The sequence below is a fragment of the Paenirhizobium selenitireducens ATCC BAA-1503 genome (assembly GCF_000518785.1).
GTDB classification, from domain to species: Bacteria; Pseudomonadota; Alphaproteobacteria; order Rhizobiales; family Rhizobiaceae; genus Allorhizobium; species Allorhizobium selenitireducens.
In genome coordinates, this window is the sequence record NZ_JAEG01000010.1 from 1 (window position 1) to 56,203 (window position 56,203).

The window sequence follows — 56,203 nt, forward strand, 5'->3', positions numbered from 1 at the left end:
GGCAAGGCGAAGCGGGCAAGACCCCGCATGTTTCGCCTTGCCGTGCCGCGCATCCCGGACGGGACGCCACGCCTGGAGTAACGCGATGCTTTCTGATCTCTTCGACCACAATGTCCGCTGGGCGGCGGCAAGACGTACGGAAGACCCCAACTATTTCGACAGGCTGTCGGCCCTGCAGCGGCCGGAATATTTGTGGATCGGCTGCTCCGACAGCCGGGTTCCCGCGAATGTCATCACCGGGCTCGAGCCGGGCGAGGTCTTCGTTCATCGCAATGTCGCAAACCTCGTCCACCGGGCCGATCTCAATCTGCTCTCGGTGCTCGAATTTGCCGTGGAGTCCCTTGAGGTAAAGCACATCATCGTTTGCGGGCACTATGGCTGTGGAGGCATCCGCGCGGCCATGGACGGGCATCGCCACGGCATCATCGATCACTGGCTGCAGCCGATCCGAGACGTGGCGGAAGCGAACTGCGCGGAGCTATCGAGGATTGACGAGACGGAAGAGAAGCTGAATCGGCTCTGCGAACTGACGGTCGCCTCGCAGGTGGCCAGTCTGTCGCAGACACCGATCCTGCAATCAGCCTGGAAGCGGGGGCGTCCGCTCACGATCCACGGCTGGATCTATGGTCTGAAGGATGGTCTGCTCCGCGACCTTAAATGCGATTGCGACAGAAGCGTCGCTGCGTTTCGATGCGACGAGGCGAACGCGCCGCGCTTTGCGCGAGATGGAAAGGTGCCCCATGCCTGTCAATCCTAGAGCCGCCTGCAACTGTGACGTTCAGCCGTCCGGCTCAGACCTGATGTCGGTGGAGAGGGCTATCGAAGTCGCGGTCGGCATGGCAAGGCCGATCATCGGGGCGCAAGAGGTCGCCCTCCGGTTCGCCCGAGGCCGGATACTCGCGGCAGATCTGCACGCGCCACAGGCCATGCCGGCTTTCGACAATTCCGCCATGGACGGCTTCGCAGTGCGACTTCAGGATATTACGGGAACGGGGCCTTGGCGATTGCCGGTCGCAGGCACAATCGCGGCCGGCTCTGCCCTGGGGCTGGCCGGAGCTGTTGTCGGCGCGGCCTTGCGTATCTTCACCGGCGCGCCGGTTCCTGCTCTCTGTGATGCCGTGGTGATGCAGGAAAACTGCGACGATCAGGGCGAGCATGTATGGATTTTTAACCGCCCGGCGGTGGGCGAGAACATACGTCGCGCGGGCGAGGACATCGGCGCCGGCGCCCTTCTTGCAGGCCACGGCACGATTATCGAGGCGCGCCATATAGGGCTTCTCGCGGGCAACGGCCATGCTTCGGTCCAGGTAAGACGTCGACTGCGGATCGCAGTGCTGTCCACCGGCGATGAACTCGTCGATGGAGGCAAGGGCAGCGCAAGCATCCATGACGCCAATCGGCCCATGCTGCTTGCATTGTGCGAAGGGCTCGGTGCGGAGGTCACGGATCTCGGCATCTGTGCCGACGATCTCGGCGCCATGACCGGACTGCTGCGCGCGAACGCGACGCAATATGACATGATCCTCACCTCGGGCGCAGCTTCGGTTGGAGGCCGGGACTTCGTTCGACCGGCCCTTCAGGCGGCCGGCGGATCGGTGGAAGCCTGCCGGGTGGCCCTGAAGCCGGGAAAGCCGGTCTTTTTCGGTCGACTCGGCGATGCCTTGCTGACCGGGCTGCCCGGCAATCCGCTGTCGGCCTATATGGGATTCCAGCTCTTTGTCGCCCGGCAGATCGCCGCGATGCTGGGCTTTTCGGGAGCGGAAATGTCAGTCGAGAAAGCGGTGGCCGGTTTCGGCTGGAAGCGGAAGGCAGGTCGCGCGGAATATCTGCCGGTGCGCATCGTCGCGCATGATGCTTCCGGCCGCCCGATCGTCGAGCGCCTCGGGCACGGCAGCTCCGCCTCGCTGATGCCGCTTTCCCAGGCCGACGGCGTCGCCGTTCTCGATGCGTCGTCAACCGAAGGCGCCTGCGGTACGCCCGTTTCCTGGTTCCCCTTTTGCAGGCGCAAATTCGCATGGAGGAGCATATGACCGATTTAGCGATACCGCTCCAGGCCGCCATTCGGGTCGAAAAGGACCGGCCGGTCGACGATATCTTCGGGGCGGTGGCCGAGCTGTTGCGGGCCGAAGGGCTGGTTGTCGCCGGCTTCCTTCAGTGGGAACGCACTGACGACGGCGCGTGCTGCGGCCGGATCGAGCTGGAGGATCTGGCCAGCGGTGAGCGGCACCAGATATCGCAGGCGCTCGGCCCGGGTGCGCGCGGTTGCCGGCTCGATCCGCAGGCCCTGGCAGACGTGGCCGAGCGCCTCCTGTCCGGTCTGGAGAACGATCCAGATCTCTTGATCCTCAACCGCTTCGGCAAAGGCGAGGCCGAGGGGGAAGGTTTTCGTGCCGTGATGGAGGAGGCCTGCGCACGGGACATTCCGGTGCTGATCGCGGTGCGGGAAAGCTATGTCGAGGCCTGGGAGCGGTTCGCGGGAGATCTCGGGCTCCTCCTTCCACCCGACCTGGACGTGGTCGTCGACTGGGTCCGTCGGGCGGTTGCAGCGGCCGGGAGACTTCGCGATGCGGCATGAACGGCATATCGCGACCGGCACGGGAGCAACACACTTCCCCCTGGTCGATCAGTTCGGCCGGCAGGTCACCTACCTTCGGCTTTCCGTGACGGATCGCTGCGATCTTCGCTGCACTTACTGCATGGCCGAACACATGACATTCCTGCCGCGCCAGGATGTCCTGTCCCTGGAGGAGCTATACCGGCTGGCTCGAGTCTTCATCCGCGGGGGCGTGCGCAAGATCCGGCTGACCGGCGGAGAGCCGCTGGTGCGCAAGAATATCCTTCAGCTGTTCAGTCTGCTCGCGCCGCACCTCGAAGGCGGCGAGCTCGATGAGGTGACGCTGACCACCAACGGCACGCTGCTCTCGCGTTATGCCGAAGCCCTGTTTGCAACAGGTGTGCGCCGCGTCAACGTCTCGCTCGACAGTCTCGATGCCGGCAGATATGCACGGATAACCCGGTGGGGCCGGCTGGATTCGGTTCTGAAGGGTATCGACGCAGCGCTTTCCGCCGGTCTCAAGGTCAAACTCAACGCGGTTGCCATGCGGGGTGACTTCGAAAGCGAAGTGGACGATCTCATCGGCTTCGCGCATGGGCGAGGCATGGACCTCACGTTGATCGAGGAGATGCCGCTTGGGCAGACGGGGCATGATCGCAGCCAGAGCTTCCTGCCCCTTGATCATCTGCGCCGGTCGATTGGCGGGCGGTGGACGCTTGTTCCGATCGATGATCGGACCGGAGGTCCGGCCCGCTATGTTCGCGTTGCCGAAACCGGCGGGCGGCTCGGCTTCATCACGCCGCTATCTTGCGATTTCTGCGCAAACTGCAATCGGGTGCGGGTGAGCTGTGCCGGCGATCTCTTCACCTGCATGGGGAGCGAGGGCACGGTCGGGCTTCGCCAGGCGTTGCGCGGCGAGGATCCGGAGGCAAACGTTGGTGGCCTGATCCGGGATGCGCTTGGTCGCAAGCCGAAGGGACATTCGTTCGAAATTTCGCGTCAGGCCGTCAGCGGTATCGCGCGCCATATGTCTGTTCTAGGAGGCTAGAAATGCAGATTGCCATCGTTACCGTATCGGATCGCGCCAGTCGCGGAGGATATGAGGATCTGTCGGGTCCCTTGACCGAGACATGGCTGGCGCGCGCGATAAAGTCGCCCCACAGGCTGACGAAGCGGATCATCCCCGATGGGTTTGTCTCCGTTCGCGATGAACGGATCGATCTCTGCGACCAGCATCGCTTCGACTTGATTTGACAACGGGAGGCACGGGCCCGGCAGCGCGTGACGAAACCCCGGAAGCCATGCGGGCCGTGCTGGTGAAGGAGCTACCGGGTTTCGGCGAACTACTGCGTCGCCTCAGTCTGGATCAGACGCCGACTGCCATCCTGTCGCGGCGACGGCCGGAACAAGAGGGCATTCGCCTATCATCAATCTGCCGGGCAATCCGGCGTCGATCCGTGTGTGCCTCGATACAATATTCTCAGCTGTGCCTTACTGCCTCGATCTGATCGGCGCGGGGAAGATCGAGACCGATCCGAATATCATCAAGGCTCGCCGTCCGGCGCGATAGGGCATTTGTGGCCTTATGCGGTGTGGTTGGATGCCGGCCCCCAATTGTCGATGGTGGCCGGGAATCAGCGCCGCAGTAACAGGCCATCTCAACTTTGCGGGGCGCAGGGGTTCCATAAGCTATCTTATGCGATCTTTGCTAAGCGTGTGAAAATAATAAATAATATTGAGTCATCTTTCATATCTTAGGGTTGAGTGCTAGATTTTCCGCCAAGCGAGTTAAGCGAGAATACTCATGCTCCGGTTTCTTCACCGATGACTCGGACACCGCCGGGCGATACGGCGCAGGTGGCAGGCTGATGCGAAGCTGCTGGCTGGTCGAGATCCGGTCAGAACTTACTATGAGGCGCAACGACGGGCGTTCCGCAGTCGCTCCGAAGGCGACTTCCATGGGTATTGGCACTGGGCCAAGGTCGCCAGTGAAATCGCCCGTATAGAACCGCGTGCCGAGATGGACTTCGACATCCTCATGGTTTTGTCCGATCAGGAAGAACCGGGTCGCCGCTGATCGATGCACTGGCGAAACAGATGCTCGGCAACAAATGCTGAGCTGTCTTCCGTGAACGATCTGTACCGAATATTCAATCGCCGCCGAAGCAAACCAATTCCGCTCTTTATGGATGGTGTCCTGGACCAGGCCCGGATCTGCGTCGATCAACCCACTATCGGGGTCGGCTAGCAAGCTGCCGCCGCTTGTCTTCGCCTGCGCGGTGATCGCGACCTGTCCTGGTCCTTTGAGGAGCCATCGAGCGGGATCGGCCCGCTCCGGACGGAGGTTTCTCACATGGCACAGGATCTTGCACTCGCCCAAAGCCACGCATTTTCGCTTTCCCGCATCCTCATGGTTCCCGTCACCCTGTTCAAATCCGGCAACGAATTCGGCGTCCTTCCGTCCGACGAACTCGATGACGAAGACGATCTTGAGATCGTGCATGAATATTTCCCGCGCGGGTCTCATTGAGACCCGCATGTCCCTGCCGCTGGCGACCTGTCGGCCGCAAGGGAAGCTTCGCCGCAGCAGTATGCTGCAACTTTTGTCAGTTGCATGCTGCGCCCTTGCACCCTCCGCTCTTCGCGGCGGGGGAAGGTGGCCCGCAAATTGCGGGAAGGAAGAAGGGACGGCCGCTTAGCGGCCGAAGAAAATATGAAACGAGAAGAGTTAGAGGCGCTTCGCGCAAAGGTAAGTTGCGAGGCAGTGCTGGAGCAGGCCGGTTACGAAATCGATTTGAAGGAAAGCGCGCGACGCGCCGTCAAATACCGGCGTGGCGGCAACATCGTCATTGTCACGCATGACGGATGCGGCTGGTTCGATCCGCTCAGCGACGAGAAGGGCGATATCTTCAGCCTTGTCATGTTCCTGGATAGGATCCCATTCCCGCACGCAGCGGAAGCGGTCGCGTCACTTGTCGGGTTTAAATTGTCCCGGCCGGAATGGAGGTCCTCGTGGCCTTCAGTGCCGGTGAAAGACATTGGCGACCTTTGGCGCAGCCGGCGCTCGCCTTCGCCCGGATCCGGTGCCTGGCGCTATCTGCGTTGGGCGCGCTGGATCCCGACCGCCATCGCCCGGCAGGCCATTCGAGAGGATGTGCTGCGGGAAGGACCCTTCGGCAGTATGTGGGCAGCCCATGTCGATAGCGAGGGTAGGGTCGTCGGCTGGGAGGAGCGTGGCCCCGACTGGCGTGGCTTTGCCACCGGGGGCTCGAAGGTTCTTTTCCGCTTGGGACCGAGCGATGCCTCTCGTCTCTGCGTCACCGAGGCCGCGATCGACGCGATGAGCCTTGCGGCACTCGAAGGTCCGCGCGAGCAAACTCTCTATCTCAGCACTGGCGGTGGGTGGTCTCCGGCGACAAATGCGGCGCTTGCCGAACTTGCTGTGCGGCCGGGACTGACACTGGTCGCGGCCACGGATGCCAATCCCCAGGGCGACGTCTATGCAGAACGATTGCGTGCGCTTGCCGAGGCGTACGGCTGTGACTGGCAGAGGCTACGTCCGCCGGCGGAGGATTGGAACGGGGTTCTCCAAAACAGGGAACGGGAAAAACGGGAAAGGAAGACCGAGAGGAACAATGAGGCCTGCCGCATGCGCGCCGGCCGCATCAAGGGAGGCTCCGCCCGGCATGCGCCGGCCCTTGACCCGGCCGGACACGAGGCCGGCAGCGCGAAAGGGGTCATGAAGGACTGAAGAGAATGGCGAGGTCGAAACGACTTGTGCTGCCTCCGGTCCAAACCCCCGAAAGGATCAAGCTGATGACCTCGATAGCCCTTCCCCGCAAAATTTTCCAGGGCGTGGCCAAGCGCGCCGACATGTTCCGGATGTTCGACAGGCACGCCAAGCGCCCCGACCGCTTTGAAGGTGACCAGTCTGCCGTCTATGCCGGCGAATGGTTCGAGATCGACGAAACCTCCTACTCCACCATGCTCGACATTCTGCCGCCGCTCTGGATGCGCGGGCAGATCTTTGCGATGCGTGAGTTCATGACCGGTTCAGTGACTTCGGTGTTTTACGCGATCCGGATCGATGAAGCCGTCCGTTATTTTCACACCTACTGCGACCTCTCGGACCCGAACTCTGTGGAGGCGATGCGGACCGCGATCGTTGACCGCGAAACGCGTCCGGTCCGGGCCATGAGCCGCGAAGAACGGCTTGAGCATATCTGGAGCACGACAACCGACGACTATCGCGGCTATGCCGGTACCCGTTGGCCGACGCCGATGCAGGGCCATCGCACGGTGATGCTCTACGGTGGCCAGGAAGGCACTTTCCTGAAACTGCTCGACACCCTGTCCGACGACGAAATCGCTGCCAAGCTGCCGGTGCATCTGCGCCACCTCCCCTCAGCCCTGGCCGCCTGAGGCAGATCATCATTCGCAAATTCCGCGCCGAAAGCGGCCTTCTCCGTGGCCGAGCGATGGCGCACGCCCTCATTTTCAAGGAGCTTTCCCATGAGCAACGATCCCTTCACGCTCGACATGTTCGGCTCGAGCGTGCTGTCCTCCGGCCTCGGGCTTGGCGTGACAGCGTTCGGCGGGTTCTCGCCTGATGCCGCCAATGACGACGATCCGGATCCCGTGCCGCCGGCGCCAGCACCCGCCCTCCCCGTCGCTGAAACGCCTGACCGTCGCGTGAGGCATCGGGCAAACTTCTACCTTGACGGCGACCGCGGGCTGGCCGCCTCCTGGAAGGACCGCGCCAGCGCCAATGTCGCGGCTATCCTTGTCGCCGATGGTATCGCCAGGCAAGACCGGCCGGCGACGGCCAAGGAACAGGCGCAACTGATCTGCTTCACCGGCTTCGGCGCCGGCGAACTGGCCAACGGTATGTTCCGTCGGCCGGGCGAGGTCGATTTCCGCCAGGGCTGGGACGATATTGGTTCTTCGCTTGAGACCTCGGTTTGCGAGAGCGAATATGCGTCGCTTGCCCGCTGCACCCAATATGCACATTTCACGCCGGAGTTCATCATCAGGGCAATCTGGGCCGGGATCCAGAAGCTCGGCTGGCAAGGCGGCCGGGTGCTGGAACCTGGCATCGGCACGGGGCTGTTCCCGGCCCTGATGCCGGAGCCCTATCGCGACGCCGCCTATGTGACCGGGATCGAGCTCGATCCGGTTACCGCCCGCATCGTTGGCCTGCTTCAGCCGAAGGCGCGGATCGTCAATGGCGACTTCGCTCGGACCGATCTGGCTCCGATCTACGATCTCGCTATCGGCAATCCGCCCTTTTCCGATCGCACCGTCCGCTCGGACCGCGCCTACCGGTCGCTTGGCCTTCGCCTGCACGATTACTTTATCGCCCGATCGATCGATCTGCTGAAGCCCGGCGCGCTCGCCGCCTTCGTCACCTCGCATGGCACCATGGACAAGGCCGATACGACGGCACGGGAGCATATCGCCAAATCCGCCGACCTGATCGCGGCAATCCGGCTCCCCGAAGGCAGCTTTCGCCGTGACGCCGGCACGGATGTCGTTGTCGACATCCTGTTCTTCCGCAAGCGCAAGGCTGGCGAGGCGGAGGGCGACCAGCTGTGGCTGGATGTCGATGAGATCAGGCCTGAGAGTGACGGCGAAGGTGCGATCCGCATCAATCGCTGGTTTGGCCAGCATCCGGACTTCGTTCTCGGCACCCACGCGCTGACCTCGGGACCGTTCGGCGAGACCTATACATGCCGGCCCAGCGATGACGAGGATCTCGACGCCGCACTCGTCGCTGCAATCGATCTATTGCCGGCCGATCTCTACGACGGCGAGCCGACGCCCATCGATATCGATCTGGAAGACGAGCTCGGCGAGATCGTCGACCTGCAGCCGAAGGGTGACTCCGTCCGCGAGGGCAGCTTCTTCCTCGATCGGTCAAAGGGTCTAATGCAGATGCTGGACGGATCGGCCGTGCCGATCACCGTGCGCAAGGGCCGCTCGGGCCATGGGACGCCAGAAAAGCATGTCCGGATCATCACCAAGCTCGTCCCGATCCGCGATACCGTGCGTGAGGTCTTGAAAGCCCAGGAGACCGACCGGCCCTGGCGCGACCTTCAAGTCCGCTTGCGCATCGCTTGGTCGAGCTTCGTGCGGGACTTTGGTCCGATCAATCACACAGTTGTCTCTGTTCAAGAGGATATCGAGACCGGCGAGGCCAAGGAAACCCATCGCCAGCCGAACCTCGCACCGTTCCGCGACGATCCCGATTGCTGGCTGGTCGCCTCGATCGAGGACTACGATCTCGAGACCGACACGGCGAAGGCCGGCCCGATTTTTTCGGAACGGGTGATTGCTCCGCCGGCCTTACCGACGATTACCTCACCTGCGGATGCGCTTGCCGTCGTGCTGAATGAGCGCGGCCATGTCGACATTGACCATATCGCGGAGCTGCTGCATAGCGATGCTGCGGCGGCGGTCGACGAGCTGGGCGAGGCCATTTTCCGTGATCCTGCTGACGGATCGTGGAAGACAGCCGACGGATATCTCTCGGGGGCTGTCCGTACGAAGCTCGCAGCCGCGCAGGCCGCCGCAGAGCTCGACCCATCATATGAGCGTAATGTCCGCGCCTTGGCTGATGTGCAGCCGGCCGATCTGCGGCCCTCGGATATCACCGCCCGGCTCGGCGCGCCGTGGATCCCGGCCGCCGATGTGGTTGCCTTCGTCAGGCAAAAGATGGAGGCGGAAATCCGCATCCATCATATGCCGGAGCTCGGATCCTGGACGGTGGATGCACGCCAGCTCGGCTACAGCGCCGCTGGCACGTCCGAATGGGGCACCAGCCGCCGCCACGCCGGCGACCTGCTCGCCGATGCGCTCAACAGCCGGGTTCCTCAGATCTTCGACGTCTTCAAGGATGCCGATGGTGAGCGGCGTGTGCTCAACGTCGTCGATACCGAAGCCGCGCGCGACAAGCTGCAGAGGATCAAGCAGGCGTTTCAGGACTGGGTATGGACCGATCCGGATCGCACCGACCGGCTGGCCCGCGACTACAACGACCGTTTCAATAATATCGCGCCGCGAAAATTCGACGGTTCGCATCTAAAACTCCCCGGCGCCTCTGGCGCCTTTGTTCTTTATGGGCATCAGAAACGCGGGATCTGGCGGATCATCGCCGATGGCTCGACCTATCTCGCTCACGCCGTAGGCGCCGGCAAGACGATGACCATGGCGGCAGCCATCATGGAGCAGCGCCGGCTTGGCCTGATCGCCAAGGCGATGCTGGTCGTACCCGGCCATTGCCTGGCACAGGCGGCTCGCGAGTTTTTAGGCCTCTATCCGAATGCCCGCATTCTTGTCGCTGACGAGACCAACTTCACCAAGGACAAGCGCGCCCGGTTTCTGTCGCGTGCGGCGACTGCAACGTGGGATGCGATCATCATCACGCATTCGGCTTTCCGATTTATCGCCGTGCCCTCCGCCTTCGAGAGCCAAATGATCCAGGACGAGTTGCAGCTCTATGAGGATCTGCTGACCAAGGCCGACAGCGAGGACCGCGTTTCGCGCAAGCGGCTCGAGCGGTTGAAGGAAGGACTGCAGGAGCGGCTCGAAGGTCTCGCCACCCGCAAGGATGATCTTCTCACCATCTCGGAGATTGGTGTCGACCAGATCGTCGTCGACGAGGCGCAGGAATTCCGCAAGCTGTCTTTCGCCACCAATATGTCGACGCTGAAGGGCATCGATCCGAACGGCTCACAGCGGGCCTGGGATCTCTATGTGAAGTCCCGCTACATCGAGACGCGGAACCCAGGCCGCGCGCTGGTTCTCGCTTCCGGTACGCCGATCACGAACACATTGGGCGAGATGTTCTCCATCCAGCGCCTGCTCGGTCATGCGGCACTTTCTGAGCGCGGACTGCACGAGTTCGACGCCTGGGCAGCATGCTTCGGCGACACGACCACCGAACTTGAAATCCAGCCATCGGGAAAATACAAGCCGGTCAGCCGCTTTGCCTCCTTCGTCAACGTGCCGGAGCTGATCGCCATGTTCCGCTCGTTTGCCGATGTGGTGATGCCGGATGACCTGCGGCAATACGTGAAGGTGCCCAACATCTCGACCGGCCGGCGGCAGATCATGACTGCCAAGCCGACGGCATTGTTCAAGACCTATCAGCAGACCCTCGGCAGCAGGATCAAGGCGATCGAGCAGCGCGAGGGTCCCGCCAAACCCGGCGACGACATACTGCTGTCCGTCATCACTGATGGGCGCCATGCGGCGATCGACCTGCGCTTCGTCATGCCGGCGGCTGACAACGAGGAGAATAACAAGCTCAATCTGCTCGTCCGCAATGCCTACGGGATCTGGAAGGATACCGGCGAGGCGATCTATCGACGCCCTGATGGGAAGACATTCGACCTGCCGGGTGCGGCGCAGATGATCTTTTCCGATCTCGGCACGATCAATGTCGAAAAGTCCCGCGGCTTCTCGGCCTATCGTTTTATCCGCGACGAGCTGATCCGGCTCGGTGTGCCGGCATCGCAAATCGCCTTCATGCAGGACTACAAGAAGACCGAAGCCAAGCAGCGACTGTTCGGCGATGTCAGGGCCGGCAAGGTTCGTTTCCTGATCGGCTCGTCGGAAACTATGAGCACGGGCGTCAACGCCCAGCTTCGGCTGAAGGCGCTCCATCACCTCGATGTGCCATGGCTGCCGTCGCAGATCGAGCAACGCGAGGGTCGCATCGTCCGCCAGGGCAACCAGCACGACGAGGTCGATATCTTCGCCTATGCGACGGAAGGCTCGTTGGATGCCAGCATGTGGCAGAACAATGAGCGCAAAGCCCGGTTCATTGCCGCGGCCCTGTCGGGAGATACCTCGATCCGGCGGCTCGACGACGTTGGCGAGGGGGCTGCCAACCAGTTCGCGATGGCCAAGGCGATCGCTTCCGGCGATGAACGGTTGATGCAGAAGGCAGGCTTGGAGGCCGATATCGCACGGCTCGAACGGCTGCGGGCCGCCCACGAGGACGATCAATACGCCGTCCGCCGGCAGATGCGAGATGCAGAGCGCGAGATAGAGGTCTCGACCCGGCGGATTGACGAAATCGGCCAGGACATCGCGCGGCTACAGTCGGCCACCGGCGATGCCTTCACCATGACGGTGCTCGGTAAAGAACATGCCGAGCGCAAGGAGGCCGGTCGGGCGCTGATGAAGGAAATCCTCACGCTTCTTCAGCTGCAGCAGGAGGGCGAGGTGCATCTGGCGACGATCGGCGGCTTCGATCTCGTCTATGAAGGTGAGCGGTTCGGCAAGGGCGACGGCTATCGCTACGAGACGCTGCTCCAACGCACTGGCGCAGAGTATGAGATCGATCTGGCGATCACGGTGACGCCGCTCGGCGCCATCTCACGGCTGGAGCATGGACTTGAAGGCTTCGAGGAGGAGCGGCGTCAATATCGCCGGCGTCTCGAAGAGGCCGAGCGGCGGCTGGCCTCCTACCGTTCGCGAGAGGGTGGCGCTTTTGCGTTCGCAAATGACCTGAAAGGAAAACGGCTGGAGTTGCGGGCAATTGAAACTCAACTGGCAGCAGATCTGGACAGCGAGACCATCGCCGCCGCATAGCTGCATTGCACAATAATTGTTTTCCGATTGGCCAAAAATCAGGCATAAAGCCTGCAGCTGATGCATATGGCGGTCTCCTCCCAGTTCCGCCGCAGTAGCTGTTCCCCTCTGGAGGTCAAAGATCTCCACACTTTATGGGCCGACGGTTTACTCCGTCGGCCCTTTTTTCTTACACATCATCATCCAAAGATATCTCATCCTGGCCAGGCTGACGACCACAGTGCTGTTCTTCCTTGAGAGAAAGACTGTCGAGATAGCGCTCGCGTATCGTACGCATGTCGATGTCGCCACTGATCCAAGGATCCAGCAGAGCCATAAAGATTGGGTCCTCGTCGATTGGCGTACCACGGGACTTCGCGCGACCGATGGCGCGTTGTGCGATGGCCCTCCGGGTTGTAGGATCTGTACTCATCTTTCCTCGACTGGCACTCTTGGACGGCGGAGACATTTATCAGCGGGTGTTCACGGTCGCGACTTGAATTTTCCCGCCATCAACAATATCTGGGCATCACTTCCCGTTCGAATAATGTCCTGCCGCCGCAATCGCTGTGGTTTTCGATGTCGTCCGGGATCTTAAAGGGCGCTCCCCTCGCGGGTCGAGCGCCCTTTTGCGTTTCTGTTTCCGGTCGAGGTTTTGCATGTCGTTCGCGCCTCGGTGTACGCGGACCGCTCTTCTAATGGAGAAACGGAAAAGAAGGAGGAGGGAAAGAACCGGTCGCCGATCGGTCCTCCTGCCGGCGCGTGCGCTCAACCGCCACCTGCGCGATCCCGGCCACTCGTTCTTCGCAGGGCTGTTAGCCCCGCTTGTCCTACGCAGCAGGGATGCTCGGTCGCAGTTGCGTCCGTCCGTCCGTTCGGCGGTCCGGGAGGTGTCTTCGAGAAAAATGAAGACAGGAAGGGCTGGCAAGGCGCCGGTCCGGAACTCTCTAGACAAGGACAAATCCCATGCAGATCATGAAGGTTGACCCGCGCGCTCTGAAGGAAAATCCCGACCGGATGCGCCAGTCGAAGTCGTCACCGCAGGCTGACGCGCTGATGCTCGCCACGATCAAGGCGGTCGGTATCGTCCAGCCGCCGGTGGTCGCGCCGGAAATCGATGGTGGCAACGGCTACATCATCGACGCCGGCCATCGCCGCGTCCGCCTCGCTATCGCCGCCGGCCTGGAAGAAATCGAAATCCTCGTGGCCGACGCCGCCAACGACAACGGCGCGATGCGCTCGATGATCGAAAACTCGGTTCGCGAGGCACTCAACCCGGTCGATCAGTGGCGCGGCATCGAACGTCTCGTTGCTCTCGGCTGGACCGAGGAAGCGATCGCCGTCGCTCTCGCCCTTCCTGTCCGCCAGATCCGCAAGCTGCGCCTCCTCGCCAATGTCCTGCCGGCCATGCTCGAGCAGATGGCTTTGGGCGACATGCCGTCCGAGCAGCAACTGCGGATCATCGCGGCCGCCGGCCAGGTCGACCAGAAAGAGGTCTGGAAAGCTAACCGCCCGAAGAAGGGTGACACCGCCGCCTGGTGGCAGATCGCGAATGCGCTCACGAAGAAGCGCATGTATGCCAAGGACGCGAGCTTCGGCGACGATCTGGCTCAAGCCTATGGGATCGAATGGGTGGAGGATCTCTTCGCACCGGCCGACGAGGACGGCCGCTACACCACCAATGTCGAAGGCTTTCTCGGCGCCCAGCATGAATGGATGACGGGCAACCTTCCGAAGCGCGGCGCGATCGTCGAGGTCAACAGCTGGGGCCAGCTGGAACTGCCGAAGAAAGCAACCCAGGTGTACGGCAAGCCGTCCAAGTCCGACCATACGGCGCTCTACCTCGATCGCGATGGCAAGGTCCAGACCGTTCATTACCGCATGCCGGAGGCTACGGAGTCGAAAGGCGCTGGCGGCAATGGATCCGCAGTCGGTAGTGATGATGGCGACACGATCACTATCTCCAAGGCCCGGCCCGATGTGGCCCAGAAGGGTCATGACATGATTGGCGACTTCAGGACCGATGCTCTGCACGATGCACTCGGTCGCGCGCCGATCGAGGATGACATGCTGATGGCGCTGATGGTCCTGGCCTTTGCCGGGCAGAACGTTCGTGTCGACTCCGGCGCTGATGGGACCTTCTACGGCGAAAAGCGCTTCTTGCGCCATGTGGTCGGATTGTTTGACGAGCATGGCAAGCTCGCCTTCGATCAGGACACGCTCCGGGTCGCCGCCCGCTCTGTGCTGATCGACGTCCTCTCGTGCCGGCGGGGCATGTCCAATAGTGGCATGGTCTCGCGCATTGCCGGCGAGGCGATCGGCGCCGACGAATTCCTTCCGAACATGGGTTCGGAGGACTTCCTGTCGTGCCTGTCGCGCCAGGCGCTGGAGGCGTCTTGCGCGGAGGCATCGGTCCAGCCGCGGCAGAAGGTCCGCGAAACCCGCACAGCCCTCGTCGAGCATTTTGCAACTAAGCACTTTGTCCATCCCTCGGGCCGCTTCGCGCCCCCGGCGGACCAGCTACTCGAATGGATCCGGGCGGGTGCTGCCACGGACGTTATCGGCGCCGGGTCGCGCGACGACGGCGGTCATGCTGATGATCCCGCTGAGGACCAGGATGGGGAGTTCGACAACGGTACGAATCAGGGCGGCATGCTGGATGCAGACCGCCCCGATGACGCTGAGCTTGACGAGGGGTTCGATGAGAGGGCTGCCGTATGACCGCCGCCCTCCGGTCGAACACAGCAGCATCCACCCCCTATCGTTCGGGGGTGGAGTTTGCCACCAGCGCGGACGGTATGCTCGTCGCCCGCATTGGCGACCTGGTCCTCGCCATGGTCACCTCACCCAGCGGCTTCGCATTTCTTGCGAGCGCCGTCGCCGTTCGTCGGCCGCTGGCAGAGCTGACGCGCGCTGACTTCACCGGGCATGATGGTCGAGTGGCCGATGAAGCTGAGTTCCGAGCTCGTGTCGCCGAGACTGCTGGTCATAAATGCGATCTCGCCAGCCTCAACCGCGTGCAGACCCGCATTTCGGCGAACACCCCCTGGGGCGGATCGCAGATGGCGGTCGTGTATGCAGAGGGCGTCGTTGCCCACCTGACATCAGGGCATGGTGGTTTCCACCTCTCGGCAGATCGCAATGCCAGGGTCCATCCTCTGCTGCGGAAGGACACGCCCTGGTACGAAGAGGACAGCGAGTGGGCGATCGTCGCGATCAGCTTTCCGGACCTGTTCACCACCTACGAGCGGTCGATGGCAGAAAAAATCTTCCGCAATACCTGGCCCGACGTCTGGGAGAAGATCCGAGGTTGCTCGCTGGCCGAGGGTGAAAGCTGGGCCAAGGATCGCCGGGCGTTCGATCAACGTCATGCGGCCGACTTCGTCGTCACGTCCGCAATCCGATCGGAACAACACGCTGGCATGACCGAGGTCGTGGCGATCGTTGGCGGGGGCTGTATCCATGGTGGAGAGGAACGCCGCTTTCTAGTGGCAAGCGACGAGTATGCCGGGCGTGGCCGGTTCGGCTTCGTCATCGATCTCGCTCGCCACGCTGAATATGATGGGCGTTCCGCCTTCATCGGCTGGGGAAGCCGGGAGCATGGGTCATGATCGACGTCCTCGCCTCGCAACCACTGGCGAAAGCAATCGGCGTTCGGCGCGAGACTCAGCGGCATCTCGACTGTCTGACCCGGCAGATAGCGGCGCGCGTGGGAAGACAGGCGACAACGGTGAGGGCGCGGCGCCGGTCCGGCCACCGTCTCCACTATCAGGAGCTTGTCGACCGCCTTGCCTTTGAACGGTGGAGCGAACTCGATGCAATCGCCCGCAGGCTGGCGATGCAATTGCAGGTCATCGGCGACTTCCAGCGTCGCGACCATGAGCGTGTGCAGCATCCGGCGAAATAGGCAGACCCGAGGTGAAAGGAGCTGGCGATATTCTTGCCCGGCTTCAATGTCGTTGGCGTAGCCGGCTTGGCCATGTGCTCATCTCTCTCTTGGCTCGGGATTGACATCGGACCCATGCCGGACTGCCCTTCGTGTTCGCTGCGGTCTGAACCGGCGGCCGGTCGGTTCAAGGCCGCTGTCGCGCCGCGGGGCGGCCGATCCAGCCTCTCTGCGCGAGGGCAGGCTCGCGGTCTGCTCAGGTCAAGACCTGCTGGCCCGCAACCCTGCCCTGCTGGCTCAGCCGGATCGGACCTGTGAAGCCGCCCGTCCCTTGCCGGTTCTTGGTCGTCCGCATCGAAGGGCAGACCGGCACGGGCCGGAACCGCTTCGGAAGCCAAGGAAGGAACAGACATGGCCAAGCCCTCTACTCCCAACCGCTCCAACGCTAGGTCGTCGCAATCTCGCCGCGGCACCACCCTCGAAATGGTCCGCCTCTCCTGCCCCGACGCCGTCCAGACGCTCAAGATCGCCGAAAGCTTCGGCACGGCAATCGTCGACAGCGATGGCATCCGCAGCCTGCATGAGCGGCTGATCGTCGAGACCGCCGACAGCCTTTCGGAAGGCTTGGGCGAGAAGGCGATGCAGATCCACCTGCAACGGATCGTCGGGGCTTTCGTCGGATCGGCGCACGGCGCCGGACAGTTCTACTCCCGCGCCGTGACCGAAGCGCGCGACGCAACGGCCAAGGCGTCGAACGACGCCCGTGACGAGGATCTCGATGGTCCGGTCGGCTATGACAGCGCCGCCCAGCGCAAGCGCGAGTTTGCGGCCGACATGGGCGTCCAGTCCCACGCGCTGCGCATGGCGGCCGAGGGGGCCGTCGCCGCCTACGAACATGTCGTCGGCGAGACCTGGAAGCCCTTTGATCGCCCGATCGAGAATCCAGGTGCATCCCTCGATCGAAAGGCGGCCGAAGCGCAGATGGCGGCGTTCGGATAACCGCGCTGGCGGGGTCACGCCCCGCCAATTCTCTCCTTTTTGCGGCTGGCGCCAACGGGCGCCGGCCTTCTTCCTGTCGATGTCAACAGCTGCGGATGCGCCGGGCGCGGCCCGTCCCGGTCGGTGGTCCTACAGGAGCCTGAAGCCCAAGCAACGGCTTTGCCGTCCTCCACGCTGTTGCGGCCGTTCCGGTGCTTGGGCCTCGATCGGCCCCTGACTTCGGACCTCCGCGACGGACCGCGACAGGCGCGGTCCTGGAAACGGAGAAAGAGGCCATGAGCAGGAATAAGGGTGCCAATCGCGAAGACATTTACATGCGGATAACAGAGCGGATTGTGGAGGATCTCGAACAGGGCGTGCGCCCCTGGATGAAACCGTGGTGCGCCGCCAACACGCAGGGCCGGATTTCTCGCCCTTTGCGGCACAACGGCTTGCCCTATTCGGGCATGAATGTGCTGCTCCTGTGGTCGGAAGGCATGGCACGAGGCTTTGCCTCGCCGATGTGGATGACCTTCAAGCAGGCGCTCGAACTGGGAGGGGCTGTCCGGAAGGGTGAAACGGGCTCGACGGTTGTCTTCGCCAGTCGGTTTACCAAGGCGCAGGCCGACGAAAACGGCAATGAGGTCGATCGGGAGATCCCTTTCTTGAAGGCGTATACCGTCTTCAACATCGAGCAGATCGCGGGATTGCCCGACAGCTATTACGCCCCGCCGGTTCAGGTCCTCGATCCGGTCGAGCGGATCGAAAAGGCCGATCGCTTCTTCCGCAATACTGGCGCGGTCATCCGGCACGGTGGCCACCAAGCATACTACTCACCTGCCATGGACTATATCCAGATGCCGCCGTTTGAGGCGTTTCGCGATGCTGCCGGATATGTGGCGGTCCTCAGCCATGAGGCCACGCACTGGACCGCGGCGCCCTCCCGCGTCGGGCGCGACCTGTCTCGCTATGCCAAGGACCGGACGGAGCGCGCACGGGAAGAGCTCGTCGCGGAACTTGGAAGCTGCTTTTTATGCGCTGATCTCGGCATCGCGCCCGAGTTGGAACCGCGGGAGGACCATGCATCCTACCTGCAATCGTGGTTGACAGTGCTTGCCGGCGACAAACGGGCCATCTTCCAGGCGGCAGCCCACGCGCAGCGTGCCGTCAGCTTCCTGCACGCATTGCAGCCGGAAGGGGAGCAAGTCGTCGAGGCGGCGTGAGCACCCCCGATCAGGCGCGGTCGTCACCACCGATGGCGGCCGACCGGTCCGCATCCTCTTGGTCCTTCAGGCCTTGCGCGATGTCGGCGTCGAGCCTCCCCCAGATCGATGGTTTCTCGGCATCGGGCTTGGTTTTGCGGGACAGTTTGCGCTCAATGATGAACGGCTTGTTCTGCTGACGCATTGATCCTCCAGACAGCGATTCGCAGCGCAACGATATCGCACCGGGCATGTTGGGCAAGCGGCGAGCCATGAGCCGGAAGGCACTGTCCCCGGCCGATCTACGTGCAGACGAGGGTCTTGTCGGCATGGCGGCGCCAGATGCCGTTCGTGCCCAGGCGAGAGTGTCTGAACCGCCCTTGCCTTATTCCTTCCCGTCCAAGTCTCCGGCACCCCATCTGCGGGCTCGATGAGGCATGTCTGACCGGAGACCGGCTTTGCCTCGATCGTCCTCCCGCAACGGCAGTCTTTTAGATTTCTTACCCCGGAGCCCTGCGGTCTCCTCCTCTCCCACTAACAAATCTGCGACTTGCCGTCCTCCATTTCATTGCGGCCCAATCGTCACCCCAATGCGCGAGCGCGATGGGGACTCCGGCTGGGTGCGGTCCGATCGTCCCCGGTCTTTGCGACAGCCATCGAGGCCGCGATGGGCGCGGCCCGATATACCAGAAAAGGAATAGGACAATGGCAACCATCGGCACCTTCACCTCCACCGAAAACGGCTTCAACGGCTCGATCCGCACCCTCGCCCTCAACGTCAAGGCCCGCATCGCCCGCGTCGAGAGCGCCTCCGACAAGGGCCCGCACTTCCGCATCTATGCCGGCAATGTCGAACTCGGCGCCGCCTGGCAGAAGACATCCGAGCAGGGCCGCGACTATCTCTCGGTCAAGCTCGACGACCCGAGCTTCCCGGCTCCGATCTACGCAACGCTTGCCGAGGTGGAAGGCGAAGACGGCTACCAGCTGATCTGGTCCCGCCCCAACCGGGACTAAAGGTTCCGTGAGGCTCCGCCACCGGCGGGGCCTCTTCTCCGCCCGAGAAAGCCAAGCCAGTCCCGGCGTCGAGCCAGGACTGGCTTTTCTGGTGCCATGCGGAGAGCGGGGAAGCTGCTCAGAATGAGCGATAGTACCAAGCGGAATGCCGTCCTCAAGGATGGGCGGTTCCCCCAATTTCCTCCCGCAGCCTTTGGCTGCCCCGGAAATCGGCTCCCCCACTCCCCGGCTATGCCGGTCGCTATGGCGATCCCTGACCCCGCCATCCCCCAGCTCGGAACCGCGGGTCATCTTTCACAAACGTCAAGGAGACGAAGATGATCTATGCAATCGAAATCCAGATCGAGGAACTGCGGGCCGAACTGCGCAATGCCATTGATGGCGCCGAGTGCCGCCAGATCGAAAGTGAGCTCGAACTGGCGGAGGCGGAGCGGGCCGTGGCAATGGCGGAACAGGAGGGTCGCATTGACGCCGAGTCACCCTTCTAAGGGCGGTAGATCATTCGCGGCGGAGAGGCCGCCAACGAGCAGTGGCGTCAGGCCGCGATGCGATGCACCGGCTTCTTATCTATAGTGGTTATCGCCAACGGGATTGTGCAGCACGGTCTCTTGGCCGCAGGATTCCACGCATCCTGTCCGTACATAGGGTACGTCATATTCAGCGTTTACAGCAATGCTGTATTTGCTGTAAATTGTTGGCGGTGATGCTATATGTCAGGTCCACTATGGTTTTAGCAAGGACAAAAGCAAATGACGAACAGCACGGGTTCCTACACGACAAGTGACCTCTCCCGGAAGTCCGGCGACATCATCGCCGAGGCCTTGCGCCATCCGGTTACCATTACTCAACGCAATAAGCCGCGGCTGGTTCTGCTGAATATCGAGGACTACGAGCGCCTGATGCGCCAGTCCGATATGCGCGCTGTCGGCACGCTTGAGACCATGTCCGACGCACTGCTTGCCGATTTTGAAGGCGCTGTAGACGCTTATGCCGACAGTGATGAGACGAGCCGATGAGCGGATATGATGAAATCCAGACAGCAGCGGTCATCCGTTATCCCTATCTATGGAGTCGCGAAGCGGACAAGGGGGAAACGGAGGGGCGCAAGAACCGACCGGTGGCAGTCGGCGTCCGGATCGCGCGAGCGGACGGGGATCTCGTATTGTTCTTTCCCATCACGACGAAGCAGCCGGAGCCAAACCGGTTCGCGGTGGAAATACCAGCTATTGAAAAACGCCGCGCCGGCCTCGATGTCGACTTGCGTCTCTGGGTCATCCTCGACGAGTTCAATAGCGACATTATCGGCCGGTCATTCTACCTTGAACCTGAACCGCCGATCGGCCGCTTCAGCAAGGCGTTCTTCCTGCCGCTCCTGAAGGAGTTCATCGCCCGCCGGAGGTCTTCCGCCGAGGTCAGCCGTTCCTGATAGCGCCGTCTCGCAACGCGGCCACCAGCATCGACCCGGGCCGGCTTGGGGTATTACGGCGTTTCAGACTATGTCGGACCTGGGGGAGCGGCTTTCAGGACGGGTGAATCCAGTGCCAAGCGGCTCGGAGAGCTCGCGCAGGCAGAAAATCGAAATTCGCAGATATCCATCACAGGAACTATTTTTCACTGAAAGTGATCGTTTTTCATGAGATGGCGGTTTGTTGTTGGTTCTCAGGACCCGCGCCGATTATACAGCACTATGGCTCGGCCGACCTTCTTCAGGCTTTATAGATTGGGCGGTTCGCCTTGAACGCTCACCTGTCGCGCGCGAGGGATTGGGGCGGTAGCCGCGGGCTTTCTTCTGTCGCGTAAGATCCAGAAAGAGCTTTACCGCGTCACCTTCGGTCTCGAAGTGATGTTCCATGCGCTGCCCGGATGTTCCGATCCTTCCCCAGCGTCGGGTCAGGCACGCCTCCCCGAACAGGGTTTCCGAAATCTCCATGGCGTAGAAGCGGGCCATGTTCTTCGTCGGATCCTTGCGCTCAGTGTAGAGATGATAGGTCTGGCAGATCATGCGGACAAGAATCGTTCATCGCGCCCATCACGTCCAACGACACTTATGAATCGGTTGCACGCCGTCGATTCATGTTCGTGATGGAATGGGCCGGACGCAATGCGGAGTACGGCATGACGAGGGCATTGCCGGCGCTCGGTCGCGTTCCAGCCGGGCCTTGTCTGCGGACGTCTCCGGGCCAGGCGGAGTGGTATAATGGCTTGAGGAAGATCGCCAGCACCAGCCGCGCCGTGCGCCGTCCCATCGCCTCGCCAGCCCTTCCCGCAATCAGCACCTCGCCGAGCGAGTGTCCTTCTCGCAAGACGGTTCGAAGCTTTCGTCCATATCCGTCTTCATCGCGCAGGCCCGTCGAAAGCGAGAAGCTCCCGGCGTTCGGAAGGGCCAGAAGCCGGGCATTCGCCGCCTCCCCCTTGACCCGTTCCGCCTCGCACCGGAGCGGGCTCAGCTCCGGCGTGTCAGTGCCGGCAATCCGGATCTTCTGCCCCCGGGACCAGAAGGTATCACCGTCCACCACACAATCGCTATCATTCGACCCATTATGATGGGTTGAATAATTTGAGAACATGCATTAAATGATCCATCAAAGGGGTCCATTAATGCACCTGACACTCCAAACCCATTTTGACGGTGAGTGGCATCACGCCGCGACACTGGAAATCAAGGACGACGCGGCCGGATTCCAGGGCGCGTCGATCGTCGACTACGATCTCGACTATTTCGTCACTGTGGCATCAGCGGAGTTTGCGGCCCGAAAGACGGTCCGCGACCATCGCGCCTTGTCGGTCCGATATCCCGTTGATCTCGAAAATCGATATAGCCGCAGCTGGCCGCCGTTCCTCCTGGATCTCATGCCCCAGGGACATGCAAGACGAAAGCTTGCCGATCACCTCGGCCTTGTTGAAGGCTCGCGCGCTTCCGATCTCCCGTTGCTTCTGCGATCGGCGACGGGCGGCATTGGCAATATCCGCATCAAGGAAGCAGCAGAGGCCGAAACGGAACGGCTGCGGGGTCTTGAGCGCCAAGGGGTGACGGAAGCGGAAATCCTCGAGCGGTCGGATCGCTTCATGGAAGTCGCCGACCGCTTTGGAATGCTTGCCTCCGGCTCCAGCGGTCTGCAAGGCGAATGGCCGAAGGTCTCCATGACGCAGGCGAATGACGGGCTCTATTACCCCGACAGCTTCGTCACCGATGATGAGGCTGTGCGCCACGTCATCGTCAAGCTGGTACGCAGCAACGAGCCTGTGGACCGCCTGATCCTCGAAGGCGAAGCCCTCTATTCGCGGATCGCTCAAGAGATCGGTCTGAATGTCAGCGAACCGTCGACCTATGCCGAAGGCATCCTGATCATTCCCCGTTTCGACCGGAAGAAGAGAGATGGCGGCGCAACCGTCCGACTGGGCCAGGAAAGCCTCGTGTCCGCAATTGGCGTTGCCGATTTCGGCCATGTCGGCACCCATGAAGCCTATATCGACGTTCTGCGCCAATATTCGGCCGATCCCTTCTCGGACATAGCCGAATACCTGAAGCGCGACATCGCCAATCTGGCACTGGGCAATCCCGACAATCACGGCCGGAATTCGGCTCTCAGCAAGCACCAGGACGGCACGATCCGTCTATCTCCGCTCTTTGATTTCGCACCCATGCGATTGGCTAAAGAGGGGATCGTCCGCTCCACGCGATGGGCGATGATGCGTGACGATGGTCGCGATCATCATCCCGATTGGACGAGCATTTGCGCCGAACTGATGCCTGGTCCTGTTGAGCGGAAGGCTCTTGCGGCCGCACTTTGTGAGTTCGCCGAACGCCTGCAGCAGGTGCCGGACAAAGCGAAAGACATGGGCGCGCCTCGCGAAATTCTGGAGCGTGCAATGGGACGCTGCACCGAAATCGCGGATAGCGTTCTGGCGGCGCGCTCGTGATGCCGGAGGACAGCTGAATGGCTCGCTGGAAGAAACCGACGAAAGACGAGATCCTCGAAAACCGGCGAACATTGGCGGAGCGTGCTCGAACGGGTGACTTAAGGCTGCCTGGAGCCGTTTCAGATATCAGAAAAGGTTTCGGCATGACCCAGGAGGAGTTCGCCAAAACGCTTGGGCTCTCCAGGCGCCAAGTTGCGGAACTGGAAGCGGGAACGGCCAATCCCACCCTGGAAACTTTGGAGAAGATTGGTCGGCTATTCGGGTTCGGGGTTGGTTTTGTCCCCAAGAATGCCCAGGCGGACCGGACAAACTAATCATTGTTAAAGCTCCGCGAGCCCTTTGGCGAATTGGTTGGTTCCAGCACTACCTGTTGATTTTTAGCCTTGTCGCTCGCCGGGAGATGAAATCTCAATCAGGCATCCCTGCGTTCGAAGAACGTGAATTGCTTTTCCGATCTGAGCGGTTGGCTTTCCGGTCCCCCTTTCACAGCAAGGGATGCCGAAAGCTGATCTGCAGCCTGCGTGGAAACAAACGCAACGTGCCGGTCGACGGGACCGGCTCGACCCACCGTCGCGTACCCGGCAAGGGCAATAATCAGCATCAAGACCAACTGCAGCGGGTTGGCCTTGCCGAAGCGCGCAGCACCGGTGCCGCCGGCCCTCGATTTTGAGAACCGGCGGGTCGCTCGTGGCTGGAAGCGCCCACCACGGCGTGGACGGACACCGTCTTCGCGGTGCAACCCTGTTCTCCCGCACTGGCGGGCAGCATAATTGCCGATCCCTTCGATCCGGATTAATCGGAGCTCCTCGAATTTACCCTATCCAGACGCGAGGCGGGCTTTTGGAACCGGTTCAACCGACACAGGCCTTCATGTCCTCACGTCTGAACCAGATGGCGCGGCCGCAGCGCAGCGGCGGATTGCCGGCGGTAAACACGATCTGTTCGTCGGTACGCATGCGCAAGACCTCGTAAGGCTGGATCAGAGGCCTCGCTGCAAGCTGCTTCGAGCGTGTTCTGGACGATCCCCTCGGCTGGGAACTGCGGCTGATCTGGTCGATCTCCACCGTGGTCGTCCCGCAGCGGCGCGAGATGTAATCGGCAGTCTCGGGGTCGTTGATCGCGGCGAACGAGATCCAGCTTGCGCTCTCGAACCATTTGCTTGCGGCGTCGCGGCCGCCATAGGTTTCGCGCATCTGCCCGATCGACTGATAGATCATGGTGAGCGTGATGCCGTATTTGCGACCGGCGTCGCGGGCGGTCTCCAGGACCCGCATATAGCCGAGGCGCGCGACCTCATCGAGGAGAAACAGCGCGCGGGCTTCGACTGCACCGTCGCGATTGTAGATCGCATTGAGTAGCGAACCGATGATGACCCGCGCGAGGCCCGAATGGGTTTCGAGGGTCTTGAGATCAATGTTTATGAACACGTCGGTATTGCCGCTCGCCAGCGCTTGCGTCCTGAAGCTCGAGCCGGAAACCAGCGCCGCATAGTTCGGATAGGATAGCCAGTGCGTTTCCTTGATCGCATTGGCATAGACGCCGCTGAAGGTCTCGGGTGTCATGTTGACGAAAGTGGCAACATTCTGCTGGACGAACTCGGAGCCCGAACTCGTGTAGATGTCCTGAAGCCGCTGGCGCAACTGCTTCTCTGGCTCGGAGAGATTGGTGCGGACCTGCCGCAATGTCTGGTTTTCCTCTGTCGTTTGGCCCGACAGGCAGACATCGGCGATCATCGCCGTGAGCAGTTGCAAAGCAGATGCTCGAAAGAAGTCGTCGCGCACGCCGGTCGCGCGTCCGCTATCACTCATGATCCATGAGGCAACGGCGGCAATGTCTTCTTCCTTCGTTCCGCCGCAACTGCCGATCCAGTCGAGGACATTGAAGCCGGACTGCGGCTGCTTCGGATCGAGGATATGGATCGCCCTGTCGGCTTGTCCGCGATGGCCGGAAACCATCGGGGCGACTTCATTCGATGGATCGAGCACGACGAGCGTCCCGCCCCATTTGAGCGCGGTGGGGATCGTCACCGAGGTCGTCTTGAACCCGCCGGAGCCGGCAAAGACGATCCCGTGGGAGGAACCGAACGACCCGTCAAAGCAGAGAAGCGGCGAGCGGCCGCCAAGCCCCCACGTCTGCGCGCAATCGCTACGATAAGATTGCGCCGCGACGTCATCCCTGTCGACGCGATAGCGCTCGCCGACGACGATCCCGCCGGTATCGGGAAAGAGCCTCGCAGCCTGCGCCATCGACATCCATTCGGCCTCTCCGTGCAAGGCCCGCCGGCCGCGGATGCGCTTCGGCTCCGCCTTAACGAATGCCGCATTGCCGATGATGGCGACACGCAGGGCAAAGCACCCCGCCATCAGGACCGCTGCTGCGCCGATCAGGGTTGCCCAATCGATTTGGGTAGAAACGGCGCTTGCCGTCGGCGCCAATGCCGAAGAGCCGATGAGATGCAATGTGGCGCGCATGGCTGCGATCGACATGACGGCGACCGCCCCTGTGACGACACCCCAGCCAACCCACCTGATTTGGCCCGACCCGGCGCCGGCAAACAGGAAGGCGGTGCCGCTGCCGGCGGCAAGGATGTAAGGCAAGGCGACCCCTGCGCGACCGAGCAGGCGACGTGCAGCCTCCGTCTTGCCGAAGCTGACAAGCCATTGTTCGATCCCGTCCAGGCCCATGGTGATGAGCACCATCAGCACAAACGGTGCGATGACGAGTGCGATCCTACTCGCCTTCATCACCGAACGTCTTCACACCTATCATCGTCAGACGGGTCCTTTCGTGCTCGTCGGATTTCAGGCGGTGGCTGAGCTCGACCAGGGCGCCGAGCAGGACCGCGCGTTTTTCAAAGCGCAGGCCGGCTTTGACGATCAGTCCGCCGAGCGCAATCTTCTCGCGGGTATCTTGTCTGCGGGCGTCGGATGAAATGGTTCGGGCCATGCGTTCAAGCCTCGCCAGGGCCGCTCGCAGGCGCGCCAGTTGCGACCGTCTTGTCTTTGGAGCCGGTGCCGGCGACCTCTCCGCCTCTCTGTTCACCACTCGAGGGTCGTGAGCTTGCCCGAAACCGCCTGGCTACGTCTTCGAAAGCGGCCTGAAGCTCCGCCTCGTCAAGCGCGATCTCTCCCAGTCCGGATTTCAGGGCGATCCGGCCGATGCGCTCGGCGTCACGCGTTTCGGCATGTTTCAGCTGTTCCTGGAGTCTCGCGATTTCTTCGCGAAGCTTGAAGGATGGCTTCTTCATCTGGTCGGGTCCTTGTCTGACGGTTCGCCTTGGATGTCACGACAGTCCCGCAGATCGGCATGCCGATCTACTCGCAAATCTGCGAGTTGGCGAAGTGAGCGCCGTTGCGCATGATCCCGCCGTTCCAAAGGAGCGGATCCAAGGGCGCAATTATACGTCGCTATCGCGACGTGTTGCCGAAGCGTCTGGCGGGGCCGCGGCTCGTCGAACCGACGGGTCTTGTTTCCAACCGGGGAAGGAGTTCTGTCGTGGCCGTTCCGCATTTCTCTGTCAGCATCGTCGCCCGGGGTGCCGGCCGCAGTGCCGTCATGTCGGCAGCCTACCGGCATTGCGCGAGGATGGATTATGAGCGGGAAGGCCGGACGGTCGATTACCGCGCCAAGCAGGGTTTGGCTCACGAGGAGTTCGCGCTGCCGGTCGATGCCCCGCAATGGCTGCGGGCCATGATCGCCGACCGCTCTGTCTCCGGGGCATCGGAAGCCTTCTGGAACAGGGTCGAGGCCTTCGAGAGGCGGTCTGATGCGCAGCTCGCCAAGGACGTCACCATGGCATTGCCGCTCGAGCTCTCGCGTGAACAGAACATCGCCCTGGTCAGGGATTTCGTCGAGCGCCATATCACAGCGAGGGGCATGGTGGCCGACTGGGTGATCCATGACAATCCGGGCAATCCGCATGTGCATCTGATGATGACCTTGCGACCGCTGACGGTGGACGGGTTCGGGCAGAAGAAGGTCGCCTTGGCCGGAGAGGACGGCCAACCGCTTCGCAATGATGCCGGCAGAATTGTCTACGCGCTGTGGGCCGGCGGCACGGACGATTTCAACATCTTTCGCGAGGGCTGGTTTGCCTGCCAGAACCGGCATCTGGCGCTTGGCGGTCTCGACATCCGTGTCGATGGCCGCTCTTTTGAAAAACAGGGCATCGAGCTCACGCCCACCGTCCATCTCGGTGTCGGGGCAAAGGCGATCGAGCGCAAGACAACTGAGCGCGATGAGGTTCTTTCGCTCGAAAGGCGTAACCTCCAGGAAGAGCGCCGGGCGCAGAATGCGCGCCGCATCGAGCGCCGTCCGGAAATCGTACTCGACCTGATCACCCGGGAAAAGAGTGTGTTCGACACCCGGGATGTGGCCAAGGTCCTGCACCGCTATATCGACGATGCGGTCCTCTTCCAGAACCTGATGGTGCGTATCCTGCGAAGCCCCGAGACATTGCGTCTAACGCGTGAACGGATCGAGCTTGTCACCGGCGTCCGGGCGCCGGCGAAGTACACGACCCGGGCGCTTATCCGCCTTGAGGCCCGGATGGGATCGCAGTCGCTCTGGCTTGGTCGCCAGTCCTCGCATGGCGTGCGGGACGCGGTGCTGGAACAGAGTTTTGATCGCCATGCCCGCTTGTCTGAGGAGCAGCGAACGGCAATCGCCCATGTCTCAGGACCTGAGCGGATCGCTGCGGTGATCGGCCGTGCGGGGGCCGGCAAGACCACCATGATGAAGGCAGCCCGCGAGGCCTGGGAAACTGCCGGATATCGCGTGGTCGGTGGGGCACTGGCCGGCAAAGCCGCCGAAGGTCTCTCGAGCGAAGCGGGCATTGCCTCGCGCACGCTGTCTTCCTGGGAGCTGGCCTGGAGCAAGGGCAAAAACCAGCTCGACGACAGGACCATTTTCGTGCTGGACGAGGCCGGCATGGTGTCGTCCGGGCAGATGGGGCTGATCGTCGACACCGTCACCCGGTCCGGCGCCAAGCTGGTTCTGGTCGGCGATCCCGAACAGCTGCAGCCGATCGAGGCGGGTGCGCCGTTCCGCGCCATCACTGAGCGGATCGGCTATGCCGAGCTCGAAACCATCTATCGCCAGCGCGCGCAGTGGATGCGCGACGCCTCGCTTGATCTGGCGCGTGGCAGGGTCGGCAAGGCGGTGGAAACCTATCGCTCCCACGGGAGACTGATCGGTGCCGAGCTGAAGGACCAGGCGGTGAGCCAACTCGTCGCCCACTGGAACCGCGATTATGATCCGGCAAAAACCTCGCTGATCCTCGCGCATCTCAGACGCGATGTGGCGATGCTGAATGAGATGGCGCGTGCGAAACTCGTCGAGCGCGGCATGGTCACAGAGGGGTCTGTCTTTAAAACGGAGGATGGCGATCGCCTGTTTGCCGCCGGCGACCAGATCGTCTTCCTGAAAAACGAAACCTCGCTTGGCGTGAAGAACGGCATGCTGGCCAAGGTCGTGGAAGCGGCACCGAACCGCATCACCGCCGAGATCGCAGAGGGCGAACACCGCCGACGGGTCGTCGTCGAGAGCCGCTTCTATGGCAATCTCGATCACGGCTACGCAACCACGATCCACAAGGCCCAGGGCGCGACGGTCGATCGGGTAAAGGTGCTCGCCTCGCTCTCGCTCGACCGCCATCTGGTCTATGTCGCCATGACCCGCCACCGCGAGGATCTCGCGGTCTACTACGGCCGCCGCTCCTTTTCCAAGGCCGGCGGCCTCATCCCCATCCTGTCGCGCAGGAATGCCAAGGAGACGACGCTCGACTATGAGAGAGGCGCACTCTACGGCCAGGCACTGCGCTTTGCCGAAGCCCGCGGTCTGCATCTCGTCCACGTGGCGCGAACGCTGGTGCGCGACCGGCTGGAATGGACGGTCCGCCAAAAACAGAAACTCGTTGATCTGGCAAGCCGCCTGGCGGTCTTCGGTGCCAGGCTCGGCCTTCTCCCCCTCGCGAAGACCAACCCGTTCCAGCAATCGATCCAGGACCTCGCCAAGGAGGCAAAGCCCATGGTTGGCGGCATCACGACATTTGCCAAGACGCTTGAACAGGTGGTGGCTGACAAGCTCGAAGCCGACACCGTCCTGAAACGGCAGTGGGAGGATGTGTCGACCCGCTTCCGTCTTGTCTATGCAGCGCCGGAGGCCGCCTTCAAGGCGATCAATATCGATGCGATGCTGACGAATGAGCCTCTCGCCAGATCGACGCTGGCGAGGCTTGCCGCGGAGCCCGAGCACTTCGGCAGGCTGAAGGGCAAGACTGGTCTCATTGTCACTCGCACGGATAGACAGGATCGCCAGCGCGCCGAGAAGAACGCTCCCATCCTCGTCGAAAGTCTTGAGAATTATCTGCGCCTGAGGGAGGGCGCCGAGCGGCTCTACCGGGGAGAAGAGCTTGTCCGGCGCCAGGCGCTGTCGATCGACATTCCGGCGCTCTCGGCCCGCGCCGGTGACGTGCTCGAGCGCGTGCGCGATGCGATCGATCGAAACGATCTGCCCTCAGCATTGGCCTTCGCCCTGGCCGACCGACAGATCAAGGTCGAGCTCGACCGTTTTGCCAAGGCGGTTTGCGAACGGTTCGGCGAGCGGACCTTCCTGACGATGGCCGCGGGAGATGCCGATGGCGAAACGTTCCAGAGGATAACCTTGGGCATGGCACCGGGCCAGAAGGCGCAGGTGCAGCAGGCCTGGAGCGCCATGCGCGCGGTCCAGAGGCTTGCCGCGCACGAGCGCACGGCACTTGCCCTGGAGCAGGCCGAGGCTCTCAGACAGACCAGGGCATTGGGGCTTTCACTGGAATGAAGACGTTTGCGCCCACCGACGGTCACCTTCGAACCAGGGCTAAGAGGGTCCTTGCCATCTTGGTCCTTGCAGCACTTGGGCTCGCCATTTTCTGTGCGGTGGCATTTTTCGGCGGCTACAGGATCAACATGACCCCCAGCGCGCCGCTCGGGCTCTGGCGGATCAGGCCGGTCGGCCGGCCGGCCGCGGTGGGTGACCTCGTCTTCATCTGCCCACCCGACACCCCTGAAATCCGTATCGGGCGTGAGAGATCCTACCTGCGGGCCGGCCTGTGCGCCGGCGGTGTCGCGCCGCTGATCAAGACCGTCATTGCCACGGCCGGGCAGAGGGTCGAAGTCGGACAGGACATCCGCGTCGATGGCATCGTCATCGCCCATTCGACCATCGCGAAGGCCGATGCAAAGGGACGCCCCTTGTCTGCCCATCCCGGCGGCGTGGTCCCGGACGGTTTCGTGCTTCTCCATTCCAGCTTCGAGACCTCCTACGATTCCCGCTATTTTGGTCCCCTGCCCGCTTCCGGCGTTCTCGGGCTGGCGCAGGAGGTACTGACCCATGCGCCGTGAGGGGATCCGGACACTGGTGCTACCGGCGTTCGCCGCTATCGCCGGCTGGGTCGCATGGAGCGGTCTTGTCCTGCTTCTTCCAGTCGCGCTCGCCTTTCCGGTCCTCTGGTCGCTCGCGCAAAGCAGGCGGACTGCGGCGCTCGTGTCGGCCGCTTATTTTCTGGCGGCGTCGCGGGGGCTGCCCCAAGGGATCGCCGCCTTCTATCAGTCGGATCTGTGGCCCGGATTGCTGCTCTGGCTCGTGGCGTCGGTGAGCTTCGTCATGGTTCACGCCCTGCTCTGGACACCAAGCCAGGGACGGCGGCCCCTTCGCTATCTGCTTGCCTGCCTGCTCACGGCAATTCCGCCGTTTGGCATCACCGGATGGGCGCATCCGATCACGTCCGCAGGTGTAGTGTTTCCGGAATGGGGGTGGTGGGGGCTTGCCGCAACAACTGCCGGCCTGATGGGACTGACGTCCCGCATCAGGCCGGCGGTCACAATTTTGCTCGCTGGATTCTGGCTCTGGTCCGCCGCATTCTGGACCATGCCCAAAATACCAGTGGGTTGGCAGGGTGTCGATCTCGACCTTGGCGCCTCGCTTGGGCGCGATGCTGGTCTAACCCGGCAGCGAGCCCTGATTGCGATCGCGCAAGAACGAGCAGCGGCCGGCATCGGGACTGTTCTGCTTCCGGAAAGCGCAATCGGCAGCTGGACGCCGACGGTCGAGCGGTTGTGGACGACGGCTCTTGAGGATCGGCCCTTGATCGTGCTTGCCGGTGCGGTGGTCATCACGCCTCATGGGTACGACAATGTTCTGGTCGCGGTCTCTCAGATCGGCGGACGGATCCTCTATCTCGAGCGCATGCCGGTGCCCGGATCGATGTGGCAGCCCTGGCGATCATGGATGGGCGTCAGTGGCGGTGTGCGGGCGAATGTCTTTTCAAACCCCGTCGTCGATCTGGGCGGCCGCAAGCTTGCGCCGCTCATCTGCTACGAAATGCTTCTTGTCTGGCCGGTCCTGCACTCCATGCTGTACGATCCGGACATAATCGTCGCCGTTGGCAACGGCTGGTGGACGGTCGGCACATCCATCGTATCCATCCAGCGCGCCAGCGCCACCGCTTGGGCGCATCTCTTTGGCAAACCCCTCGTTCTGGCTTTTAATACCTGACAGCCCCTGGCGCGCGGGACCATAGGAGGGACCGCCCTTCCCTCACCTGCCCGGTCGTGCGAGCGACCTGGCAATGTCGATGATGTCGTCACGCGCCGCCGTCGGATCCTCCTTGTTCCAGGCAACCCCAAGCCCGATCCTGAAATCGATGCCCCGAACCTTCTTCAGGACGATATCACGATCAGGAAGCTCGGCCGTCCATTCCGGGGCAAAGCCGACTCCGAGACCGGCCGACACCAGCGAGATCAACGCGAAGGTGTCGTCGCAGGTGTAGGCGACATTGCCGGTCAGATCATGCTCATCGAACTTTTCCGCGAAATACCGCTCGGTGAAGGAGAGGTTCTGCCGCTTGAACCCGATGATCTTCTGGTCGCGCAGATCCGAGACAGAGACCTCGTCGAGACCGGCCAGCGGATTGTCCTGCCCTACCGCCAGCAGGTAGCGCTCATGCGCAATGGAGAAGAAGCGCAACGAACCGATGTTCTCGACCGGCCGGATGAAGCCGAGGTTGATGCGGCCGCATTCCAGCTGGCGGATGATGTCGCTGGTCGAGCCATTGGAGACATGCAGGCGGATATCGGGGTACTTCCGGCCAATGCGCGACAGGAACGCCGGCAGCACGCCGGTGGTCGCCGGATAGATGGTTCCGATCCTGATCTCGCGCACCGTCTTGCCGGCAACGGATCGCGCCATCTCGGCCGAGAGCTCCAGATCACTCAGCATCCGGACACAGCGATCGTAGAACACCTCCCCTGCTCTGGTCAGTTCCACACGTCGCGTCGAGCGCAGCAGCAACTGCACCCCCAGAGACTTCTCCAGCGCCTGCACCTGCGTGCTGAGCGCCGGCTGGGCGATGTTCACCCGCATGGCGGCACGGCCGAAGTGCAGTTCTTCGGCAACCGCCACGAAGTAGGAAAGTTGGCGGATTTCCATGACGCACCTTCTGCGCTCGATCGAGCGCAGCCCAACAAAAGAGCGCTACCGTAATGGCCACAAAGAGCCGCTGCTGCAATGCACAGCGAATCCATACCGGCCGCCAATCATTGCAACCGGAGCAATCAAAAGATAACTTAAGAGCACATAGCATCCATTAATTTCGTTTTCAATACTGAACTTTCGAAAAAAGAAGGTTACGTTGATAAAATCCGCCCAATGCCGCGCAGCACGAGCCCTGCTGGACTGGACACAGAACGACTTGGCCAGTCGTACGGCCATCAGTGCAGTGTCCATCCGAGCGTTTGAGCGAGGTGGAGAAATGCGTGAGAGTAACCTCAGACTACTTCGTCTAACCTTTGAGGCTGCCGGCATCGTCTTTGAAGAGGAGGGCGAGATGGTTCGAGGCGGAATTGGGGTGCGCCTGAAGGCGAGTAATCCCTAGGGTAAATTTCACCCCCCCCCACATTCCCCTTTGCCCCATAAGCCGCCGTTTCATGCGCTAGTCGGTCGTGACCGTTTTGGGGCCGGCGGCGGTCTGTCCGCTGCTAACATGCCCGAGAAGTAGAGCGGACATGTGATGCCGTTGTGCCACGATTTGGGTTCGCGGCAGATGTCGCGGACACCAGTTCCGAAGCAGGGAGCAAGTCTGCGCCGTTCTCGCGGCAGCGCGCGCACGGTTCTCCGCTGCAGGTTGATCAATGGGGAGCACGAGGCTGCCACTGCCCTTGATCGCCCGGCCCACGCATTTCATACACGTTGCGCATGAATCCTCCCCGATAGCTATTGGACGCTGCAGTGTCCAGGCTTCACCATCGCTCCGGGAACAATCTTAAAAAGAGCGAGAAAAATTCATGAAAACAACGCGATGCTCAATCGTGCTTCTGTCGCTGGCCCTTGTGGGACAGGCTGAGCCGCTTCATGCCGAAACCCTTGTCCTCAACAGCTATGGCGGGCCTTACGAGCAGATCATCCGCGAAAGGATCATCGAGCCCTTCGTCAAGGCATTCGGCATCGAAGTCGTCTATGATGCGGTGGGTTCCTCTTCGCAGGACTATGCCAAGATCAAGGCGACGGCCGGGCGCCCCGGCTTCGACGTCGTCGTCATGACCGCATCGCAGGCGCTGCAGGGCTGCAAGGAAGGTCTGCTGGAAAAGCTCGATGTGGCGCGCATCCCCAATCTGGCGGCGCTTGCCCCGAGTATCGCGGCCGTGGCCGGCCCCTGCGGCGCGGTCCACGAGATCCAGTACATGTCGCTGCTGTATCGAACCGACCACTTGTCCCAGGCGCCGACGTCATGGAACGCGCTCATGGCGCCCGAACTGAAGGACAGGGTGGTTCTTCCGACGTTCCAGAACGTCATGGCGGTGGATCTTCTTCAGGTCATGTCGGTGATCAATGGCGGCGGTCTTGTCGACGATCTCGATCCGGGCTTCGCCGCGATGGCCAGGCTCGCCGAACAGTCGATCGGCTTCGAGCAATCCTCGGCAATCCTCGAGAGCTACATCAAGGACGGGACGGTCTGGGCCATGCCCTTCTGGAACGGGCGGGCCCAGTTGCTGGTCGATGCCGGTGAGCCGGTCGATTATGTTCGGCCAAAGGAAGGCACCATCCCGCTGATCGCCACGCTCAGCATTCCGGCCGGGGCCGAAAACAAATCCGCCGCGCTGAAGTTCATCAATTTCTTCCTCGAAAAGTCGAGCCAGGAAGCCTGGGTGTCCGGCTACAAGGTGGGCAGCGCCCGTGCCGATATCGAGGTGCCGGAAGCGCTTCGTGAACGGCAGATCACGACCGAAGCCGATCTGAAGACCCTGCTTCTGCCGGACCTCGCAATTGTCGCTGAGCGCCTGCCGGATTGGGCAGATCGCTGGGAGCGCGAAGTCGTGCCCGCGGCGAACTGAGAGGGCCATGATGAATACTCTTGTCCTCAAGCTTCCCGCGGCCTCCGTCCGCGGGGATGGCAGGTCGCACCTCTACGGCGCCCTGTCTCCATCCCTGTTCGTGCTCGGCCTCTTCTTTGCCCTTCCGATGGGGCTGATGATCGGCATCAGCTTTTCCGACGCCACGTCGGGCGCCCCGTCCCTTGCCAATTACCATCGGTTTCTCACCGACGGTCTTTCTCTTGCCGGAATTGGCCGCACGGCACTGATGTCGCTGCTGGTGGCAGTCAGCGTGACGATACTCGGCTATCCGGTCGCCTATTTCCTGGCGCGCAGCAAAGGCCGGACCAGGGCGATCGTCTTTGCGCTGGCGCTGGCACCGGAACTTGCCGGCGTGGTCCTGCGCACCTACGGCTGGTTGATCATTCTGGAGGACAGGGGCTTCATCAATGACGCGCTCCTGCATCTTGGCATGATCAGCGCGCCATTGCCCCTGTCGAAGAATCTCTTCGCCGTCGTCGTGGGACTGACGCATGTCGTGCTGCCCTTCGGCATCCTCTCGCTGATGACGAGCATCCAGGGCATCGACCCCAATCTGGAACGGGCAGCACAAATGCTGGGCGCCTCGCGTGCTTCGGTGATCCGGCATGTCGTCCTGCCGCTCTCCGTGCCCGGAATCGTCAGTTCTCTGCTGATCTCGTTCACCATGGCGGCCAGCGCCTATGCCACACCGGCCCTTCTCGGCGGCTCCGGCTTCAAGGTTCTGGCGACGATGGTCTACGAACAGGTGCTTTTCTACGTCAACTGGCCTTTCGCGGCGGTGCTTGCCAATGCGCTGCTGCTGATGATGCTCACGGTTTCCTTCATCGGTATCCGATTTGAGGCGCGCAGGCGCGCCGTGCGGAACGGCCGCTCAGGAGATGCGTCATGAACAGGATCACCGGCATTCTATTCTGGCTGGCGCTGCTTGCCGTACTCGCCTTCATCACATTGCCGATTGTCGTGGTCGTCGCGGCCTCGCTCAGTCCGACGTCCGCAGTTTCATTCGATCCCTCGCAATGGACGTTGCGCTGGTATGCGGATCTCGCCTCTCCGCGCTGGCTCGAGCCGTTCCTGCTGAGCGTGCAGGTGGCCGCCGCCGTGGCAGCGATAAGCGGAGTTCTCGGACTGCTTGCCGCCTATGCGCTCGTCTATGAGCGCCTTTCCGGCAGCGACGCGATCATGGCCTTTCTTCTGTCGCCCCTTTCCGTGCCGCAGATCGTGAAGGGGGTCGCCATCGTGCTGTTCCTCTCGCAGGTCGGTCTTCAGGGCCTGCTCGGCACGCCAGCCCTCATTGCGGCACACGTCGTCCTGGCCCTGCCTTTCGTCACGCGAATGGTCGCGACCTCGATCGCCAATTTCGATCGGGGTCTGGATCGCGCGGCGCAAATCCTGGGGGCCAGCAAGCCGCAGCGGTTGGTCCATGTCCTGCTCCCGATGGTCAAGCCGGGTGTGCTTTCCGGCGTCACCTTCGCCTTCATCATCTCCTTCAACAACATTCCGCTCTCGGTCTTCCTCGTGAGGCCCGGCGACACGACCCTGCCGATCACCGTGATCAACTATCTCGAATACAGCCTTGATCCGGTGCTGGCGGCCGTCAACGTCGCGTCGATGTTCTTCATCCTCGCGGCAATCTTTACCTTCGAAAAGGTCGGCGGCTTCTCCGCCCAGATCCATGGTGGCAGCAAATGAACAGTATCGACATCGAACTCGTATCCGTCAGCAAGTCATTCGGACCGGTTTCCGTGGTGAAGGACATCAGTCTGCAGATTCCAAGAGGGGAATTTGTCAGCATTCTGGGACCCTCGGGCTGCGGCAAGACCACGACGCTCAACATGATCGCCGGGTTCAACGCGCCGTCTTATGGCGACATCCGCATCCGCGGTAAAAGCCAGGTCCGCGTTCCTCCCGAGCGGCGCAATATCGGCCTTGTGTTCCAGAACTATGCCCTCTTCCCCCATATGACCGTCGCCGAAAACGTCGGTTTCGGCCTGCGCATGCGCGGCGCATCGCGTTCCGAGATTGCCGTGGCGGTTCGCGATGCGCTTCGCGGGGTCCATCTCGAAGCCTTCGCGGCCCGCTATCCCAAGGAACTGTCCGGCGGCCAGCAGCAACGCGTGGCGCTTGCGCGCGCCATAGCGCCGCGCCCTTCCGTTCTTCTGCTGGACGAGCCGCTCTCCAATCTCGATCTTAAGCTTCGCGAGGCGATGCGGGTCGAGCTGAAGGAGATCCAGGAAGCCCTCGGCATGACATTTGTCTATGTCACCCATGATCAGGAAGAGGCCATGGCCATGTCGGACCGGATCGTCGTCATGTGGCAGGGGGTGATCGCGCAGGAGGGGACTCCTGCGGACATCTACGGCCGCCCGCAGACGAGTTTCGTGGCCGACTTCATTGGAAGGTCCAACATCCTGCCCATATCGGATCTCGTCTTGCGTCCGCCTCATCTCGATTTCGCGGTAGCGGATGGCGCGCTGCGATTGCGCTCGGCTGCGGCTTGGTCCGGCCAGGATATGCGCTTCTGTTGCATCCGGCCGGAGAGCATCCGCTTTCTGCCTGAGGGCGAACCGGCGCCTGAGGACGCCAATCAGCTGACCGGCAGGCTGCACCGCATCGTCAATCTCGGGGCGCAGCTCGAGCTTTTTGTCGAGATCGCAAGCGATCTTCTTGTCTCGGCAACATTGCCTTCGGGCTCAGCCGGTCGGCTGCCGCCGCTTGGCAAGGAGGTCCGGCTGTCAATTCTTGCGCAAGACGTCCAGCTGCTCGCCCGCTAGCCCGCAACCGATTGGACCGGCCTATCAATCCCGCCCCATCGGTATTGGAGCCGGATCTCCTGCAAGGCCTAACATCCCATTGTTCTCAAGTGAATTTACCCCAAGGAGACAAGACATGCTGATCAAAGAGAGAATTCGGGCCGCACAGCATTCGACCAATGTCTGCGCTGACATCGAAGGTTTCGATTTTCAGAACTATGACGCCCGGGATATCGCCGAGATCCGGCGGTTGTGGCTTCAATATGGCGTCCTGCGCTTCAAGCGGACCCGCATCACCGACGACGACCAGGTCCGCTTTTCGCGTAATTTCGGGGAGTTCGTCATCCATCCCAAGCAGTTGCAGGAGGGCGGCCACCCCACCCACCCGGAGATCCTGGTCATCAGCAATGTGATGAAGGACGGCAAGCCGAGCGGCGCGCTGGGCAATAGCGAGGCGACGTGGCACACCGATACCTGGTTCTATGAACGCCCGCCGGCGGGCGCCATTCTGCGTGCCATTGCCGTTCCACCGTCCGGTGGCGATACCTATTTCCTGTCGACCTACATCGCCTATGACACCTTGCCCGAGACACTGAAGAAGGCCGTCGCCGGCCGCCAGATCTTCTTCCAGAATGTCTACGACAAGACCGGCAAGCTCAGGCTTGGAAAGACCGAGCCGGCAAGCTCCGATTTCCGCGAATGGAGCGGGATCGTCCACCCGCTGGTGCGGACCCACGGAGAGACCGGCCGCAAGGCGCTCTATCTCGGCGGCACGATCGAAGGCGCATGGATCGTCGGCATGCCCCTCGATGAAAGCCGCAGCCTGCTGGCGCAGCTTTGGGATCACACGACAGGTTCCAAGGATGTCTTCGTGCAGGTCTGGGAGGAGGGCGACATCATGATGTGGGACAATCGCTGCACCATGCACCGGCGCGATTCCTTCGACCCGTCCTCGATCCGGATCATGCACCGGACAACCACGTCCGGCGAACGTCCGGTCTGACCGGCTGATGCATGTTGAGAGAACGGATCAGAGCCATGAACGAGAACTACAGGGTGGCGGACCGCCACCCTCCCCTTCCCCAGGATCTGGTCGATCTGCTCGTCCAAGTGGAGACGGCCACCATTGGCCATGTCGAGCATCTCGGCTTCGTCGGCGATGGTGTTCGGCCTGTCTTCCCCGCCAGGGCCGCAGGCCAGGCGCTGACCGTCGCGGCGCCTGGCCGCGACGGATCCATCATCTATCACGCGATCGACCTCCTGCTTCCGGGCGACATGCTCGTCATCTCCCGGGTCGACCGGGATGACATAGCTTGCGTCGGCGGCGGCGTTGCCCTGGCGGCGAAGGCGAAAGGTGCTGCCGGTATCGTCATCGACGGTCCCTGCACGGATATCGCCGAAATCACGGCTACCGGCCTGCCCGTGTGGTGCCGGGGCGTGTCATCGCGGACCACGAACCGTACTGTGCGGATCGGTGGATCCTTGAACGTGCCAGTCGCCTGCGGGGCTGCCGCGATCCTTGCCGGATATGCGGTGCTTGCCGACAATGAGGGCGTCTTCGCCGCCGACCGGGACAGCATGAGGGCGTTTGCCGTCATGGCGCTCACCCGCCAGGAACGATCGGCAAGGCTGAGATCCCATCTGGCCGCCGGCCACTCGATTTTCGATTTTGACAGGGAGCAAAAGCTATGAAGTTGGCGCTGATCCAGATGAACTCCCAACCTGACCGCGTCTACAATCTGGCGCAGGCAGAACGATTGATGGGTAACGCGTGTTCCGTGGAGAGACCGGATCTGATCATCCTGCCGGAACATTTCGACTGGACGGGCGGTACGCCCCAGGACAAGAGAAATGCAGCAGATGTCGTGCCAGGGGGGGAGGCTTACGAGATGGTTCGAGCCTTTGCCCGTGATCATCGCGTTGCCGTCCATGCCGGCAGCCTGCTTGAGCGCGTCGCGGGTGACGCGCGGATCTTCAACACGACCGTCATCTTCGATTCCACGGGCACCGAGATCGGCACCTACCGCAAGATCCACCTGTTCGACATCACAGCCCCGGACGGCAAGCGCTACCTCGAATCCGCCACCGTGGCTGCCGGCCAGGAACTGTTGATCTACGAGATCGGCGGTTTTCGAGTGGCCTGCGCGATCTGCTATGATCTGCGCTTCTCCCGTCTGTTCGATCGGCTCGCGTCCTTTGGCGTGGATCTGTTCGTTCTGCCGGCCGCCTTCACCCGGCAGACTGGCAAGGATCATTGGGAGGTTCTCTGCCGCGCCCGGGCCATCGAATTCCAGGCATTCTTCGCAGCATGCGGTCAGTGCGGAACTTATCTTGCTCCGGGGAACGAGCGCCGCGCCATGTTCGGGCACTCGCTCGTGGTCGATCCCTGGGGACAGGTCATCGCCGGGACCGGTGACAAGGAAGGCGTGCTGATCGCCGAACTCGACAAAAGCCGGGTGGAGGCCGTTCGAGGCATGATCCCGATGAGCGAACACCGCGTGGATCTGGCGACATTCAGGATCAACGAGGCTCGCCTGGGAGGTCCGGGGCTCGCCGCAGAGTGAGCGATCGCCTCCAGGGCGAACAAGCTCGCGATGTTGCACGGCCCATCCAGGCCAGTGTTTTCGTGAAAGGTCGAGAAGGGTGGGTTCGACATGTCTGTTTTCGCCTATGAAGGATAGGTCGCCCCGACCAACTCCACGACATGCAGGAAAGCGGATGGCAGATGCGCAAGCCAACACCCGTCGATGCCCTTGTCGGCAAGAGATTGAGGGACCGGCGGCTTGCCCTCGGTCTCGGTTCCCGGGAGGTCGCCCGGCTGATCGGTGTCAGCCATCATCAGCTTGAAAAGCACGAGCGCGGATTGAGCCGTGTGACGTCCGGCCCCCTTTCGAAGATGAGCAACCTGCTGGGCGTGTCGCCGTCTTTCCTGTTCGACAACGCCACTTCCCGTGAGGCGAGCAGCAATGAAGGCTCGAAAGAGGCGTCTGAACTCGGCGCCTTCCTGTCGACAGAAGAGGGGCAGGAACTCAATCGCGCCTTCCATCGCATCAGGGAGAAGAGGATCCGTCGGCTATACCTTGCTCTCGTCTGCGCGGTGGCCAGCCTTTAGGGCAACAAGACTTGCCCAAATGCACCGCGCCGCTGCTGTGTTTCAGCGATGCGATCGCGCGCCGGCATTCGTATCGGCTTGCTGAAAACCCGGTATTGACTCGCGCGTGCAAACTGTCAGCCTGTTGCCACCTGGCGTAGGGGTGCGTCGGAGTGGGACCGGGGGGAATACATGAACAAGCTGATCTTTTGTGCCGTGGCGCTTGTGGCTCTCGGGGGATGCGCCAAGCGTCCCTCGGCGATCGTGCCCGTGGACATACCCATGGCCGCCTATACCAATCTGTCCTGCGAGCAGCTCGCCCAGGAACAGATCAAGGAGCAAACCGGTCTTGCGGCCGTTTCCAAGGCGCAGAACGACGCGGCAAACGGTGATGCCTTTGGTGTTTTCCTGATCGGGATCCCGGTCGGCAGCGTGGTCGGCGCGGACAAGGAAGGCGACGTGGCCGTATCCAAGGGCAAGGTCCAGGCGATCCAGTCAGCGATGATGAGCAAAGGATGCAATGCGCCAGCAGCAGTCCAGCCCGCTGCTGGTGCTCCGCCCAAGACATGAACGATCAGGCACATCAGTGGAGCCGGCGGAGGTCCTCAGTTTTTCGCAGCACAATCTGTCTGTCGACCTCAGCAAGTGCAAGGTCGATGCGATGGGCCAGCAATTCCCGCTTCTCGCTTGTCGCCTGAGCCTTCAGGCGGCAAAGGAGTTCACGGAGTTGCTCGAGTTCTGTCATCCATATCCCGCAGCGGCGAATTCGGCGGCTGCTTGCCTTGCTCGCGCGCTGCCTCCTCGTCCACGCACTGTATCAAAGCCATTTCGATTAGATAGCCGAGCAAAGGGCTGCCCTGCCGTTCCGCCATCAATTTCGCTTCCGCAAGCGCTGCTGCCATTGGTCCCATAAATACCCCCCAGAAGGTATCTCAAAGCCGCAGGGAAAATCTACCATAAGTGGAAACAATTGCGAGGGACAATCTTGTGGGCGTCTCTGGAAAAGTGCGCCCGATCCGGCTTCTGCCTGTCACGGTGCCCCGTCGGCCAAAGGCGATTTGTCTCTGGCTCCACATGGGGCGCGGCAAGTACCAGCCCGTCGGTCGCGTGGATTCGACGAAGGGGGCAAAGCTACAGGCCAGGCGCGTTCGCGCGCATGCCGCGTGGTGCCCTTCCCAAAACGGCTGAACGTCGAGAACGCCGTCGAAACGCGGACCCTCGATCGCCCTTGAGACGCCTGAGTGCGGCGCTTGCTTGTTCGCTGCGATATCGACCGGGCGGCGCCCTTCGCCACCTCTTCTCCTGACCGGTACCTGGCGGTCCATGAGCCTGCCAAATCTTTGCCGAGGCTTTGCGTGTGCCATTCTTCGATCGGCGTAAGCTTCCCCTTCTGGATGACGGGTCACGACGAGGAGGAGAAAATGGCGAATATGCTTGGGATTGCACCGAAATCACCGCGCTTCATTGGTGCTGACGAACTTGAGGCAATGGGCGCTGAGCTCGCTATTGCCGAGCTGCACGAGGCGATCGAAAGCGCCTGGCTCGATATCCGATCCGGCGTCGCCTTCGGGGGAAAGGCGGTCATGAGCCTTCCAGAGGGCGATTTCTGGGCCGCCTCGGGCTTTGGAGAATGGGAGAAGCGGTTCTCCGGAGAACGTCTCGGATGGAAACTATCGGCCCTCTACAGCGTCAATGCCCGTTATGGCGGGGTGAAGGTTATCGGTGCGAATGCCTTCAACCGGGAGCGCGGGCTTCCACGCTCGACCTCGACCTTCGTTCTCATGGAGAAGTTCAGCCTCCGCCCGCTTGCGATCCTCGATGCCACATCGCTGTCTTCGGCGCGAACGGGCGTCTATGCATCGGAAGTGTTCAGGCGCTGCCTGCGCGATCGTCCGGTCGAAAGCGTCTTCGTCTTCGGGGCCGGACCGGTCGCACGCAGCGTGGTCAGTGCGCTTGCCTTTTGCGCCGGTGCGCGGATCGCGCAGGTCTACGTTCGCAGTCGCACCGCTCGGGGCGCCGAGGCGCTTGCGCGTGACTTCAGGGGCCGAACCCCTTTTCGGGTGGAAGCCGTCACCGACAATGAAAAGCTCGCAGAGGCGTCGTTCGTGGTTACCGCGACCAATGCCCGAGGCCCGGTGTTCGACGATCACGAACTCCATCCCGCCGCCGTGACGCTGCACCTGGGCGGAGACGAAGTCCCTGCGGCCACTCTCCAAAGAGTGCTGCGGCGCGGGCGCGTTGCCTGCGACGACATGAAGACCGTATCGAGGAGGAACTCGCAGAGCCTTGCCCTGCACTTTTCCCGCCAGGGCATGACGCTCGAAGCGGTTGGCCCGCTGCTCGGCATCCTTGAGCTGTCCGCGCCCGAAGAATGGGCAATCGATCCGCAAGAGCCGGTGTCGATTACCTGCGTCGGCCTGCCCATGCTCGATCTCTATACGGTCCAGGCCGTCTACGAGAAGTATCTGAAGCTATCCGGCGAGGCATAACATGGTTCATCTCACCAGCGTGCTTGCTGAGCATGCGCGATCACTGGACGTCTCGCTCATGGCGCCGACCGTGAAAGAGACTGCCTTGCGCTGCGTTCTGGATCTCCTTGGGTCTGCAATCGCCGGGATTGCGACGACCGCGACCTCAGCAACCCGCGCCGCCTCGGCCGAGACGCTTGGGGCCGGAGCCGCATCGATCTGGATGTCCGGGTGCACTGCCTCTCCTCTTTCGGCACTCCTTGTCAACAGTTCTGCCGCCTGCGCCCTTGATCTCGATGATGGCAACAGATCAGCACGGGGGCATCCGGGTGCCTGTGTGATCCCGACGGTCCTGACACTGGCGGCGACACACTCGCAGGTCTCGTGCGATGACATGCTGGCGGCGATCGTCGCTGGCTACGATGTGGGGGTCAGAGTCGCGGCCGCGCAGAATCCCGAGGGAATAGCCAGTCGCCAGACCGGCCGATGGGCGTCCTTTGCCGCGGCCGCGGCAGCGGGAAGGCTTTTGAGGGCGGACGCCGCCCACCTGGCCCAGGCTCTGGCGATTGCCGGCGTACTTGCCCCCAACCAACGCGCCAATGGTAGCTCCGGCTATTCCCGAATGACGGGCAATCTCGTCAAGGAAGGGATCGCCTGGAGTGCCGCTTTGGGGGTGCAGGCGCTCTATCTGGCCAAGAACGGATATACCGGTCCGATGGATATCCTCGATTACGGCCGCTTCTACGAGGCTCGCCGGATCTGCCGGGGCCTGGGCCGGCGCTGGGAGATTCTGGATACCTATTTCAAGCCCTATGCCTGCTGCCGCTACATTCATCCGGCCCTCGACGCCTTTTTCCAGCTGCAAGAGCAGAACCGGTTCCGTTCTCTCGATATAGAGCGCGTCGATGTTCAGACTTTTCGGTGGGCGCTCAAGCTTGGAAACGTCAGCGACCCGCAAAATATCGTCGAGCTGCAATACAGTCTTCCCTATTGCCTGGCGGTCGCCGCGGTCGAAGGTCGTGAGGGCCTTTTGCCCATCTCGACCTCCCTGCTCGATCGACCCGATCTTGCCCGGTTTGCCCGAAATGTTCACCTCGCCGAAGAGTCGATTGCCGAGAAGGCGTTTCCGCGCAAGACGCTTGCGCGCGTCATCGTGACAACACGGGAGGGACAGCGCCTGATTTCCCCGCGCGTCGGTCCAGTGGGCGATCCGGCGCGCCCGATGTCATGGATCGCGATCGAGGAAAAATTCCGCCTGGTGACCCGTCACTCGATTTCCCCGGCAAAGCAGGCGGCCCTCATCCAATCAGTACGCGGCCTGGGAGACGGCAACCGCGAAGATCTGTTGCGGGAGCTTGGAACCGCATAGTCAGATCCGCGACGATTTCTACCGGCTTCTCGCGCCATCGGCCGGGCCAGGCCCGCCTATTGGGGCTGCTGGGTCAGCATGCCGTTCAACACCACCGGTCTGCCGGCGATGATCACATGGCGGACGCGGCTGAAATTATGGCTCTCCACGACGGTGACATCAGCCCTCTTGCCCTTGGCGAGCACGCCGCGATCGCCTGCGAGTTCGGGAAAGACGCCGGCAAGCTTGCCCGTTGCAAGAGCAACGGCTTCGGGCGGCGCCAATTGTTTCAAGGCGATCATGCGGTGCAGGGCAGCCGGTATGCTGTCCCAGTCGCCACCGGCGAAATCCGTCGAGATCGTATCGACGAGACGGGCCTCGATCAGGGCATCCAGGTTCTCCGGCCTATTGCGCCAGCGGGTTTGCACCATGTCGAGTGTGGAGACATCGATCGTAATGCCTGATGCCCGCATTGCCTTTGCGCTCTCCACGGCCTCCTCTGGCAGAAAGGACGGGTGGTTGGAATGACCGGCGATCATCCGTGCCGCAGGATAACGTCTCGCCAGGCTCAGCAGCGTCTTTGCCGTGGGGGCCGCATTGTGGAAGATCGCCGGCAGGGCGAGCCTGGCTGATGCTGCGGCAATCTCTTCGAGACCGGCGAACGACAGGGCGACGGGCCGCATCACGCTGTCGTGGATGAGGTCGCGCAGGGCCGACACGCTCAACTGTCTGCCAAGGCCGTGTTGGTCGAGGAGCGCATCCAGGGCATCGTCCTCCAAAGCCCCGGTCCCGTCCAGGAATCGGCCGAGCACCGCCTCCTTCAAAGCCCGCGCGGTTGCGGGCGTGATCACCGCACCCGTTGCTTGTCGGACAGCCGCGGGGATAAAGCGATAATCCTGGGCACCGCCGCCGAGCGTCTGTCCTCCACCCGCTTCGCCCAGCACCTTGCAGCCTGCGGCCACAAGTTCATCGACCGTCGCGTTGCGATGCCGCGCGCTCAGTCCCTTGCCATCCACGGCAAGGGCTGCCGCGATGTTTGACGGTGTGTGGGCGGTCGCAATGTGGATGTCCAGGGGGTGCGTCGAGCCAGCCTCCTCGACCTCGTCGGCCATGGCCAGGCCACAGACGTTCACAAGTGTCGTCGTTCCCGACAACAAATGCCGGTTGCGCTGGTAAATGACGTCGGATGGGGTGAATGGCATGGAGCCACTCGGCATCGAGGGGCCGCGGACACAGCCATGGGCGTGGGCATTGATGATACCGGGAAGGATTGTGCAGCCTTCAGTATTGAGGACCGTCTCGCCCTCTTCGGGCGCATGTTGGCCCGCCGCGACATCGACAATCCGCGTGGCGCGAATGCGAACTGCGCCGCGTTCAAGCAAGGTCGTCCCGTCGCCGGTGATGAGCGCGCCGCCGCTCAGGAGCAGATTGTCATCATATGCCATCGCGGTATCCTCCATTCGAAGACCACAGTCGTGGTCAGTGATTTTCCGTGTCCAGGGCATAACCGGATCCCCGGACCGTTCGAATGACGTTTGCAGGCTGTGCCGCCATCAGCCGGCGCTTCAATCGTCCGACGTGTATGTTGACCGTGCGCCGATCGACAAATGTTCCCCGCGGCCATGCGGCTCTGATCAGCGCCTCGCGGTCGAACACTCTGGTCGGTTCCTCCATGAACTGCCGGAGCAGTTCGAATTCGATCGAGGTCAGCCGGACTTCCTGGCCGGCGCGCCGCACGCGCCGGGTGTAAAGATCGACCTCGATATCAGCATAGGTCAGGTATCGCGCCCCCTCGCCTCCCCCGTCAGACGGGAGGCTTGTGGCAGTCATTTCCTCAAGGGCACGGATAAGCCGCCGGGGTTCCACTGGACGGACGAAGCCTTCGTCGATACCGGCATTGACGAAGGCTGCGTAGTCGCTCTCCGGCTCCTGGTCTATGAGCGCGACGATCTTGGCGCGTGACGTCTCCGGATCATTTTTCAGCCACCTGCAAAGCGCCAGTGCATCAGCCAGGTGCCCATCGATCAGGATGGCATCGACGTCTCCTTCCACCACCCTCGTCCGGGTGGTCCCTGCGTCGATCGCCAAGGCGACCGCAAAGCCATGATTCTCGAGAATATGGCGAGCGAAAAGACTGAATTCCGAATTGCCAGAACTGACGACGATCAGAGGTTTCACGGGGGTTCTCGTGAACGGCAATTGTCGGGTACTGGCCAGCGCGCCGCCCGCATCATCACGCCAGGCCAGTCAACAGGATCGCACCGCATGCCTGCCGGTTCAAATCCTTCGTGCACGCCACTTGTGAAGAATTGTTGCGGCGGTCGTTCACAGTTCGAAGACCAACTCGCAGTTTTGTGCCTTGGCACCCGGCCAAAAAGTTGCCGTATTCATTTGTGCGCCGCAAAGTTGCGTCTGCGGGGTCGGCAGAGGCGGTCTGCGACTTCGATCTGCCATGCCAGAAACCGGTGATCATGGGCAAGCATCCATACGAGGGGTGAATTTGAAGCGAGGCAGAGCAGCAGCACGTGAAGCGGAGATCGTGATCGTTGCCGCAGATGAAGGCATCACCCGCCCGATTGTCGAGGCATTGGCCATGTCGGCATCGGTCAGGCTTGCGGCCAATGCCAGTGCCATGCGCAGGGTGCTGCGGTCCCGCGGCATCGATCTTCTCATCCTGGATGCCGACTTACCGGGAGAGGATGCCATTTCTCTGTGCCGCAGCGTTCGAGCCGTCAGTATGGTTGCGATCATCGTGCTGGTCCGCGCAGGGGATCAGGACGCCCTTATTGCGGCTCTGGAGGCTGGCGCCGATGACAGCTTTGCCCGCACGACCGGCCTGCGGGAAATCCAGGCGAGGATCCACAGTCTCCTGCGCAGGGCATCCTTTGGAGCCGCGGCCCTGTCGCTTCGCACGGCCATGCGGTTCAATGGCTGGACCATCGATCCGCACGTCCGGCTGCTGCGTGATCCGTTGAACATAGCCGTCGAGCTGACCGCTGCCGAATTCGATCTGCTGTGGGCCTTCTGTCGAAACCAGGGCCAGGCGATTTCTCGCGAGAGGCTTCTCGCCTTGACCCATGCCGGGACGGCGAACCCGGTCGAGCGTAGCATAGACGTCCATGTCAGCAGGTTGCGCCGCAAGATCGAAACCGACCCCCATCATCCCGAATTGATCAAGACCATCCGAATGGGCGGCTACCTCTTTACGCCCGTCGTCGAAGTCGACCTCTAAATCGCGCCTGGCCACTCGGCTCTCACGGCGCTACCCCAATTGTTAAGTTTTATTGCTGCTGGCCCCGTGAGGTTGCATCGAAGATCAAGGCAGCTATACCGTGTAGCACACTACGTTTTGGCCCCTGGGCACGATCTGTTTTGAGCTTTTTGTGATGTCATCGCCGCTGAATGGCTCTCTTCGCGAAGCGCCCAGCGGGATGGTCATCCATCATTTGATGGAGTTGGGCGACCATGGCGAAAAAACACCCTTTCGACCGTTTGATTGAAGCCAGTTTAACCGCCCTGGGAGAGCGGTACCTGAAGTCCGCGGTCGAGGACTTTGCCCTGGATCACGGATTTGAGTTCTACGCCTATCTTCACATCCGGGCGAAACGCTGCCTTGCGGTGTCGAACTACCCGAGCGAATGGCAGGGGCACTATCTCGAACGGTCCTACAGTCGGATCGACCCGGTGATTACCGCGGCCAAACGTGGTCTGCGGGCGTTCTGCTGGTCGCTGGAGGGTGGACGCTCAAGCATGGAGGGCGATTTGAGACGCTTCCATGAAGAGGCTGCCGAATTCAATATTCGCGCCGGGTTTTCCATTCCGGTGCGCACCGGCTTTGGCCAATTCGCCATTCTGACCCTTGCCTCATCCCGCGCCACCAGCCTGGAAAATGCACGCAACATGGATGCCGTGCAGGCGGCGGCAGCGGCGGCCATGATCCATGCGGCATTTTCCCGCCGCGGCAAGGTTGGTGGCAATCCCGCCCTGGTCGCGCTGAACGAGAGCGAAATCATGTGCTTGCGTTGGGCGGCCGAGGGCAAGTCGATGGCCGAAATGGCCCAGCTTGCCGGCATCAAATACAATACCGTGCGCTTCTACATCGATGCCGCCAAGGAAAAGCTTGAGGCCGTCACACTCCAGCAGGCTACCGCACTCGCCGCCAAACTGATGCTGATCTGAACCTCACTGCGCTATTCCCCGGGCAGGGCCAGGACGTCATCGCGTGGATGTCCGCCTACCCGCCGAAACTCCTCAAGAACGTCAGATCCTGGTCCACCAGCACGTTGAACTGATAACCCGGTCGAATGGAGAGTGTCGGCTGGACGTTCAGGTTTTTCGATAGGCTGCCTTCGATGACCCGACCAAAGGTCTCGCTGAAACTGCGGCGCGCTGCATCGGACGCGCTGGTCGTCGCCGTAAGGCCGGCTTCTTCGGGAAGCGCCATGTCCATGCCCGCCCCGATCAGCGCGATAAGCGCGGCGGAGCCGAAGGTCCTCATGGTGTGACGGTCGACCCTGTCGTGGAAGCCGCCGAAGCCCTCGGCGTCCGTACCGGTCATCGCGCCAATCTGAAGCGTCGAGCCGTCCGGCAATATGATGTCGGTCCAGACCACGAGAACACGGGACTGGCCAAACGACACCTTAGAATCATAGCGCCCCAGCAGCCTGGCCCCCTGCGGAACCAGAAGATGGTTCCCGGTCGCCGTGTCATAGACGTTGTGGCTGACCTGCGCGGTCACCCTGCCAGGAAGATCGGCGTTGATGCCGGTCATGAGCGTGGCGGGGATCACCGAACCCCTTTTCAGTTCGAAGGGGGATGATGGCGGGACCTGGCTGTTTGCCAGGAAACCCGGGCTGTTGTCTCTTCGGTTGATGAAGTCTTCCTTTGCGGACTGCTGGTTCTGGTCCTGGTTTGCCGCAGCCAGCGCGGCCTGCAGCGCGGCCGGGTCGAGACCGGTCGTGTTCCCGAGCTGCGTGCCAAGCGCACCTGGCGCCGGGTTGACACCGGCCGTGCTTTGCAAGGCGAGCCCATCAAGGTCGATCTTCAGCGGCGATTCGAGCGCGGCGCTGCGCGCCTGGAATCGCGCCATCTGCTGGCGGTGGCGTTCCCGCAGTAACTGCTCATGCTGTTCCCGCTCAAGGCGAGCGAGCCATTCGGCCTCAGCCTGCTGGCTGGACTGCGCATCTGTCGGCTCGGCTTCAGCCTGAACCGGCGATGGAAAGGGGCTGTCGTTGGTCGCAGGCGCCCCGACGACGATCGGAGCGGGCGTCTGAAGAGGCGTCGGTTCCGGATCGCCGATGATGCCGTCAGCCACACCCCGTTTCAGCTGGTCGGCAAAGCTGGAGGCTGCGGCGCGCGAGCCTGCCTCGGCGCCGCCTTCCTGCCTGAGCAAGAATCCGCGTGACGATAGCCCATAAATGATGATCCCGAGGCACAGGATCGCCAGACCGATCACGGCAAATATCGGCAGGCGGTTCAACCGCTGAATGCCCGGATCGCCTTGACTGGCGGGACTGGCAAGCTTGAGTGACTGGACCATGCCAACCTCCTTCAATCGATTTGCTGGACCGAGAAGGGGCCGTCCGGCTCGGCGCCCGTTTCGCTCTTCTTGTAGACCCGCCCGACGCTCATCTTGGGCATCGACAGCCGAGCCAGGATCTGACCATCGAAGCCGGTGAGCGAATAGCTGAGGCTGACCGCATTCGTCCGTTTGTCGGATCCCGGATCGCGCGACACGGTGTAACCCCAGTCTGTCAATGCGCGCTCGAGCGCCAAGGCGAACGCGGAGCGGTCATCAGCGAGGTGGACCGTCGTCGAGGCCGGCGCCTCCTGTTCGGCAAGGCGGCTCACGAGATCGACGGCAATGGCTTGGGCCGTCGCAGCCGAGAGCAAGGGCGGGCCTTGCGTTCTTGCCAGATCGTGCGTCGGGCCCTGGCAGCCTGCCAGAAGGATTGCGACAAGGAGCGGGATCCCTATCCACCGCATAGACTATCTCCCCCTGCTGATGGTTATCTTCTGCTGCCTCCAGCCGACGCCGGAAACCAGCAGCGCACGGTCGATGTTGTAGTCGACGATCATCATGTCGTCCTTCATCCGGTAGTTGACGATCCGCTTTTGCCCCGCGGAGACGACGAAGAGGACCGGAGCGTCCCGACCGGCGATCGACCGGGGAAACTGGATGTAGGTCTTCTCGCCGTTAGAATAGACGCGCCTTGGCCTCCACGAGGCGCTTCCGCTGATCGCATAGGAGAAGTTCAGGCGTTCGGGCGCGGCATCCGCCGGTTGCGCCCCGGACCCGAGCCGCGCGTTGATGCCGTCAAGTTTTGCCGACACGTCGTCGGGATAGGCAAAACCGACGCGGGCCATATATTGGCTCGGGTGGGACCTGAGCTGAACATGGTAGGTGCGTCGCGAAGTCGTGACGATCATGGAGGTCGTCAGGTCTGGTTCCGAGGGTTTGACAATGAGATGTATGGACTGGCCGGCGGACGCGCCCGATGTCGCCGGCTCGACCTTCCACCGCACGCTGTCGCCCACCAGCACGTCGCGAACCACCTCGCCTTGCTCGAGCTCTATATCGCAGACCTGCAATGGCGAGCAGATCACCGAAGGCTGGGTCTGGCCGAAAAGAAAGGTGACCTTGCCGTCAGGGCCTTTCGTCACCAGGCCCGGGGCTTTCTGCCATCTCTGGGACAGTCCCAGGCCTTTGGCTTCGGTCGCGCTGATCTCCTGTCCGTGAACCGGTGGCGGGGCACCGAGCTGGCTGAATGCTCCAACCACTGGCAGGGCCAGGGCCAACCGTACTGATTTCCTCATCTTCCCGTCCTTTCTCAAAGCTGTGCGGTCCAGTCGAAGTCCCTGATGTAAAGCCCGATCGGATTGAGCCTGATGGTTGCTTCATCCTGGGGCGTGGTCAGCGTGACCGTAGCGATACCCCTGAAGCGGCGGGTCGCCGTTTCGCGTCCCTTTCGATCGCGCACGAACTCGGTCCAGTCGATCTGGTAGGTCTGGTTGGAGAGGGCGACGATGTTGCTGACTTCGACCGAGACGGTTGCGGTCCTTGCGGCCTCGAACGGCGAATTGCCGCGAAACCACGCATTGACCTTTTCCGTCGACGGATCCGATGTCCGCAGCAGCGCATAGGTGCGGTCGATATATTGCTTCTGGACGACTGCATCAGGGGTGACCGAGCGGAAACTGGCAATGAAACTGCCAAGGGTCGCACGCACGACCCGCGCATCCGCATATTCGATCTGCTCGGGCACGCCCCCGGAAACCGGGCTTCCCAGTTTGTCGACCTCGACGATATAGGGAACAAGCGTGACCTCGGTGCTCAGATAGAGCGCGTAGCTGAAGCCGATGAGTGCCAGGCCGAGGCTCAACATGCCGACGATGCGCCAGGCCCTGGCCTCCCTCACATAAGTGCCATAGCGTTCGTTCCATTCCTGCCGGGCGGCCAGATAGGGGTTCTCCATGGCAGGTCGGTCGTCGATCATGTCCTTGCCCTTCGTTAGAGGTCGTTGCGCGGGGGGGCCAAGCCTTGCCGGCCGGCACCGCCGCTGCGCTGTTCCAGCTTTGCGTTCGCCAGGCCAAGAAGCGAGCCGGCATAGGCGCCTGGCGACCCGATCGCCTTGTCCTTGGCCGCAGATCCGACCGCCCTGCCCGTTTGGCCGAGACTTGTGGTAATTCCCTTGAGGGCTGCATTGGCGGTGGAGGCCCCTTGCGCCCGGGCCAGCTGCGCTGCGGTTGTCGCCGATGCGGCGGTGGAAGCGCCAAGGAAGCCGGCACCGGTAGCCAGGCTTGCTGCCTGGCCCCCATGGCGGATCACCTCCATTCCGCCGGTGACGGAGGCGCCCTGCACGACGCCCTGCAGGATGTTTGGCACATAAAGAGCGATGATGAAGACGACGACGGAGATGCCGGCGATCGCCAGCGTGGCCACCAGCGGCTCGGCCTGCTCCGTTGGCGACTGGGCAAGACCAAGCAGGACGGCGGAGCCGATGCGGGCGATCATGACCAGCGCCATCAGCTTCATCCCCACCGAAAATGCGTAGACGAGATAGCGTATGGCAAAATCCTTGGTGAAGGATGATCCGCCAAGGCCGAGCATGATCATGCCCGCAAGCAGCCCGACATACATTTCGACCATGACGGCCACGAAGATCGCGGAGACAAGGGAGAAGCAGATCACCACCACGCCCATGGCAAGAACGGCGGCGATCGCCAGCGCGTTGTCTTCGAAGACGCCGAACTGGGCCCTGGCCGACATTGCCGATGCGACACGGATGCCGGCGTCGAATATCTCAGCCGGCGATGCCGATCCGTTCCCGGCGCCTATCTGGAACAGGCTGTCGACAACCGACTTGGCAAATGTCGGGCCCTGATCAAGGACGAAGGCGAAAAACCCGACAAAAAGGATCCGCCGGACCAGTTCGGCAAACCAACTGTCGAGTGAAGCCGCCTGAAGTGCAAGCCAGACCGCGGCAATGCCAATTTCTATGCCGGCAAGGATCCAGAACAGTGATCGCGCCGCATCCATGACGGTCGTTTGCCAGCCCTGCGCGGCCAGGACGACCTGGTTTTCCAGTTCGCTCAGGATCTGACCTTCCTGCGCAAGGGCGGGACTGGTCCCGATATGGAACGCAATGGCCAGGAAAGCGAGGATCAGTGGAGGCGAGAGGGTGCGGCCCGGTTGTCTCACCAGCGTGGCTCCATCTTCTGGCCGCGGGGCACCGCCCTGACTGTGGCGTTGAAAAGCGCCTGACGACGTGCCTGCGCGAGGTCCCTGCTGGTTTGCTCGGATTGCAACCAGCTGCCCATCATGGTCATCTGCTGAGAAACGAGGCCGCGCAGCTTCTGCATCTGGGCGACCTGCTGGACAGCAATGTCATGCCCAACCTGCAGCGCCTTCATCTGCCCATCGGCGGTTTCCGACAAGCGTCGCAACGAGGTCATCGTGCGGTCTTCGCCATCGAACTGCTCAGCCGTCATACTCGCTGCCCGCAAGGTGCCGGCGATCGTATCGCGGTTCGTGTCGGACCAAATCTGGTAGCTCGCCGAGAAGCTCTCTGCATTCGGCAACTCGGCATTCAGGTCGGCATAGCTCTTGAACCGCTGCTTCAGGATGTCGTCGGCATTTCCCATGGAAAAAGCGAGAGCCTGCCCTTCGGTGACGATGGCGCGAAGGCGCGTCAGGTCATTCTCGACCTCGCCCCAGATATGGACCGGAAGGGCTGCCGTGTTCTGCAGCATGTTCCGATAGATCTGCAACTGGTTCTGGATCTGCTCGGCGAGCTGGTTGATCTGGGTCAGCTGGTTGTCGACTTGCACGCCCGAGCTCTCGAGGAGTCGGACCAGTTCCGCATTGTTGGCAAGCTGGGTCCATTCGGTCGCCCCGCCGGTTGCCGTACCGGCGGCCGCGGGTGGGATGAACATCTGGCCCGCGATGAGGGCGATCGACAGAAATTCAAAAGTCAAAATGGGCTGCCGCATCGTCGACCCCTCTCGCTTTGAGCCAATGGACCGGCCACTCGGCCCCATATTGTGCATGAAATGCCCGCACCTCATTCAGCTGCTGGCGATCGGAGACCCCGGTGAAGGCGAGCGCGATGGGGCCAAGGGCCATGTCGAACAGCCGGCGGCCCTCTGGCGAGACCACATAATATTCCCGTTTGGGAACGGCATTCGCGACGATGTCGATCTGGCGCGCGTTGAAGCCGATCCGCTCATAGAATTCGCGGGTGCCAGGCTCTCGTGCCGCGCCGTTCGGCAGGCAGATTTTCGTCGGGCAGCTTTCCTTGAGCACGTCGATAATGCCCGAGCGCTCGGCATCCGATATGGACTGGGTCGCCAGCACAACCGCGCAATTGGATTTTCGCAGCACCTTCAGCCACTCGCGGATCTTGTCCCGGAAGACAGGATGGCCAAGCATCAACCAGGCTTCGTCGAGGATGATGAGACTGGGTGCGCCGGTCAGGCGTTTTTCGATCCTGCGGAAAAGGTAGGTCAGGACAGGCACGAGATTTCTCTCGCCCATGTTCATGAGCTCCTCGATCTCCAGGCACTGAAAGGCCCCAAACGCCAGGCCATCGCTCTCCGCGTCCATGAGCTGTCCCATCGGACCGTCCACCGTATAGTGGTTCAGGGCTTCCTTGATGTCGCGCATCTGCACGCCGCTGACGAAGTCCGAAAGCGAGCGACCTTGTGCCTGCGACATCAGGTTGATCTGACGGGATATGGCATTGCGATGATCCGGCGTGATCGAAACGCCCTGCAAGGAAATCAGGGTCTCGACCCATCCGCATGCCCATGCCTGGTCACCGTCGCTCGAAAGCTCTGCAAGCGGACAAAAGGCAAGCCCCCGCCCCTGCCCGGTTGCGCCGGCGATTTCATAATGGTCGCCGCCGGCTGCAAGGGTCAGCGGCAGCAGGGAATGCCCTTTGTCGAAGGCAAAGATCTGTGCACCCTGATATCGGCGGAACTGGGCCGCGATCAGGGCCAGGAGCGTGGACTTGCCCGACCCGGTCGGCCCGAAAACAAGCGTGTGACCAACGTCCTCGACATGCAGGTTGAACCTGAACGGCGTCGAGCCGGAAGCGACCTGCATCAGCGGCGGCGAATGGGCGGGATAGAATGGGCATGGGGCGGCCGTCTCTCCGCACCAGACCGAATTCAGCGGAACAAGGTCAGAGAGATTGCGCGTGTTGATCAGCGGCTCACGGACATTGCAGTACCAGTTGCCAGGCAAGCTGCCCAGATAGGCCTCCGTTGCGTTGAGCGTTTCAATGCGGGCGCCGAAACCCTCGGCCTGCACGCGCCGACGGACCGCCTCGGCCTTTTCGCGCAGACGGTCCTTGTCTTCATCGAACATGACGATGACCGGCGTGTAGTAGCCGAAGGCGACGAGCTGCGAAGAAGCCTCGGCGATGGCGTCCTCGGTCTCGGCCACCATCGCCATGGCGTCCTGATCGAGCGAACGGCTCCTTGTCTGGAAGAGCTGGTCGAAGAAGGGTCGCACCTTCTGCTGCCATTTGCGTCGCGCCCGTTCGAGCCGCACCTTGGCCTCTTCGGCATCAAGAAAGATGAACCGGGATGACCATCGATAGGAGAGCGGCATCAGATCGAGACTGGAGAGGATGCCTGGCCAGCTTTCCGCAGGCAGTCCATCGATCGCAACCACGCCGATGAAGCGGTCGTCCACTTTCGAGGTCAGGCCATGTTGCAGCTCCGCGGTCACCAGCCAGTCGAGATACATCGGTACATCCGGCAGCCTGACGGGGAGGTTCTCGCCGCTGACAGCGAAACGGATGAACTGCAGGAGCTCGTCATAGGTCGAAGCCCTCGACGTTGCCGGCTCGCCCACCTTGCGGGCTCTCATGCGGCGGATGGACAAGGTGTTGGCGAGATATTGTTCGATCTCTCGGATGGCCTTCTCGAAGGTCGATAGCACGACGTCGGCCGGGCTTTGCCTGCGCGTTTCCCGATCGGAGAATACATATCGTCCAAGGGATGTGCGGCCCTGTTCTGCCGGGCGATAGGTGAGGATCAACGCATGCCGGCTTTCGAAATGACCGCTTTCCCGCTCGAAATGGGCTCGACGCTCCGCGTCGATCGCGCGTGTGACGCAGTCGGGAAAGAACGAGCGGTCGGCGGTTGGATAGTCGGCGGTCGCAATCCTGACGGCATCCACCTGGATCATCCAGCCTGACCCGAGACGGCACAGAATTCTGTTGATCTGGTTGGAAATGTCATTCCTTTCCTGATCCGTTGAACTCTCTGAATCCGGACCGGCGAAATACCAGCCGGCGAGCAGGCTGCCGTCTTTCAGCAGCAAGATCCCGTCATCGACCATGCCCGCATACGGCACGAGATCGGCAAAGGACGGTCCGTTGTGGCGAAAGGCACGAAGGTTCACCATGATAGTCTCCGTCAGGAACGCTTCCAGGGCGTTGAGGTGGGGCGATAGACCGGCCGGTAGCGGATGTGGCGAATGTAGACACGGCGCATCTGTGGATCGGCCTTG

54 protein-coding genes and 3 pseudogenes (1 of these 57 cut by a window edge) are annotated in these 56,203 nt (G+C 62.1%); 35 read left to right on the plus strand and 22 right to left on the minus strand.

All coding sequences use genetic code 11. From position 1 onward, the window contains the following. The first annotated feature begins 85 nt into the window (after positions 1-85). The 5 genes and pseudogenes from can (at position 86) to mog (ending at position 4,124) form a co-directional block, all read left to right on the plus strand. Complete coding sequence (can, locus tag L867_RS25360) at positions 86-757, plus strand: carbonate dehydratase (RefSeq protein WP_051439002.1); 672 nt, start codon at positions 86-88, stop codon at positions 755-757. A gap of 43 nt (positions 758-800) precedes the next feature. Then, positions 801-2,030, plus strand: a complete 1,230-nt coding sequence (locus L867_RS26935; protein WP_210163642.1) for a molybdopterin molybdotransferase MoeA — start codon at positions 801-803, stop codon at positions 2,028-2,030. Beyond that, complete coding sequence (locus L867_RS0114835; RefSeq protein ID WP_028737623.1) at positions 2,027-2,575, plus strand: DUF2478 domain-containing protein; 549 nt, start codon at positions 2,027-2,029, stop codon at positions 2,573-2,575. Before L867_RS26935 ends, L867_RS0114835 begins: the two co-directional genes overlap by 4 nt. Further along, on the plus strand, positions 2,565-3,602 hold the full coding sequence (moaA, locus tag L867_RS0114840; protein ID WP_051439005.1) for a GTP 3',8-cyclase MoaA: 1,038 nt from the start codon (positions 2,565-2,567) through the stop codon (positions 3,600-3,602). The genes L867_RS0114835 and moaA overlap by 11 nt, the downstream gene beginning before the upstream one ends. 2 nt (positions 3,603-3,604) lie before the next feature. Beyond that, a pseudogene (gene mog, locus L867_RS25370) lies at positions 3,605-4,124 on the plus strand (molybdopterin adenylyltransferase). A 177-nt stretch (positions 4,125-4,301) separates the two neighbouring features. On the opposite strand, the gene L867_RS27980 reads toward mog, so the two are convergent. Continuing rightward, the gene (locus tag L867_RS27980) at positions 4,302-5,057 is read right to left on the minus strand and encodes a hypothetical protein (RefSeq protein WP_232363950.1); all 756 of its coding nucleotides are present in this window, start codon (positions 5,055-5,057) and stop codon (positions 4,302-4,304) included. A gap of 210 nt (positions 5,058-5,267) precedes the next feature. Between L867_RS27980 and L867_RS0114855 the strand changes: the two genes are divergently transcribed. The 3 genes from L867_RS0114855 to L867_RS0114865 all read left to right on the plus strand — a co-directional run bounded on the left by L867_RS0114855 (position 5,268) and on the right by L867_RS0114865 (position 12,154). Beyond that, positions 5,268-6,305: a DUF3991 and toprim domain-containing protein gene (locus tag L867_RS0114855; protein ID WP_028737626.1), complete on the plus strand. Its 1,038-nt coding sequence runs from the start codon at positions 5,268-5,270 to the stop codon at positions 6,303-6,305. 65 nt (positions 6,306-6,370) lie between these two features. Then, positions 6,371-6,976 (plus strand): DUF1419 domain-containing protein, encoded by a 606-nt coding sequence (locus L867_RS0114860; RefSeq protein WP_028737627.1) that lies wholly within the window; start codon positions 6,371-6,373, stop codon positions 6,974-6,976. 90 nt (positions 6,977-7,066) lie between these two features. Beyond that, positions 7,067-12,154, plus strand: coding sequence for a DEAD/DEAH box helicase family protein (locus tag L867_RS0114865; RefSeq protein WP_028737628.1), 5,088 nt, complete (start codon positions 7,067-7,069; stop codon positions 12,152-12,154). Positions 12,155-12,323: 169 nt separating this feature from the next. On the opposite strand, the gene L867_RS27735 is transcribed toward L867_RS0114865, so the two are convergent. After that, entirely contained in the window at positions 12,324-12,470 is a 147-nt protein-coding gene (locus L867_RS27735; protein WP_169734082.1) for a hypothetical protein, read from the minus strand. A 629-nt stretch (positions 12,471-13,099) separates the two neighbouring features. Here L867_RS27735 and L867_RS0114875 point away from each other — a divergent pair. From L867_RS0114875 to L867_RS0114895, 5 genes are all read left to right on the plus strand, one after another. Then, positions 13,100-14,854: a ParB N-terminal domain-containing protein gene (locus L867_RS0114875; RefSeq protein ID WP_028737629.1), complete on the plus strand. Its 1,755-nt coding sequence runs from the start codon at positions 13,100-13,102 to the stop codon at positions 14,852-14,854. Continuing rightward, entirely contained in the window at positions 14,851-15,744 is an 894-nt protein-coding gene (locus L867_RS0114880; RefSeq protein ID WP_028737630.1) for a DUF7007 domain-containing protein, read from the plus strand. Before L867_RS0114875 ends, L867_RS0114880 begins: the two co-directional genes overlap by 4 nt. Beyond that, positions 15,741-16,040, plus strand: a complete 300-nt coding sequence (locus L867_RS0114885; RefSeq protein ID WP_028737631.1) for a hypothetical protein — start codon at positions 15,741-15,743, stop codon at positions 16,038-16,040. Before L867_RS0114880 ends, L867_RS0114885 begins: the two co-directional genes overlap by 4 nt. Positions 16,041-16,430: 390 nt before the next feature. After that, positions 16,431-17,018, plus strand: coding sequence for a hypothetical protein (locus L867_RS0114890; RefSeq protein WP_028737632.1), 588 nt, complete (start codon positions 16,431-16,433; stop codon positions 17,016-17,018). Between the two features lie 275 nt (positions 17,019-17,293). Continuing rightward, positions 17,294-18,220, plus strand: a complete 927-nt coding sequence (locus L867_RS0114895) for an ArdC family protein (RefSeq protein ID WP_028737633.1) — start codon at positions 17,294-17,296, stop codon at positions 18,218-18,220. 10 nt (positions 18,221-18,230) lie between these two features. Here L867_RS0114895 and L867_RS27740 read toward each other — a convergent pair whose 3' ends face one another. Then, positions 18,231-18,404: a hypothetical protein gene (locus tag L867_RS27740; protein ID WP_169734083.1), complete on the minus strand. Its 174-nt coding sequence runs from the start codon at positions 18,402-18,404 to the stop codon at positions 18,231-18,233. A 500-nt stretch (positions 18,405-18,904) separates the two neighbouring features. Here L867_RS27740 and L867_RS0114905 point away from each other — a divergent pair, with 500 nt between their 5' ends. From L867_RS0114905 to L867_RS0114920, 4 genes are all read left to right on the plus strand, one after another. Then, complete coding sequence (locus L867_RS0114905) at positions 18,905-19,213, plus strand: DUF736 domain-containing protein (protein WP_028737634.1); 309 nt, start codon at positions 18,905-18,907, stop codon at positions 19,211-19,213. Positions 19,214-19,530: 317 nt separating this feature from the next. Beyond that, on the plus strand, positions 19,531-19,701 hold the full coding sequence (locus tag L867_RS27745) for a hypothetical protein (protein ID WP_169734084.1): 171 nt from the start codon (positions 19,531-19,533) through the stop codon (positions 19,699-19,701). Positions 19,702-19,962: 261 nt separating this feature from the next. After that, positions 19,963-20,229 carry a type II toxin-antitoxin system prevent-host-death family antitoxin gene (locus tag L867_RS0114915; RefSeq protein WP_028737635.1) on the plus strand — a complete coding sequence of 89 codons (267 nt, stop codon included), beginning with the start codon at positions 19,963-19,965 and terminating at the stop codon, positions 20,227-20,229. Next, complete coding sequence (locus L867_RS0114920) at positions 20,226-20,639, plus strand: hypothetical protein (protein WP_028737636.1); 414 nt, start codon at positions 20,226-20,228, stop codon at positions 20,637-20,639. Before L867_RS0114915 ends, L867_RS0114920 begins: the two co-directional genes overlap by 4 nt. A 249-nt stretch (positions 20,640-20,888) precedes the next feature. Here the strand turns inward: L867_RS0114920 and L867_RS25380 are convergent, their stop codons facing one another. Continuing rightward, complete coding sequence (locus L867_RS25380) at positions 20,889-21,215, minus strand: WGR domain-containing protein (protein WP_051439006.1); 327 nt, start codon at positions 21,213-21,215, stop codon at positions 20,889-20,891. A gap of 216 nt (positions 21,216-21,431) precedes the next feature. Beyond that, a pseudogene (locus L867_RS25385) lies at positions 21,432-21,735 on the minus strand (thermonuclease family protein); the annotation flags it as partial. Positions 21,736-21,811: 76 nt separating this feature from the next. On the opposite strand from L867_RS25385, the gene L867_RS0114935 reads away from it, so the two are divergent. Next, complete coding sequence (locus L867_RS0114935; protein WP_028737637.1) at positions 21,812-23,134, plus strand: type II toxin-antitoxin system HipA family toxin; 1,323 nt, start codon at positions 21,812-21,814, stop codon at positions 23,132-23,134. 17 nt (positions 23,135-23,151) lie between these two features. After that, on the plus strand, positions 23,152-23,448 hold the full coding sequence (locus L867_RS0114940) for a helix-turn-helix transcriptional regulator (RefSeq protein ID WP_028737638.1): 297 nt from the start codon (positions 23,152-23,154) through the stop codon (positions 23,446-23,448). A gap of 63 nt (positions 23,449-23,511) precedes the next feature. On the opposite strand, the pseudogene L867_RS28175 reads toward L867_RS0114940, so the two are convergent. The 4 genes and pseudogenes from L867_RS28175 to traC all read right to left on the minus strand — a co-directional run. Next, a pseudogene (locus tag L867_RS28175) lies at positions 23,512-23,607 on the minus strand (transcriptional regulator); the annotation flags it as partial. Positions 23,608-23,985: 378 nt separating this feature from the next. Further along, positions 23,986-25,878: a Ti-type conjugative transfer system protein TraG gene (gene traG / locus L867_RS0114945; protein ID WP_028737639.1), complete on the minus strand. Its 1,893-nt coding sequence runs from the start codon at positions 25,876-25,878 to the stop codon at positions 23,986-23,988. Continuing rightward, positions 25,865-26,080 carry a type IV conjugative transfer system coupling protein TraD gene (gene traD / locus L867_RS0114950; RefSeq protein ID WP_028737640.1) on the minus strand — a complete coding sequence of 72 codons (216 nt, stop codon included), beginning with the start codon at positions 26,078-26,080 and terminating at the stop codon, positions 25,865-25,867. The genes traG and traD overlap by 14 nt, the downstream gene beginning before the upstream one ends. A gap of 4 nt (positions 26,081-26,084) precedes the next feature. Then, entirely contained in the window at positions 26,085-26,381 is a 297-nt protein-coding gene (traC, locus tag L867_RS0114955; RefSeq protein WP_028737641.1) for a conjugal transfer protein TraC, read from the minus strand. A gap of 248 nt (positions 26,382-26,629) precedes the next feature. Between traC and traA the strand changes: the two genes are divergently transcribed. The 3 genes from traA to L867_RS0114970 are packed head-to-tail and all read left to right on the plus strand — an operon-like array spanning position 26,630 to position 31,669. Beyond that, the gene (traA, locus tag L867_RS0114960; RefSeq protein WP_028737642.1) at positions 26,630-29,953 is read left to right on the plus strand and encodes a Ti-type conjugative transfer relaxase TraA; all 3,324 of its coding nucleotides are present in this window, start codon (positions 26,630-26,632) and stop codon (positions 29,951-29,953) included. Further along, on the plus strand, positions 29,950-30,516 hold the full coding sequence (gene traF, locus L867_RS0114965; RefSeq protein WP_028737643.1) for a conjugative transfer signal peptidase TraF: 567 nt from the start codon (positions 29,950-29,952) through the stop codon (positions 30,514-30,516). The genes traA and traF overlap by 4 nt, the downstream gene beginning before the upstream one ends. Next, positions 30,506-31,669, plus strand: coding sequence for a conjugal transfer protein TraB (locus tag L867_RS0114970; protein WP_028737644.1), 1,164 nt, complete (start codon positions 30,506-30,508; stop codon positions 31,667-31,669). Before traF ends, L867_RS0114970 begins: the two co-directional genes overlap by 11 nt. Positions 31,670-31,711: 42 nt before the next feature. Here the strand turns inward: L867_RS0114970 and L867_RS0114975 are convergent, their stop codons facing one another. Beyond that, complete coding sequence (locus L867_RS0114975; protein ID WP_028737645.1) at positions 31,712-32,602, minus strand: LysR family transcriptional regulator; 891 nt, start codon at positions 32,600-32,602, stop codon at positions 31,712-31,714. Positions 32,603-33,456: 854 nt separating this feature from the next. On the opposite strand from L867_RS0114975, the gene L867_RS0114985 reads away from it, so the two are divergent. The 9 genes from L867_RS0114985 (at position 33,457) to L867_RS25395 (ending at position 40,935) form a co-directional block, all read left to right on the plus strand. Further along, a complete protein-coding gene (locus L867_RS0114985; protein ID WP_028737647.1) occupies positions 33,457-34,503 on the plus strand; it encodes an ABC transporter substrate-binding protein in 1,047 nt (348 codons plus the stop codon). 10 nt (positions 34,504-34,513) lie between these two features. Then, complete coding sequence (locus L867_RS0114990) at positions 34,514-35,413, plus strand: ABC transporter permease (RefSeq protein WP_028737648.1); 900 nt, start codon at positions 34,514-34,516, stop codon at positions 35,411-35,413. Next, positions 35,410-36,213, plus strand: coding sequence for an ABC transporter permease (locus tag L867_RS0114995; RefSeq protein ID WP_028737649.1), 804 nt, complete (start codon positions 35,410-35,412; stop codon positions 36,211-36,213). The genes L867_RS0114990 and L867_RS0114995 overlap by 4 nt, the downstream gene beginning before the upstream one ends. After that, positions 36,210-37,295: an ABC transporter ATP-binding protein gene (locus tag L867_RS0115000; protein ID WP_028737650.1), complete on the plus strand. Its 1,086-nt coding sequence runs from the start codon at positions 36,210-36,212 to the stop codon at positions 37,293-37,295. The genes L867_RS0114995 and L867_RS0115000 overlap by 4 nt, the downstream gene beginning before the upstream one ends. Positions 37,296-37,410: 115 nt before the next feature. Continuing rightward, a complete protein-coding gene (locus L867_RS0115005; RefSeq protein ID WP_028737651.1) occupies positions 37,411-38,277 on the plus strand; it encodes a TauD/TfdA dioxygenase family protein in 867 nt (288 codons plus the stop codon). Between the two features lie 35 nt (positions 38,278-38,312). Further along, positions 38,313-38,966, plus strand: a complete 654-nt coding sequence (locus L867_RS0115010) for an RraA family protein (protein WP_028737652.1) — start codon at positions 38,313-38,315, stop codon at positions 38,964-38,966. Beyond that, on the plus strand, positions 38,963-39,838 hold the full coding sequence (locus L867_RS25390) for a carbon-nitrogen hydrolase family protein (RefSeq protein ID WP_051439007.1): 876 nt from the start codon (positions 38,963-38,965) through the stop codon (positions 39,836-39,838). The genes L867_RS0115010 and L867_RS25390 overlap by 4 nt, the downstream gene beginning before the upstream one ends. Before the next feature lie 161 nt (positions 39,839-39,999). Beyond that, positions 40,000-40,386, plus strand: a complete 387-nt coding sequence (locus tag L867_RS0115020) for a helix-turn-helix domain-containing protein (protein WP_169734085.1) — start codon at positions 40,000-40,002, stop codon at positions 40,384-40,386. 171 nt (positions 40,387-40,557) lie between these two features. Then, a complete protein-coding gene (locus tag L867_RS25395; RefSeq protein ID WP_037173542.1) occupies positions 40,558-40,935 on the plus strand; it encodes a hypothetical protein in 378 nt (125 codons plus the stop codon). Positions 40,936-41,084: 149 nt separating this feature from the next. Here L867_RS25395 and L867_RS27435 read toward each other — a convergent pair whose 3' ends face one another. Next, complete coding sequence (locus tag L867_RS27435; protein ID WP_146086544.1) at positions 41,085-41,267, minus strand: hypothetical protein; 183 nt, start codon at positions 41,265-41,267, stop codon at positions 41,085-41,087. 339 nt (positions 41,268-41,606) lie between these two features. Here L867_RS27435 and L867_RS0115035 point away from each other — a divergent pair, with 339 nt between their 5' ends. Then, positions 41,607-42,854, plus strand: coding sequence for an ornithine cyclodeaminase (locus L867_RS0115035; RefSeq protein ID WP_332308401.1), 1,248 nt, complete (start codon positions 41,607-41,609; stop codon positions 42,852-42,854). Position 42,855: 1 nt separating this feature from the next. Beyond that, positions 42,856-44,202 (plus strand): MmgE/PrpD family protein, encoded by a 1,347-nt coding sequence (locus tag L867_RS0115040; protein ID WP_028737655.1) that lies wholly within the window; start codon positions 42,856-42,858, stop codon positions 44,200-44,202. Between the two features lie 56 nt (positions 44,203-44,258). Here L867_RS0115040 and L867_RS0115045 read toward each other — a convergent pair whose 3' ends face one another. Genes L867_RS0115045 through L867_RS27750 form a run of 3 tightly spaced genes read right to left on the minus strand, consistent with a single transcriptional unit; the run spans position 44,259 to position 46,654 of the window. Beyond that, the gene (locus tag L867_RS0115045; RefSeq protein WP_028737656.1) at positions 44,259-45,626 is read right to left on the minus strand and encodes an amidohydrolase family protein; all 1,368 of its coding nucleotides are present in this window, start codon (positions 45,624-45,626) and stop codon (positions 44,259-44,261) included. Between the two features lie 34 nt (positions 45,627-45,660). Further along, positions 45,661-46,359 carry a winged helix-turn-helix transcriptional regulator gene (locus L867_RS0115050; RefSeq protein ID WP_028737657.1) on the minus strand — a complete coding sequence of 233 codons (699 nt, stop codon included), beginning with the start codon at positions 46,357-46,359 and terminating at the stop codon, positions 45,661-45,663. A 55-nt stretch (positions 46,360-46,414) separates the two neighbouring features. Further along, positions 46,415-46,654 (minus strand): hypothetical protein, encoded by a 240-nt coding sequence (locus tag L867_RS27750; protein ID WP_169734086.1) that lies wholly within the window; start codon positions 46,652-46,654, stop codon positions 46,415-46,417. A gap of 66 nt (positions 46,655-46,720) precedes the next feature. Between L867_RS27750 and L867_RS0115055 the strand changes: the two genes are divergently transcribed. Both L867_RS0115055 and L867_RS0115060 read left to right on the plus strand, forming a co-directional pair. Then, positions 46,721-47,413 (plus strand): winged helix-turn-helix domain-containing protein, encoded by a 693-nt coding sequence (locus L867_RS0115055; RefSeq protein WP_169734087.1) that lies wholly within the window; start codon positions 46,721-46,723, stop codon positions 47,411-47,413. Between the two features lie 233 nt (positions 47,414-47,646). Continuing rightward, a complete protein-coding gene (locus L867_RS0115060) occupies positions 47,647-48,360 on the plus strand; it encodes an autoinducer binding domain-containing protein (RefSeq protein WP_028737659.1) in 714 nt (237 codons plus the stop codon). A 55-nt stretch (positions 48,361-48,415) separates the two neighbouring features. On the opposite strand, the gene trbI is transcribed toward L867_RS0115060, so the two are convergent. From trbI to L867_RS0115100, 8 genes are all read right to left on the minus strand, one after another. Beyond that, the gene (gene trbI, locus L867_RS0115065) at positions 48,416-49,720 is read right to left on the minus strand and encodes an IncP-type conjugal transfer protein TrbI (protein ID WP_028737660.1); all 1,305 of its coding nucleotides are present in this window, start codon (positions 49,718-49,720) and stop codon (positions 48,416-48,418) included. An 11-nt stretch (positions 49,721-49,731) separates the two neighbouring features. Then, positions 49,732-50,073 carry a hypothetical protein gene (locus tag L867_RS0115070; protein ID WP_051439008.1) on the minus strand — a complete coding sequence of 114 codons (342 nt, stop codon included), beginning with the start codon at positions 50,071-50,073 and terminating at the stop codon, positions 49,732-49,734. A gap of 96 nt (positions 50,074-50,169) precedes the next feature. Next, on the minus strand, positions 50,170-50,979 hold the full coding sequence (gene trbG, locus L867_RS0115075; RefSeq protein WP_408605983.1) for a P-type conjugative transfer protein TrbG: 810 nt from the start codon (positions 50,977-50,979) through the stop codon (positions 50,170-50,172). Positions 50,980-51,011: 32 nt separating this feature from the next. Further along, the gene (trbF, locus tag L867_RS0115080; RefSeq protein WP_028737663.1) at positions 51,012-51,677 is read right to left on the minus strand and encodes a conjugal transfer protein TrbF; all 666 of its coding nucleotides are present in this window, start codon (positions 51,675-51,677) and stop codon (positions 51,012-51,014) included. 14 nt (positions 51,678-51,691) lie between these two features. Further along, positions 51,692-52,849 (minus strand): P-type conjugative transfer protein TrbL, encoded by a 1,158-nt coding sequence (gene trbL / locus L867_RS0115085; RefSeq protein ID WP_051439033.1) that lies wholly within the window; start codon positions 52,847-52,849, stop codon positions 51,692-51,694. Positions 52,850-52,878: 29 nt separating this feature from the next. Beyond that, the gene (trbJ, locus tag L867_RS0115090) at positions 52,879-53,616 is read right to left on the minus strand and encodes a P-type conjugative transfer protein TrbJ (RefSeq protein WP_232363947.1); all 738 of its coding nucleotides are present in this window, start codon (positions 53,614-53,616) and stop codon (positions 52,879-52,881) included. A gap of 31 nt (positions 53,617-53,647) precedes the next feature. Continuing rightward, positions 53,648-56,098, minus strand: coding sequence for a conjugal transfer protein TrbE (locus L867_RS0115095; protein WP_028737666.1), 2,451 nt, complete (start codon positions 56,096-56,098; stop codon positions 53,648-53,650). An 11-nt stretch (positions 56,099-56,109) separates the two neighbouring features. Next, positions 56,110-56,203: the end of a conjugal transfer protein TrbD gene (locus L867_RS0115100; RefSeq protein WP_028737667.1), read on the minus strand. It continues 206 nt past the right edge of the window; only the last 94 of its 300 coding nucleotides appear in the window; its start codon lies beyond the right edge, outside the window; its stop codon occupies positions 56,110-56,112.

What these genes read in the sequence shown, in the direction of transcription:
- can (WP_051439002.1), top strand. Translation starts at nt 86, where the DNA reads ATGCTTTCTGATCTCTTCGACCACAATGTCCGCTGGGCGGCGGCAAGA.
- L867_RS26935 (WP_210163642.1), top strand. Translation starts at nt 801, where the DNA reads ATGTCGGTGGAGAGGGCTATCGAAGTCGCGGTCGGCATGGCAAGGCCG.
- L867_RS0114835 (WP_028737623.1), top strand. Translation starts at nt 2,027, where the DNA reads ATGACCGATTTAGCGATACCGCTCCAGGCCGCCATTCGGGTCGAAAAG.
- moaA (WP_051439005.1), top strand. Translation starts at nt 2,565, where the DNA reads ATGCGGCATGAACGGCATATCGCGACCGGCACGGGAGCAACACACTTC.
- L867_RS27980 (WP_232363950.1), bottom strand. Translation starts at nt 5,057, where the DNA reads ATGCACGATCTCAAGATCGTCTTCGTCATCGAGTTCGTCGGACGGAAG.
- L867_RS0114855 (WP_028737626.1), top strand. Translation starts at nt 5,268, where the DNA reads ATGAAACGAGAAGAGTTAGAGGCGCTTCGCGCAAAGGTAAGTTGCGAG.
- L867_RS0114860 (WP_028737627.1), top strand. Translation starts at nt 6,371, where the DNA reads ATGACCTCGATAGCCCTTCCCCGCAAAATTTTCCAGGGCGTGGCCAAG.
- L867_RS0114865 (WP_028737628.1), top strand. Translation starts at nt 7,067, where the DNA reads ATGAGCAACGATCCCTTCACGCTCGACATGTTCGGCTCGAGCGTGCTG.
- L867_RS27735 (WP_169734082.1), bottom strand. Translation starts at nt 12,470, where the DNA reads ATGGCTCTGCTGGATCCTTGGATCAGTGGCGACATCGACATGCGTACG.
- L867_RS0114875 (WP_028737629.1), top strand. Translation starts at nt 13,100, where the DNA reads ATGCAGATCATGAAGGTTGACCCGCGCGCTCTGAAGGAAAATCCCGAC.
- L867_RS0114880 (WP_028737630.1), top strand. Translation starts at nt 14,851, where the DNA reads ATGACCGCCGCCCTCCGGTCGAACACAGCAGCATCCACCCCCTATCGT.
- L867_RS0114885 (WP_028737631.1), top strand. Translation starts at nt 15,741, where the DNA reads ATGATCGACGTCCTCGCCTCGCAACCACTGGCGAAAGCAATCGGCGTT.
- L867_RS0114890 (WP_028737632.1), top strand. Translation starts at nt 16,431, where the DNA reads ATGGCCAAGCCCTCTACTCCCAACCGCTCCAACGCTAGGTCGTCGCAA.
- L867_RS0114895 (WP_028737633.1), top strand. Translation starts at nt 17,294, where the DNA reads ATGAGCAGGAATAAGGGTGCCAATCGCGAAGACATTTACATGCGGATA.
- L867_RS27740 (WP_169734083.1), bottom strand. Translation starts at nt 18,404, where the DNA reads ATGCGTCAGCAGAACAAGCCGTTCATCATTGAGCGCAAACTGTCCCGC.
- L867_RS0114905 (WP_028737634.1), top strand. Translation starts at nt 18,905, where the DNA reads ATGGCAACCATCGGCACCTTCACCTCCACCGAAAACGGCTTCAACGGC.
- L867_RS27745 (WP_169734084.1), top strand. Translation starts at nt 19,531, where the DNA reads ATGATCTATGCAATCGAAATCCAGATCGAGGAACTGCGGGCCGAACTG.
- L867_RS0114915 (WP_028737635.1), top strand. Translation starts at nt 19,963, where the DNA reads ATGACGAACAGCACGGGTTCCTACACGACAAGTGACCTCTCCCGGAAG.
- L867_RS0114920 (WP_028737636.1), top strand. Translation starts at nt 20,226, where the DNA reads ATGAGCGGATATGATGAAATCCAGACAGCAGCGGTCATCCGTTATCCC.
- L867_RS25380 (WP_051439006.1), bottom strand. Translation starts at nt 21,215, where the DNA reads ATGATCTGCCAGACCTATCATCTCTACACTGAGCGCAAGGATCCGACG.
- L867_RS0114935 (WP_028737637.1), top strand. Translation starts at nt 21,812, where the DNA reads ATGCACCTGACACTCCAAACCCATTTTGACGGTGAGTGGCATCACGCC.
- L867_RS0114940 (WP_028737638.1), top strand. Translation starts at nt 23,152, where the DNA reads ATGGCTCGCTGGAAGAAACCGACGAAAGACGAGATCCTCGAAAACCGG.
- traG (WP_028737639.1), bottom strand. Translation starts at nt 25,878, where the DNA reads ATGAAGGCGAGTAGGATCGCACTCGTCATCGCACCGTTTGTGCTGATG.
- traD (WP_028737640.1), bottom strand. Translation starts at nt 26,080, where the DNA reads ATGGCCCGAACCATTTCATCCGACGCCCGCAGACAAGATACCCGCGAG.
- traC (WP_028737641.1), bottom strand. Translation starts at nt 26,381, where the DNA reads ATGAAGAAGCCATCCTTCAAGCTTCGCGAAGAAATCGCGAGACTCCAG.
- traF (WP_028737643.1), top strand. Translation starts at nt 29,950, where the DNA reads ATGAAGACGTTTGCGCCCACCGACGGTCACCTTCGAACCAGGGCTAAG.
- L867_RS0114970 (WP_028737644.1), top strand. Translation starts at nt 30,506, where the DNA reads ATGCGCCGTGAGGGGATCCGGACACTGGTGCTACCGGCGTTCGCCGCT.
- L867_RS0114975 (WP_028737645.1), bottom strand. Translation starts at nt 32,602, where the DNA reads ATGGAAATCCGCCAACTTTCCTACTTCGTGGCGGTTGCCGAAGAACTG.
- L867_RS0114985 (WP_028737647.1), top strand. Translation starts at nt 33,457, where the DNA reads ATGAAAACAACGCGATGCTCAATCGTGCTTCTGTCGCTGGCCCTTGTG.
- L867_RS0114990 (WP_028737648.1), top strand. Translation starts at nt 34,514, where the DNA reads ATGAATACTCTTGTCCTCAAGCTTCCCGCGGCCTCCGTCCGCGGGGAT.
- L867_RS0114995 (WP_028737649.1), top strand. Translation starts at nt 35,410, where the DNA reads ATGAACAGGATCACCGGCATTCTATTCTGGCTGGCGCTGCTTGCCGTA.
- L867_RS0115000 (WP_028737650.1), top strand. Translation starts at nt 36,210, where the DNA reads ATGAACAGTATCGACATCGAACTCGTATCCGTCAGCAAGTCATTCGGA.
- L867_RS0115005 (WP_028737651.1), top strand. Translation starts at nt 37,411, where the DNA reads ATGCTGATCAAAGAGAGAATTCGGGCCGCACAGCATTCGACCAATGTC.
- L867_RS0115010 (WP_028737652.1), top strand. Translation starts at nt 38,313, where the DNA reads ATGAACGAGAACTACAGGGTGGCGGACCGCCACCCTCCCCTTCCCCAG.
- L867_RS25390 (WP_051439007.1), top strand. Translation starts at nt 38,963, where the DNA reads ATGAAGTTGGCGCTGATCCAGATGAACTCCCAACCTGACCGCGTCTAC.
- L867_RS0115020 (WP_169734085.1), top strand. Translation starts at nt 40,000, where the DNA reads ATGCGCAAGCCAACACCCGTCGATGCCCTTGTCGGCAAGAGATTGAGG.
- L867_RS25395 (WP_037173542.1), top strand. Translation starts at nt 40,558, where the DNA reads ATGAACAAGCTGATCTTTTGTGCCGTGGCGCTTGTGGCTCTCGGGGGA.
- L867_RS27435 (WP_146086544.1), bottom strand. Translation starts at nt 41,267, where the DNA reads ATGGCAGCAGCGCTTGCGGAAGCGAAATTGATGGCGGAACGGCAGGGC.
- L867_RS0115040 (WP_028737655.1), top strand. Translation starts at nt 42,856, where the DNA reads ATGGTTCATCTCACCAGCGTGCTTGCTGAGCATGCGCGATCACTGGAC.
- L867_RS0115045 (WP_028737656.1), bottom strand. Translation starts at nt 45,626, where the DNA reads ATGGCATATGATGACAATCTGCTCCTGAGCGGCGGCGCGCTCATCACC.
- L867_RS27750 (WP_169734086.1), bottom strand. Translation starts at nt 46,654, where the DNA reads ATGATCACCGGTTTCTGGCATGGCAGATCGAAGTCGCAGACCGCCTCT.
- L867_RS0115060 (WP_028737659.1), top strand. Translation starts at nt 47,647, where the DNA reads ATGGCGAAAAAACACCCTTTCGACCGTTTGATTGAAGCCAGTTTAACC.
- trbI (WP_028737660.1), bottom strand. Translation starts at nt 49,720, where the DNA reads ATGGTCCAGTCACTCAAGCTTGCCAGTCCCGCCAGTCAAGGCGATCCG.
- trbF (WP_028737663.1), bottom strand. Translation starts at nt 51,677, where the DNA reads ATGATCGACGACCGACCTGCCATGGAGAACCCCTATCTGGCCGCCCGG.
- trbJ (WP_232363947.1), bottom strand. Translation starts at nt 53,616, where the DNA reads ATGTTCATCCCACCCGCGGCCGCCGGTACGGCAACCGGCGGGGCGACC.
- L867_RS0115095 (WP_028737666.1), bottom strand. Translation starts at nt 56,098, where the DNA reads ATGGTGAACCTTCGTGCCTTTCGCCACAACGGACCGTCCTTTGCCGAT.